The organism is Pseudonocardia nigra (assembly GCF_019396355.1).
In the GTDB taxonomy this organism is placed as follows: Bacteria; Actinomycetota; Actinomycetes; order Mycobacteriales; family Pseudonocardiaceae; genus Pseudonocardia; species Pseudonocardia nigra.
Genome location: NZ_JAHKRK010000034.1, coordinates 1 through 49,107 on the forward strand (window position 1 = coordinate 1; position 49,107 = coordinate 49,107).

Genomic DNA, 49,107 nt, shown 5'->3' on the forward strand with positions numbered 1-49,107 from the left:
GCGCCCGCCGTGATGAGCTCCGCGGCCCGGCGCAGGTGCCCGGCCGCCTCCTCGGCGAGCGGCCGGGTCGCCGGGTCGTCGCGCAACAGGGTGAACAGCGGCGGTTCGTGCACGAGCAGGCCGCCGGTCAGCTCGGGGTGCGCGGCGCCGAGCAGCATCGTGGTGCTCGACCCGTAGGAGTGCCCGACCACGAGCGGCGCCTCCAGGTCCATGGCACGCAGCAGCCCGGCGAGGTCCTCGACGTCCTCGGAGATGCGGCCCTGCCCCGGCGGGCAGGTGCTGCCGCCGTGGCCGCGCCGGTCGTAGGTGACCACTGTGTGCTCGGCGGTCAGCCGGGGCACGACCCGCTCCCATGCGCCGTGGTCGTCGAGCGAGCCGTGCACGAACACGACCGGCGGGCCGGACCCGGCCACCTGCACGCCGAGCTCGACGCCGTTCACCGCGATCCGGCGGTCGGAGATCTCCTGAATCCCGGTCATGCGGCCTCCCCTGTGGACGTGGACGTCCCGCCAGTCTCGACCGGCGCCGCACCGGCGCACCATGGCGATTCTGCACAGATGTGATCACCCGGCCGGGACACAGCGCCCAGGAATGTGTCGAACAGGTCAACCCACAGCGGACATCGTGCACAAACACGGAAACATTCCTGGTGCATGATCCCTCTGGATCGGACGGTTCCCGGGGTGCGAATCTGACGTGCACTTCGGCGCCGCGGGAGAACTGCGCACATCCGCCGCACACCGCCGAGCCCGCTCCTCATGTCGTCCACCGACCCGCCGGAGGTGCACGTATGGCTCCCAGCGCTGCCCACGGAATCTACCTCGCCGGAATCGTCCTGCTCATCGTGCTCGTCGTGCTCAGGAAGAACGTCGTCGCGCCCGCGATCGGGCTCACGTTCCTCACCGCGACCGCGCTCACCGGGAGCGTCACCACCGGCGTCAGCGCGGTCTTCAGGGCCGCGATCGCGTCCACGAGCGAGCTGCTGACGATCTTCCTGATCATCGCGGTCATGACGTCGCTCATCCAGGCGCTGCGCGCGACCGGGGCGGACGAGCCCATGGTGCGCCCGTTCCAGCGGCTGATGTGGAACGCCCCGGTCGCCTACGTCGTGCTGGCGGCGATCACGTTCGTGCTCTCGCTGGTGTTCTGGCCGACTCCGGTGCCCCCCCTGCTCGCCGCGATCCTCATCCCGGCCGCCCTGCGGGTCGGGCTCTCCCCGATGGGGGCCGCGATCGCCATCGCGATCGCCGGGCAGGGCATGGCGCTGTCGTCGGACTACATCCTCGGGGTGGCGCCGGAGCTGTCCGCCCAGGGTGCCGGGGTGCCCGCGAGCGCGATCGCCGACCGTGCGCTCGTGATTTCCCTGATCACCGGCGTGTTCGCGCTCGCGGTCGCCTACGTCATGACGGTACGCCGCACCCTCACCACGACCGGGCAGGCGCAGGCCCCGATGCTCTCGGCGGTCGGCGGCACCACCGGCACCACGCCGCCCGCTCCGGCCACCGGCAGCGCGGGGACGTCCGGATTCGACCAGGAGATCGACCTCGACGACGGCCACCGCGTGGAGATCACCGAGCGGCGGCGCCGGGCGCTCGCGCTGGCCGTGCCGATCTGCTTCGGGGCGCTCCTGGTGTTCATCCTGCTCGACCGGTTCACCTCGCTCGTTCCGGCGCTGGACGACGGCGCGGGCGCACCGCTGGTCGGCGGCACCGCCGCGCTGCTGCTCATCGCCGTCACGGCCGTGTCCACCGGGCGCGGCTGGTTCGAACGGTCCGCAGAGCACTTCGTGCACGGCGTCGCGTTCGCCTTCCGGATCATGGGCATGGTCATCCCGGTCGCGGGCTTCGTCTACGTCGGGCTCGGCGACTTCTCCGGGCGGATCCTCGGCCTGCCGGAGGACGCCGCGGCGCCCAGCCTGCTGCTCGACGCCGTGGCGATCGTGCAGGGCTACATCCCGGACAACCCGTTCGTCGCGCTGCTCACGCTGCTGGTCGTCGGCATGGTGCTCGGCCTGGACGGCAACGGCTGGCCGGGGCTGCCCTTCACCGGCACGCTCGCCGCCGCGATCGGCGGCGAGACCGGCGTCGACCCGGCCACGCTGGCCGCGGTCGCCCAGAACGGCTCCACATGGGTGGGCGGGGGGACGCTAGTGATCTGGTCCACGCTGATCGCGGTCGCCGGGATCACCGGCGTCCCGGTGATCGATCTGGCGCGCCGGCTCTTCCTCCCCGTCGTCGGCGGCCTACTGGTCGCCACCTGCGCGGCGGGGCTGATCTGGTAGGCCCACCCGGTCTCAGAGCACGCCCGGCATCCGCCGCTTCACCCACGGGCTGATCAGCGCGATCAGCCCGCCGAGCACGATCGCGGCGCCGCCCACCGTGCTGAAGTAGGCGACCTCGTTCTCCGGGGTGTAGTACCCGGCCAGCACACCCGCCAGCGACGAGCCCGCCGCGACCGACAGGAAGAACAGCGCCACCATCTGGGTGCGGAAGGCGGCCGGGGCGAGCTTCGTCGACAGCGACAGCCCGATCGGGGAGAGCAGCAGCTCGGCGATGGTGAAGAACAGCAGGATCACCACGAGGCCCAGCGGGCTCGTCGCGCCCGTGGTGCCCGCCATCGTCAGGAAGATCAGGAACGCGACGCCCATGCCCACCACGCCGAGCGCGAACTTGATCGGGGTGGACGGTTGGCGCGGGCCGAGCTTCGTCCACAGCGCGGCGAAGACCGGGGCGAGCAGGATGATGAAGATCGGGTTGATCGAGGTGACCCAGGCCGGCGGCATCGTGAAATCGAAGAACGTGCGGTCGATCCGCGACTCGGCGTAGATCGCCACCACGGTGAACTGCTGCTGGAACAGCGACCAGAACGCGAAGCTCGCGATGAACATCGGGATGAACGCGACCACGCGGCTGCGCTCCGCCGCGGTGATCTTGCGGCTGCCCAGGATCAGCGCGAAGTAGCCGACCGCGGCCACGACGATCGCCGCGGTGACGACGGCGGCGAGCGTGCCGAGCGTGACGAGGCCGGTCAGCACCGCGACGACGATCAGCACGACCAGGGCTGCGGCGCCGACGAGCACCTTCGGCACCTCGCGACCGGCAAGCGGGTTGGGCACCTCGCCACCGCTCGCCGCGAGGTTGCGGCGGCCCATGCTGTACTGCACCAGCCCGATGGCCATGCCGATCGCGGCGAGCCCGAACCCGACGTGAAAGCCGTACCAGCTGCGGGCGAGCCCGGTGAGCAGCGGGCCGACGAGCGCGCCGATGTTGATGCCCATGTAGAAGATCGAGAAACCGGCGTCGCGGCGGTCGTCGCCCTCCGGGTAGAGGGCCCCGACGAGCGAGGTGGCGTTGGCCTTGAGGCCGCCGCTGCCCAGCCCGACGAGGCACAGGCCCACGGCCACGCCGAGCAACCCGGGCAGCAGCGCCAGGCTGATGTGCCCGAGCATGATCAGCACGGCGCTCCGGAACAGGGTGCGCTCCGAGCCGAGCAGCCGGTCGGCGATCCACGCCCCGAGCACCGTCGAGAGGTACACCAGCCCGCCGTAGGCGCCGATGATGCTGGTCGCGGTCGCCTCCGGAAGGAGGTGCCCGTTCGGTCACCCGGCGGAAACCCGGGATCGCTCAGGCGAAGGCGGGCGGGACGACGACGAAGGCGCGGATGCGCGCCGCGACCGCCGCCGGATGGGTCAACGGCACCATGTGCGCGCCGGCGGGCAGGGTCTCGGCTCGCGCGTGCGGCGCCACCGCGGCGAGGGCCGACAGCCAGTCCGACGGGGCGATCCGGTCGTGCCTGCCGCGCAGCAGGAGCACCGGGCAGGCGACGGCAGCGAGCGCCTGGTCGATCCGGTGCCGGCGCGCGTCGTCCATGGCGCGGGCGATGGTCGCGAACCCGGTGTGGTGGTAGTCACGGACGAGCTGGGGCACCTGCCACGGCCGCTCCCACACCGCGGTGCGCAGCCAGCGGCCCGTGAGCCCCGCCCAGCCTCCTGCGCGGGGGTCGGTGGTCGGCCCGACGAGCACGAGCGCGGCCACGCGCTGCGGCGCCTGCGCCGCGGCCTGCGCGACGAGCTGGCAGCTGGCGGAGTGGCCGAACAGCACCGCCCGGTCGAGCCCGAGCCGGGTCAGCCGGGCGAGCAGCAGGTCGGCGAGGTCGCCCACGGCGAGCGGGGTGGCGCACCCGGCGGGCTGCCCGAAGCCGGGCAGCTCGACGACAGCCGTGCCCAGCGTGGGGAGCCGGTCCAGGGTGTACCGCGGCGCGGCGCGGGACAGCCCGAGCCCGGGCACGGCGACGACCGGGAGCGGCGCGGGCGGCGGGTTCATGCGAGGAGGCGCCGCCGCGCGGCGGCGTCGCGCGCGACCCGGGCCGGGTCGTCGGCCGGGACGAACTCCAGCAGCATGTCGGTGGGCACACCGCGGGTCGTGAGCTCGGCGACGACCCGCGTCCACAGCTCCTGGCGCGCGGTGAGCGGGTGCCGCTCCGCCCGGGGCCACCAGCTGAACGCGTGGACCGCGACGACGTGCGGGGCGACCCGGCGCAGACCCTCGACCGCCTCGTCGTCGGGCATCCCCTGCGGCGGCTGCCAGTACGTGCCCACGGCGGGGTGGTCCACCTCCTCCAGCAGGCGCAGCGTGGAGGCGACGGTGTCGGTCAGGGTGCCGCCGTGGAACTCGAACCCCACGGTCAGCCCGGCGTCCGCGGCCCGCGCGGCGAGCGCCCGCGCACCACGGACGACCATGTGCCGCTCCTGCGCGCTCGCCGCGGCCGACCCGCGCTCCCCCGCCCACACCCGGATGCGCGGAGCGCCGAGCGCGACGGCCGCGGTGACGACGCCGGCGTGCCGCTCCTCGTCGCCGCACAGCCGCAGGTACGAGCCGTAGGAGGCCACCGCGAGCCCGGCCTTCGCAGTGCACCGGACCGCCGTGGCGACCGCGACCGCGTCGTCCGGCGGGGCGTGCACATCGGCGCCCCACTCGATCGCCTCCAGCCCCGTCCGCGCCGCGACCGCGACGACCTGCTCGACGGGCAGCGCCCGGAGGGTGACCGAGCACAGCCCGGGGCGCAGCAGTGGCACGCGGTCTCCTCGCTCACGGGTCCGGTCGACGGCAATCCTGCACGCCACCGCCGACCGAACCACCCCCGACGTGAGCAGGGCGACTCGCCCGCGGATTCCGGGCGACTCGCCCGCGGATTCCGGGCGACTCGCCCGCGGATTCCGGGCGACTCGCGCAGTCAGCCCTCCGTCGGCGGCACGACCTCGCCGTCGACGGTGAACCCGGTGCCCTGGCCGTCCTGGAACACGTCCGGGCCGACCGGGGCGCTGTTGCGGCGGATCTCGGTGCGCGGCACGGTCATCGTGCCGGGCGCGGAGTTCCACAGCCCGCCGCCCTCGGCCGCGGCCGTGTTGCGGGTGACGGTGCCGCGGTCGATGGTCACCGTGCCGGCCCCGGTGAGGTGCAGGCCGCCGCCGTTGCCCGGGTTCGCACCGGTGGTGTTGCGCGTCAGGACCGTGCGGTCGAGCGTCGTGGTGCCCACGTTGGCCTCGATGCCGCCGCCCGCGCGGGAGGCGCTGTTGTGCTCGATCACCGAGCGCTCGACGACGAGCGTGCCGGCGTCGTTGAGGATGCCGCCGCCGGAGCCGGAGGTGCCGTCGGCGGAGTTGCCGCGGATCTCGGACCGGTCGACGACGAGCTCGCCGCCGATCGTGAAGAGGCCGCCGCCGCCGTTGGTGGCCTCGGGCCCGCTCGCGGTGTTGTCGCTGATCACGCTGCGCGACACGTGCATCGTCGAGCCGGTGTCGTTCCAGAGCCCGCCGCCCTCCGCGGCCGCGGTGTTGCCGGTGACCGTGCTGCGATCGACGGTGACCGTGCCGGACGCGGTGATGTGCAGCCCGCCGCCGTTGCCCGGGCCCGGACCCGTCGAGTTCTTCGACAACGTGGAGCGCGAGATCGTCGTGGTCGAGTCCGCGCTCGCCTCGATCCCCCCGCCCGCGCGGACCGCCGTGTTGCAGGTGATGGTGCTGTCGTGCACCTCGAGCTCACCGGCGTTGCGCACACCGCCGCCGGAGGCCGGGAGCCCGGTGCCCTCGGCGGCGCCCCCGGTGATCGTCACCTCGTCCAGCCGCAGGTGGGCGCCCGCGGCGACGTCGAGCACGCGGTCGATACCGCGGGCGTCGACCGTGGCGTCGTCGCCGTGGATCGCGATCCGCGTGGTCACGTCGAGGTCGCCGGTCGCGGAGGCGTCCTCGTCGCGCCCGTCGATCGTGAGCTCGTACGTGCCGCGGTCGAGCCGGATCTCCCCGCCGCCGGCAGCGTTCGCCTCCTGCACCGCGGCGCGCAGCGAGCAGTCCCCGTGCGCGTCGGCGCACTCCCCGTCGCCGGGGTGGGCGTCCGCCCTGTCCGCATGGGTGTCGACCCGCAAGATCGAGCCCTTGCCGGGCGAATCATCGGCCCACGCCGACGTCGTGCTCAGCACGCTGCAGGTCAGGGCTGCGACAGCCACTCCGGCCATTGATCGTTTCCGCACGTCCACTCCCTCGTCCGAGGACACCGTCGGCGGTGGATACGGGCGGGACCGCCCCGGCGTTCACCCGATCGTGAGATCCTCGCCGGATCCGGATGAACGGGACGCAGCCCTGGTGCGTACTACGTTCGATGGAAACGGCGGCGGCGGACAGCGGTGAGGAGATCGGTCTGCGTGACGAGCGGTCCCTGCGTGCGGCCCACCGGGCGTACGCCGGTGAGCTGTTCCGCTTCGCGCTGCGCAGGCTGGGCGACCACGGCGCCGCCGAGGACGTCGTCCAGGAGGTGTTCGTGCGGGCCTGGCGCGCCGCCGACACCTTCGACGCCCGGCGCACGTCACTGCGCGGCTGGCTGTTCGCCATCGCGCGCAACCTCGTGGTCGACCACGCCCGACACCGCGCCGTTCGCCCGGCCACGCCGGTGGCCGATCCCGACCTCGTCGCGCTGGCCGGTGGGGACGGCGGGTTCGCCGAGGCCACGATGACGGCCTGGACGCTCGAGGAGGCGCTGCGGCGGCTCAGCCCCGAGCACCGCGTGGTGCTGGTCGAGACCTACCTGCGCGGCAGGCCGTACGCGGAGGTCGCCGCCGAGCTCGGGATCCCGGTCGGAACCGTGCGCAGCCGCGTGTTCTACGGGCTGAAGGCGCTGCGCGTGGCGCTCGACGAGATGGGAGTGCAGCTGTGACGGTCGAGTCGCACCGGGTGCTGCGGGAGCAGCTCGGTGCCTACGCGCTGGGCCAGCTGTCCGGGCAGCGGTGGCGGGCGATGCACGAGCACCTGCCGGTCTGCGCGACATGCCGGGCCGAGCTGGAGGAGATCGCGCCGGTCGCCGGGCTGCTGGGCGCCTCGCGGCACCGGCTGCGCCTCGACGAGCTCGACGACGACACGGGTGCCACGGAACCACCGCCGCTGCCCCCCGAGCTGCTGGCCGAGGTGCGGGCGGCGCACGAGCCAGCAGGCAGCGGAGGCGTGTTGCGCCGCTGGTGGCCCGCGATCGCGGCCGCTGCCGTGGTCGTCGCGGCCGTGGCCGGCTACACGGCGGGCACCACGGGCCGTGGCCCGACGGTCCCGCTCGAGCCGGTGGCCGTCCGGGCGCTGAACCCGGCGGTGGACGCGGAGGCGGCCCTCGTCCCGCACACCTGGGGCGTCGAGGTGAAGCTCACCGCCACCGGGTTCACCCGCGGCGCCACCTACGCGGTGACCGTCACCGACGACGCAGGCCGCACGGTCAGCGCGGGCCAGTTCATCGGCACCGGGGAGGACGAGATGCGCTGCAACCTCAACTCCTCGGTCCTGCGCGCCGACGCCGCGAGCGTCCAGGTGATCGGCCCGGACGGGCAGGTCGTCCTCGACGCCACGGTCTGAGCGCTGTTCCGGGGGGCGAGTCAGGCCCCGCGGAGCAGGTCCTCGAACGACGGCGCGGCGGCGAACGGGTCGGCGGGCCGCGCCGCCGCGCGGGCGGCCACGAGGTCGGCGAGCTCCCCGGCCGCACGGTCGATGCGGTCGGCGAGGCTCGGGCCGCTGTGGTCCCCACCGGCCCGGCACGAACAGAGTGCCTGTAAGTCCTCGGGCGCCGCGAACACCGCCGTCGGCACGGACACGGCCCGCAGGTGGGTCAGCAGCGGCCGGACCGCGTGCTCGAGCGCCAGCGAGTGCCGGGCCGTGCCGCCGGTGGCGCCGAGCAGCGTCGGCCTGCCCGTCAGCACGTCGGGCTCCAGCACGTCGAACAGCATCTTGAACAGCCCGTTGTAGGAGGCGGAGAAGGTCGGCGTGACCGCGATCAGGCCGTCCGCGGCGGCGACGGTGTCGAGCGCGGCGCGCAGCCCGGGCGCCGGGAAGCCGGTCAGCACCGCGTCGACCAGCTCCCGGCCGTGGTCACGCAGCTCGACGACGTCGACCTGCGGGTCGACCCGCGCTCCCGCAGTGCCCCGGCGGTCGCTGCCGCGAGGCGGTCGGCCAGCAGCCGCGTGGACGAGGGCACGGACACCCCCGCGCTCACGACGGCGAGCGTGCGGGTCGTCATGCGCCCACCTCCGCGGTGTTCCGCTGCGCGAGCAGGCTCGCGTGCGTCGGGGCGTCCGGGACGTGCGCCGGCTTGAGCGCGGCGAACTCCGTGCGCAACACCGGCACCACCTCCTCGCCCAGCAGGTCCAGCTGCTCCAGCACCGTCTTCAGTGGCAGGCCCGCGTGGTCGGTGAGGAACAGCTGCCGCTGGTAGTCGCCGACGTACTCGCGGAATCCCAGGGTGCGGTCGATGACCTCCTGCGGGCTGCCGACGGTCAGCGGCGTCTCGCGGCTGAAGTCCTCCAGCGACGGCCCGTGGCCGTAGACCGGCGCGTTGTCGAAGTAGGGCCGGAACTCCCGGACGGCGTCCTGGCTGTTCCTGCGCATGAACACCTGCCCGCCCAGACCGACGATCGCCCGGTCGGCCGGCCCGTGCCCGTGGTGCTCGAACCGGCGGCGGTAGAACTCCACCATCCGGCGGGTGTGCTCGCTGGGCCAGAAGATGTGGTTGTGGAAGAAGCCGTCGCCGTAGTAGGCGGCCTGCTCGGCGATCTCCGGGCTGCGGATCGAGCCGTGCCATACGAACGGCGGCACCCCGTCGAGCGGGCGCGGGGTCGAGGTGAAGCTCTGCAGCGGGGTACGGAACCGGCCTTCCCAGTCCACGACGTCCTCGTGCCACAGCCGCCGCAGCAGCGCGTAGTTCTCGACGGCGAGCGGGATGCCGTCGCGGATGTCCTGGCCGAACCAGGGGTAGACCGGCCCGGTGTTGCCGCGGCCGAGCATGAGGTCCACGCGGCCGTCGGCGAGGTGCTGCAGCATCGCGTAGTCCTCGGCGATCTTCACCGGGTCGTTGGTGGTGATCAGCGTGGTCGCCGTGGACAGCTGCAGCCGCTGCGTGCGCGCGGCGATGTAGCCGAGCATCGTGGTCGGCGAGGACGGCACGAACGGCGGGTTGTGGTGCTCCCCGGTGGCGAACACGTCCAGGCCCACCTCCTCGGCCTTGAGCGCGATCGTCACCATCGCCTTGATCCGTTCCGCCTCGGTCGGGGCGCGACCCGTGGTGGGGTCGGGGGTGACGTCCCCGACCGAGAAGATTCCGAACTGCATCGCGGCCTCCCGATTGCTTGACCTCGCAACTAACTACCCGCTCAACACGAGGCCCCACCCGGTTATGCCCGCAGGCGACCGTCCATGCGCCTCGTGTCCGCCGCTGCCCCCCGTCGACGGGGGGCATGAGCCGAGACGGGGCGCACGGGGCGACCGGCCGCTGCCCGGATCACGGAATGGGCACCGCCGCCCGCAGCGCCTCGTCGGTGCGCGCGATCTCCCGGCCGTCCACGAGCACGGTCGGCGTCGCGGTGATCCCGGCCCGGGAGGCCTCGTCGGTCTCGTGCGCGGTCCACGCCGCGTAGCGCTCCTCCGCCACGCAGGTGCCGAAGTCCGGCCCGGCGCCCGCCTGCTCGCCGAGGGCGACGAGCCGCTCGTCGGGCAACCCCGCCGTGTTCTCCGGCGGCTGGTGGGCGAACAGCAGCGCCTGGAACCGCGGATAGACGCCCGCCTCGGCCGCACATCCCGCCGCCGCCGACGACCGGCTCGCGTACCGGGTGGAGGAGAAGCGGTCGAGGTAGGCGACCGGGTGGTAGACCACCCGCGCCGCGCCCGCCGCCACCAGCTCGTCCAGCGTCGCACCCGACTGCGCCTCGTAGGCGCGGCAGGCCGGGCACTGGAAGTCGAGGTAGACGTCGACGGTCACGGGGGCGTCCGGCGAGCCCACGGCGACGCCCGTGGCCGTCGCCCCCGCCGGGACGACGAGCGCGTCCGCCTGCTGCGCCCGGTACACGCCCACCCCGACGGCACCGGCGAACAGCACGAGCGTCACCACCGCCGCCACCGCCCAGCCCGACGGGCCGCGGCGCCGTCCCACCGCAGCGGGGCGCCGTCGGTGCGCCGTCCGGTTCGCCGCCATCACGAGTCCTGCCGATCGTTGCTCACACGGCAGTGGTCGGCGGCCGCGGCGTCCCGGTTCCCGCGATCACGCGGCTCGGTGGCGCGCCGAGGGGGCGAGGCCGTCGTCGCGGGGGGCGGGCGGGATCGCCGGCGACGACTCCGCCGCCGGCCGATGCCCGTCGGGGCGCTGCGCGCGCGGGGTGCCGTCGCCGCCGGGCGTCACCCGCCGCAGCGCGACCACGAGGACCAGCCCGGCGACGACCAGCCCGTGCGTCAGCAGACGGCCCGGCTCCACCCGGCCGACCAGCAGGTCGACGCCGCTGAGCAGGGTGAGCGCAGCGACGAACGCGCCGAGCATCGACACGAGCGCGGAGCCCCGCGACCGGCTGGACGCGACCCACAGGAACGCGACCGCGATGGCGAGGTTCCAGGCCGCGCTCTCGTGGGAGAAGTGCGCGGTGCTCGCCCCCGCCAGCCCGCCGCCGTGGTGCGCCGCCCCGGCCGCCGCCACCACCCCGCTCACCGCGAGCCCGAGCTGCCCCACGCCCACGGCCGCCAGCGCCGCGCGCAGCAGGCCCGGGGCGCGCCGGGGGGCGGGAGCGGCGGCGACCACGGCGGCGACCAGGTCGGGACCGTCCTCGGCGGGCCGGGTGCGGGTGAGCCGCGTGACCCGGGCGGCCCGCTCGGCGAACTCCCGGCAGGCGGGGCACGCGTCGAGGTGCGCGTCGACCGCGGCGGCCTCCCCGGGCAGCTCCTCGCCGTCCAGCCGCGCCGAGATCGCCTCCCGGCAGTCCGCACACGTCATCTCGGGGCCCGTCACACCGGGAATGGTCGTCCGACCGCGCCCGCCGGTTCCCGGCGCCCCCCGCTACTGTGCGCGCATGGCCGATCGCTGCGACGACGCCGAGCTCACCGCGCTGGCGTTCGCCGCGGGTCGCGGGGACCGGGCCGCGCTCGCCCGGTTCGTCCGGGCCACCCAGCGCGACGTGCAGCGGTTCGTCGCGCACCTGACGAGCCCGCGCGAGGCCGACGACCTCGCGCAGGAGACCTACCTGCGGGCGCTGGGTGCGCTGCCGCGGTTCGCCGGCCGGGCGACGGCGCGGACGTGGCTGCTGTCGATCGCGCGGCGGGTGGCCGCCGACCACGTGCGCACCGCCGTGCGCAGGCCGCGGACCAACCCGGTGGACGACTGGGACGCCGTCGGCCCCGCCCGCTCGGCCGTCGACGAGGGCGTGCTGCTGCGCAGGCTCGTCGACGAGCTGGACCCGGACCGGCGCGAGGCCTTCGTCCTCACCCAGCTGCTCGACCTGAGCTACACCGAGGCCGCGCAGGTGTGCGACTGCCCGGTCGGCACCATCCGCTCCCGCGTGGCGCGGGCGCGGGAGGACCTGGTGGCGGCCATGGACGGCGACGGCCGGCGGGAGCGCCGCGCCGGCGGGCTGTAGAGCGGCTCAGCGGGCGAGCCGGGTGTCGAGGGCGAGCGGCCCGCGCGGCCACCGGACCAGGGCCAGCGCGACGAGCAGCAGCGCGCCGTCGCGGGCGAGCTCCCACCCGTAGGCCGGGTCCTCCCCCGCCGCGAGCTCGCCGCCGGAGCCGAAGCAGCCGCAGTCGATGCGCAGCCCGCGCGCCCACGCCGAGGCGATCCCCACGACGAAGGCGGCCATCAGCAGCGCCGACAGGACCGCGCCTACCCGCACGCCCAGGCCCACCACGAGCAGCACCCCGAGCGCGATCTCGACCATCGGCAGGGCCGCGCCCACCACCTGCACGGCAGGTTCGGGCAACAGCCGGTAGGCGCGCACCGCGCGGACCGACGCGTCGAGGTCGCCCACCTTCGCCGCCCCCGCGACGATCCAGACCCCGCCGAGCACGAGGCGGGCGAGCGTGGTGAGCCAGGGCAGCAGTGCCCGCGCGGGGGCGGGCCGGGTGGTGGTCGTGGTCATCACCGCAGTGGTCGTCGGCGGCGCCGCCGTGGTTCCCGGCGGCGATCAGGTGATCACCGCGACGGCGCCGACCAGCACCGGCACGCTGACGAGCGTCGTCGCGAGCGCCGCGTCCCGGCCCAGGGCGACGCCGGCGTCGAACCGGACCGCGTAGGTGAACACGTTCTGCGCCGTGGGCAGCGCCGCGCAGATGACGACCGCGAGCAGCTCCGGCCCCTGCAGGCCCAGCAGCAGGCCCAGCCCCAGCGCGAGGGCGGGCTGCACGAGGTTCTTGAGGATCAGCACGGCGACGAGCTGCGGCCCGGTGCCCGCCGTCCCCGGCCGGGCCGCCCCGCGCAGCGAGATCCCGAACGCGAGCAGCATCCCGGGCACGGCGAGGTCGGCGATGAGCTCGATCGGCGCCAGCACCGGCCGGGGCGGGACGGCGCCGGTGACGGAGACGGAGAGGCCGATCGTGGTGGCGATCGCGATCGGGTTGCGCAGGGGCGCCGTGACGGTGGCGAGCAGCGCGGGCCGCTCCCCGCCCGGCCGGGCCGTCGCGAGGTCGAACGCCGTCGCGAACACCGGGGTGAGCACCGCCATCTGGAACAGCAGCACCGGGGCGACCTCGGTGGCGTCGCCCAGCGCGTAGGTGACGATCGGCAGGCCGAGGTTGCCGGCGTTGACGTAGCCGCTCGCCATCGCCCCGACCGTCGTCTCCCCTGCCGGGCGCCGCAACAGCAGCCCCACCGGGACGTAGAGCAGGCAGGCGAGCGAGCTGGTCACGCCCGTGACCACGAGGCTCTCGGAGAACACCGCGCCGACGTCGGCGCGGGTGAGCGTGACGAACAGCAGCGCGGGCGTGGCCACGTAGAACGCGGCCCGCGACAGCACCTGCGTGGCGCTGGGACCGAGCACGCCCGCCCGCCCGACCAGGTACCCCACGGCGATGACGGCGCCGACGACGACGAACCCGTCGAGCACTCCGTTCACGCTGCGGTCACGTCACGTCACAGTAGAGCTGTGAGCCCGGTCAACCCGCGGCGGAGGTAGCGTCGGTGGGCGTGGACGCGCCGACGGCAGACTTCGCTGCGCCGAGCTCGCAGGAGCTCGCGGCTGCGGCGCTCGACGACGTCCCGGTCCTGACCGAGCGGCTGCTCGCCGCGATCTTCACCGACAACCCGGAGTGGACCGACTACGCACCGGTCCCGCGCGCCGACCTGCGCGAGGCGTGCGGGCGCTACCTGTCGCGGGTGCTGGAGGTGCTCGGCGGCCAGGTCCCGGGTCCGGACGGCGACGACGTCGCCGCGGAGATCGGCAGGCACCGGGCCGAGCAGGGCGTGCCGCTCGAGGTGATGCTGCGGACGTTCCGGCTCGGCGGGCGGATCGTCTGGGAGGCGCTGGTCGAACGGGCGAGCGCGCGCGGGGTCGGGCCGGACGCCGTCATCGAGGCCGCCACCGCGATGTGGACGGTGGTCGACGGGCTGTCCTCGACCCTGTCCACGTCCTACCGCAGCACCGAGCTGGAGCAGCTGCGCCGCGACGACCAGCGCCGGCACGCGCTCGTCGAGGATCTGCTGGGCGGGCGGGCCCAGGACGACGCGTTCCGCAGGCGGGCCGCCGAGCAGCTCGACCTCCCCCTCGCGGGCAGCTACCTGGTGGTCGTGGCGGCCCACGGCGCCGACGGCCGGGCCGCGCTGCGCGGGCCGCAGACGGCGTTGGGCGCCGGCGGCATCCGGTCGGTCTGGCAGGCCCGGGCCGACACGCTCGTCGGCGTGATCGCGCTCGAGCAGCGGGCGCCCGCAACCGTGCTCGAGCGGCTCCGTCCGCTCACCCGCGGCCGGGCCGGGGCGTCCCCCGCGGTCGCCGGGCTCGCGCAGGTGGGGCTCGCCCACCAGCTCGCCCTCACCGCCTTGGGCACCGTGCCCGACACCGCCGTCGAGCTGGTGTCGCTGCCCGACCGGCTGCCCGAGGCGCTGCTCGTGGCCTCGCCCGAGCTGCGGCGCCGGCTCGTGCAGGACACGCTGGGCCCGGTGCTCGCGCGGCCGCCGAAGGAGCGCGACATGCTGCTGGCGACGCTGACAGCCTGGCTGGCCGCCGAGTGCTCGGCGGGCGACGCCGCCCACCGGCTGTACTGCCACCGCAACACCGTGCTCAACCGGCTGCAGCGCATCTCGGCGCTCGTGGGTCGGCCGTTGACGGGGCGGCGCGCCTACGTCGAGCTCTCGCTCGCGCTCTCCGCGCTCGACCCCCCGGAGCCGGTCACGCCCTGACACCAGGATTGGGCAATCTGCCCAGTTCCGCGGTGCCGGATCTGGGCACCGGCGCATGGTGATGGGCGCGCCCGCTCACGACACTGCGGGATGTGACGACCCAGACCGCGCCGCCGCAGGCTGCGACCCCCCGCGCCAGGACCCGCCGCGCCAGGACGTCGCAGACGCGGGACCGCCTCGCCCGCGAGGACCCGGGGACGCTGCGCGACTGGTTCCGCCGGATGACGCTGGTCCGGCGGTTCGAGGAACGCGCCGCCCAGGGCTACACGCAGGCGAAGATCGGCGGCTACTGCCACCTCAACCTGGGCGAGGAGGCCACGGTCGTCGGCCTGCTGGCCGGCATGCGCCCCACCGACTACCTGTTCACGAACTACCGCGAGCACGGGTACGCGATCGCCAAGGGCATCGACCCGAGCCGGGTGATGGCCGAGCTGTACGGCCGCACCACCGGCACGTCCAAGGGGTGGGGCGGGTCGATGCACCTGTTCGACGCCGAGGCCCGGCTGCTCGGCGGGTACGGGATCGTCGGCGGCCAGGTCCCGCTCGCGACCGGCGCGGCCCTGGCCGTCGACTACCGCGACGGCGACGACGTCGTGGTGTGCCAGATGGGTGACGGCACCACCAACATCGGCGCGTTCCACGAGTCGCTGAACATCGCCGCGCTGTGGAACCTGCCGATCGTGTTCGTGGTGGTGAACAACTTCCTCGGCATGGGCACCACGGTGGAGCGCTCGTCGGCGGAGCCGGAGCTGTACAAGCGCGCCGCCGCCTACCGGATGCACGGCGAGCGCGTGGACGGCACCGACGTGGTCGCGGTGCACGAGGCCGCGCACCGGCTCGTCGAGCGCGCCCGCGAGAAGGGCGGGCCGGCGCTGCTGGAGGCCGTGAGCAGCCGCCTCAAGGGGCACTCGCTGGTGGACCCGGCGCGCTACCGCAGTGCCGACGACACCGCCGCGGCCCGGGAGAACGACCCGATCGCCCGGTTCCGCGCCGACCTGATCGCCGCGGGCGTGCTGGACGAGGACGGCGCGGCCGAGCTCGAGGCCGCCGCCCAGGCCGACGCGGACGCCGCCGTCGCCTTCGCCGACGCGAGCCCGCACCCGGACGTCGCCACGCTGTTCGACCACACCTACGCCACCCCGGTGTCCGGCGAGGGCCGCAGGCTGCCCGCCGACCCGGTCTTCTGAGAGAAGAACCGTGTCTGTCCTCACCTACCGCGAGGCCCTGCGCACCACCCTGCGCGACGAGATGCTGAAGAACGACGACGTCTTCCTGATCGGGGAGGAGATCGGCGTCTTCGAGGGCTCCTACAAGATCACCGCGGGCCTGCTGGCCGAGTTCGGCGAGAAGCGGGTGCGCGACACCCCGATCGCCGAGGAGGGGTTCGTCGGGGCCGCGATCGGCGCCGCCATGCTGGGGCTGCGCCCGGTCGTCGAGCTCATGACGATCAACTTCTCGTTGATCGCGCTCGACCAGATCGTCAACCACGCCGCGAAGATCTACGGGATGTTCGGCGGGCAGACCAGCGTGCCGATGGTCATCCGGACCCCCGGCGGCGGGGGCCAGCAGCTGGGCGCCACGCACTCGCAGAACATCGAGCTGTACTACGCGTTCGTCCCGGGCCTGAAGGTCGTGGCGCCGAGCACCCCCGCCGACGCACGGGCGCTGCTGCTCGCCGCGATCCGCGACGACGACCCGGTGCTGTTCCTGGAGAACCTCGCGCTCTACAACACCCGCGGCGAGGTGCCCGACGACCTCGAGCCCGCCGAGATCGGCAAGGCCGCGGTGACCCGGGAGGGCGGCGACATCACGATCGTCGGCTACTCCCGGATGGCCGCGGTGGCCAGGGAGGTGGCCGAGCGGCTGCACGCCGAGTCCGGGATCTCCGCGGAGGTGATCGACCTGCGCAGCCTCCGGCCGCTGGACCGCGACACGATCGTCGCGTCGGTGCGCAAGACCGGGTGCGCCGTGGTGGCCGAGGACGACTGGCTCACCTACGGGATCGGCGCCGAGATCGCCGCGACCATCTCCGACGGCGCCTTCGACCACCTCGACGCCCCGGTGCGCCGCGTGGCCGCCGCTGAAGTGCCGCTCCCCTACGCCAAGCCGCTGGAGCAGGCCGCGCTGCCGTCGGCCGAGTCGCTGGTGACCGCGGTGCACGAGACCCTCGCCGCCGTCGGCCGCCGCCGCTGACCAGCCCTCCCATCGATCGAGGACGATCCATGCCCGACATCACCATGCCCCGCCTGTCCGACACCATGGCGGACGGCGTGATCACCACCTGGCGCAAGCAGCAGGGCGACCCGGTCCGCAGCGGCGACGTGCTCGCCGAGATCGAGACCGACAAGGCGATCATGGAGCTGGAGGCCTACGACGACGGCGTGCTCGAGCGCGTGCTCGTCGCCGAGGGCGAGCGGGTGCCGATCGGCACGCCGATCGCGGTGGTCGGGGATGGCAGCGGCAGCGCGTTCGAGCCGGCGCCGCAGGCCGCGCAGCCGGAGCCCGCTCCCCCGGCGCCCGCCGCCGAGCCCACGCCCGCGCCCACCCCGGCGCCCGCCGCGCCCGCTCCAGCGCCTTCGCGCCGGCCGCCGGCGTCCCCGCTGGCCCGCAAGATCGCCAAGGAGCTGGGCGTGGACCTGGCGGGCGTGAGCGGCACCGGGCCGAACGGGCGGATCATCCGCGCCGACATCGAGGCCGCCGCGGCGGCTCCGGCGCCCGAGCCCGCCACCCCGGCTCCCGCCCCGGCCCCGGTCGTCGCGGCCGACGCCGAGGAGGTGCCGCTCACCACCCTGCAGCGCGTGGCGGCGAAGCGGCTCACCGAGAGCAAGCAGCAGGCGCCGCACTTCTACCTGACCGCGGCCGCCGACGTCACCGAGCTGGTCGCCTTCCGCGCCGGCCTCAACGAGACCCTGCAGGCCGCCGGCGGGCCGAAGGTCAGCCTGAACGACCTCGTGGTCAAGGCCGTGGCCGCGGTACTGCGCGCGCACCCGGCCGTGAACGTGTCGTTCGGCGGGGACCTGCTCCTGCGCCACCGCGGCATCCACCTCGGGGTGGCCGTCGCCGTCCCGGGCGGGTTGCTGGTCCCGGTCATCCGCGACGCCGACCGCAAGAGCGTCTCCGAGATCGCCGCGGAGGGCCGCGACAAGGCGGTGCGGGGCCGCGACGGCACGCTGCGGGCCGACGAGATGTCCGGCGGCACGTTCACGATCTCCAACCTCGGAATGTTCGGCGTGGAGCAGTTCGCCGCCGTGATCAACCCGCCGGAGGCCGCGATCCTCGCGGTCGGCGCCGCCACCGAGGAGGTCCGCGTGGTGGACGGGGAGTTCGCCGCGCGCCGCATCCTGCGCGTGACGCTGTCGGCCGACCACCGCGCGATCGACGGCGCGACGGGCGCCGCGTTCCTCCGCGACCTCACCGCGCTGCTGGAGCAGCCGCTGCGGATCCTCGCCTAGGCGGCCAGGGCCACCGGACCCAGGTCGAACAGCCGGTTCTCCAGGCACCGGCGCAGGTAGGGCACACCCTCGGTGTGGCCCGAGCCGTGCGCGGAGCCGAGCATCGCGGCCGCCAGCGAGTGGTGGGTCGTCTTCCACCGCTGGTGGGCGGCCTCCAACTGCTCGACGGCGCGGGTGAGCTCGGCGGCCGCGGGTCCGCGCGCGCCCAGGTCCTGCCAGGCGCGCGAGAAGTTGTCCAGGCCCGGCGCCTCGGCCCGCACCGCCGGCACGTTGTCGAACGCCTCGGAGACCAACCGCTGCGCGGTCGGCGTCCCGCACGCCAGCTCGAAGCGCTTGTACGCCTCGGACTGGATCGCGCTCGCCCCCTCGGTGTACTGCCGGAACGCGTGGAACGCGGCCGGGCGCATCGTCGCGACCAGCCGGAACAGCATCGCGGCCCGGTCGAACACGTCGACCGCCCGCCGCACCCGCGCCGTCGCGGCCGCGAGGTCGCCCAGGCGCAGCGCCCGCGTCGCCGCCCGCATCTCGTCGGTCAGCGTCGTGAAGACCATCTCGTGGGCCTGCAGCGCACGGATGAAGAAGTACTCGTCGTGCTCGAGCGACACCGGCAGCGCCGTCAGCCCGAACCATCCGCCCGGCAGCCGGTCGACGTCGAGCGCCGGGTCGGTCGCCGCGACGAAGCGCGTGGCGTGCCGGATCCGGATGTCGCGCGTGCGGGCGTCGAGCCCGGTCGCGCGGCGCTCGTGCCGCACGACGTCGGCCATGAGCAGCGCGGCCATCCGCTCGGGGTCGACGCCGAGATCGGCCCGGACCAGCTCGACGAGCGGGAGCGCGAGGTAGGTCTGGTTGCGGAAGCGGTCACGGCGTCGGGCGAGCACGGCGTCGAGGAACGCGTCGAGGAAACCGTCGCGGCCGCGGTGCCGACGGTGGAGCGTGTCGAGAGCGGCCAGCACACCGTCGGCGAGGTGGTGTCGCCCCGTCCGGCGCACCTCGCCGGTGACGAGCCGGGCCAGCCGGAGTGCCGCGATCTCGTCGAGGAACCGGACGGTGGTGATGGTGCTCATGGGGGCTCCCGGGCATCGGGGGAGTGCCTTGCGGACGACAGCAAGGCTCCGGCGCCCCCGGTTCCGGGACGATGGGGTGGACACGTGTCCCGGCGGGGCGATCCCCCGGGTCGAGGTGGTGCCTTCCCCCCGCGGCGACCGCGCAGCTGATGCGCGGTCGCCGCGCTCCGCGGTTACCCGGATCTAGCCGAGGGTGATCCGATCGGTGGCGGGCGGGGCCGTCGGCCGGTTCGCCGTCAGGTAGGCCGTGAAGGCGTCCAGGTCCGGGCCGCCGACGACCTCGTTCGTCCCCTGGGTCAGCACCGAGAACCCGTCACCGCCGTCGGCGAGGAAGCTGTTCACCGTGATCCGGTAGGTGGCGGCCGGGTCCACCGGCGCGCCGCCGATCGTGATCGCGTCCACCTTGGTGCCCGTGCACGGGTCCGCCGCCGTGCCGGGCGCGCCCGCCTGGTTCACGGTGTAGCGCACCGACGCCGACGGCTGCAGGATCCGCTCGGTCACGAACTGCTGCTCGAGCAGGCAGTCCAGCTGGGCGCCGGTGAGGTCCAGCGTCGTGAGGTAGTTGTTGAACGGCTGCACGGTGAACGCCTCCTCGTACGTCACCGGCCCGGCGTCCAGGTCGGCGCGCACGCCGCCGGGGTTCATGAACGCGGCGACGGCGCCCTGCTCGTCGTCGGTGGCGGCGAGCTGCGCGTCGGCGATGAGGTTGCCCAGCGCGGACTCCCCCGACGGCGCCGCCTCGCGGGTGATCGCCGCGGTCGTCTCACCGACCTCCTCGGACGCGATCGGCCCGAGCAGCGTGCGGTAGCGGCCGATCAGCTCGGTCTGGTCGGCGTCGGCGGGCACGTCGCGGCCGACGATGACGTTGGCCGCCTTCGCGGTGATCACGTCGCCGGTCGCGCGGTCGATCTGCAGGTCGATGTCGGTGACCAGGCGCCCGAACGAGCTCGCGCTGGTGACGATCTTGTCGTCGATGACGCAGTTGTAGGCCTGGTGGGTGTGCCCGCTCACGACCACGTCGATGGCGTCGGAGAAGCCGGTGGCGATGTCGACGACCGGACCGGTGAGGCCCGTGCAGTCGTTGATCCCGCCGCCGCCCGCCTGGGTGCCGCCCTCGTGCAGGAGCACGACGATCGCCTCGACGCCCTGTTCCTGCAGCTCGGCCGCGTACCGGTTGCCCGTCTCGACCTCGTCGCGGAACTCCAGCCCCGCGATGCCGGACTGCGTGACGATGTCCGGGGTGCCCTCCAGCGTCATGCCGATGAACCCGATCCGCATGCCCTGCACCTTCTCGATGGCGTACGGGGGCAGCAGCGGCTCCCCGGTCTCGGTGACGAAGGCGTTCGCCGACAGGTACTGGAACCCCGCACCCTCGTACGGCCGGGCCGGGTCGGCGCAGCCGTCCTCGGGGTGGCAGCCGCCGTTCTGGATGCGCAGCAACTCGTCCGAGCCCTCGTCGAACTCGTGGTTGCCGACGCTCGCGAGGTCCAGCCCGGCCAGCCCGAGCGCCTCGATCGTGGGCTCGTCGTGGAACGCCGCCGACAGCAGCGGGGACGCCCCGATCAGGTCGCCGGCCGCCACGGTGATCGTGTTGGGCTTCTGCACCTCGTCGGCCAGCATCGCGAGCTGGGTGGCGAGGAACTCGACCCCGCCCGCCGGCACGTCCTCGATCTCCCCGCTCGACCCGGACGGCGGCTCGAGGTTGCCGTGGAAGTCGTTCAGCGCGAGCAGCTGCACGTCCACCAGCGGCGGTGCCTCGCCCGCGGCCGGGACCGCGCCCGCCACCGCGCCGGCACCGGCGAGGACGAACCCGGCGGCCACCGTGGCCACCCGGCGGGACAGTGCCGCCCGGGTCTGGGACGAACGGGGCATGCGAGATCCTTCCGCCGGCGGCCGACCTTCCACGATCGGGTGAACCATACGGATCTGCGCCCGCGGACGCGATCCCCGCGGCCGATCACGGGCCGATGGCGGCCGGCAGCGGCCGCACCTCGACCGTTCGCCCGTGATCGCGGGGACGACGCGGCGGGTGCCGGCGGGCGTGAGCGTCGCGAGAGCGCAGTTCTCGTCGTGCGGACCGCGCGGAGCGACCACTCGCGACGATCACCGCGGCAAGATCGCCGCGAAAGAGCGCTCACCGTCGACTGCACCGCGACAGTGCGCAACTCACGGCGATCACCCGCCCCCACCAGGCCGGCGAGCCGACCGGCCGGCGTGATCACCGCGAGAGTGCGGTTGTCGTCGTCCGGACCGCACTCGGCCACCAGTCGTGGCGATCACCCCCGCAAGATCGTCGCGAGAGCGCAGTTCTCGTCGTGGGGACCGCGCGGAGCGACCACTCGCGACGATCACCCTTGCAAGATCGCCGCGAGAGTGCGGTTGTCGTCGTCCGGACCGCACTCGGCCACCACTCGCGACGATCAGTCCCGGCGTGATCACCGCGAGAGTGCGGTTGTCGTCGTCCGGACCGCACTCGGCCACCACTCGCGACGATCAGTCCCGGCGTGATCACCGCGAGAGTGCGGTTGTCGTCGTCCGGACCGCACTCGGCCACCATTCGGGACGATCATGCCCGTCCGGGCGCCGGACTCACCTCCCGCAGCACCACCGCGAACGCGGTCGGGGCCGCCGTCAGCACGTACTGCGGCAGCACCCCCGGCCCGCATGACGCCGTGCCGATCCCGTGCTGCGCCACGTCGAGGTGCACGTACAGGCAGCCCTCGTCGCGCAGCTCGGAGGTGTGGCGGGCGGCGTCGAGCTGCTCGGTGCTCCACCGGCGCACCGTCAGGTCGACGGTCGGCGCGCCCTCGATGCGCAGTCCCGCGCCGTCCGCGCCGGTGAGGGTGGCCCAGCGGACGGCGGCGCGGCAGCCGTTCTCCTGCGGGAACACGTAGGGGGTCTGGAGCGCGTCGACGTTCGCGGCGAACCGGCCGAGCCAAGTGCCGTAGCCGGTGTCGGCGTAGGCCTCCCCCGGGCCGCGGCCGAACCACTCCACGCGGTCGAGCCCGCGGGGCAGCCGCATCCGCAGCCCCAGGCGCGGCAGCGGGCAGGGCAGCTCGCCCTCGGGCTCGACCGACACGTCCAGCCGCACTCCGTCGGCCACACCGGTCCAGCGGTAGGTCACGGCGAACCCGAGGTCGGTCGCGGCCGGCGCCACCCGTTCCCGCACCGTCAGCGCGTCGTCCGACGCGTCCACCGCGACGAGCCGGTGCCGGAGCCGGTCGAACCCGAGCGCCCGCCACGTCGGCACCAAGTCGCGCGAGCCCGTCCCGGCGTCGTTGTCGGTGGGCGCGCGCCAGAGGTCCAGGCGCGGCGGGGCGAGCACATCCACGGCGCCGAGGCGCAGCAGCCGGCCGCCGGCGACGTCGAACGTGCCGGCGCCGACGGCGAGATCCGGGCCGGTCCGGAGGAGCGCGACGCCGGTGGGTGCGGGCGGCGCTGCCGGCGGCGCGTCCAGCGGCACCTGACCGCGGGACAGCACGTGCCCGGCGGGCGCCCACGGCTCGTCGTGGGCAAGCTCCGCGGTGACCGTCACCCAGCGCTCACCCGGCCCGGCCGCCCCGGTCGCCTCCGCCGGGAGCGGCACGACCGCGGACTCCCCCGGCCCCAGCTCCGGGACCGCCAGCTCGCCGTCCGCGGCTGCGTCGCCGCCGGCCTCCAGGGTCCAGCGGAACCGGATGCCGGCGAGACGGCGCACGTCGAACCGGTTCGCGACCCGTACACCGCCGTCCGCGGCCGTGATCCGCACCTGCGCGATCACCGCGGCGTAGTCGCGCAGCCCCGGCGACGGGGTGCGGTCGGGGAACAGCAGCCCGTCGGCCACGAAGTTGCCGTCGTGCAGGGGCTCGCCGAAGTCGCCGCCGTAGGCGAACCGCTCCCGGCCGGTCACCGGGTCGCGCTGCCGCAGGCCGTGGTCGATCCACTCCCACACGAACCCGCCCGTGCACCGCGGCGAGGACTCGAACAGCTCCTGGTACTCGGCCAGCCCGCCCGGCCCGTTGCCCATCGCGTGCGCGTACTCGCACTGCACGAACGGCATCGCGCGCCGCCGCTCGTCCAGCGCCGCGTCCGTCAGCGGGTCCTCGGTGCTGGTCGCGATCGCGGCGACCTCGGCGTGCGAGGCGTACATCCGGCTGTAGACGTCGACGTCCGGGCTGGTCCAGTCGTGCTCGTAGTGGATCGGGCGCGAGGCGTCCCGCTCGCGCACCCACGCCGCCATCGCCGCGAGGTTCTTCCCGGTGCCGCTCTCGTTGCCCAGCGACCACAGGACAACGCTCGGGTGGTTCTTGTCGCGCTCGACCGTGCGCCGCATCCGGTCGACCATCGCCTCGGCCCAGCGCGGGTCGTCCGACGGGTTGTTCCGCCAGTCGACGACGACGAACCCGTGCGTCTCCAGGTCGCACTCGTCGACCACCCACAGCCCGTACTCGTCGCACAGATCGAGGAACGCCGGGTGCGGCGGGTAGTGGCTGGTGCGAACGGCGTTGATGTTGTGCCGCTTCATCAGCAGCACGTCGGCGAGCATCTCCTCGCGTGTGACGGCGCGGCCGCGGTCGGGCGAGAACTCGTGCCGGTTGACCCCGCGCAGTTTCAGCGGCCTGCCGTTGACGGTGAAGACGCCGTCGACGATCGCGACCGTCCGGAAGCCGATGCGCAGCCGCACGCGCTCGGCGTCGGCGACGACCTCGGCGTCGTAGAGCCGCGGCACCTCGGCCGACCACGGCTCGACCTCCGGCACGCCGACCTCCGTGCCGGTCGGGGCGTCGATCCCCAGCTCCGGCACGAGCACCCGGGCGGGCACCGGCGTGTCCACCCGCAGTGTCCCCGCGCCGTCGGCGAAGCCCGCGCGCACGAACACGTCGTCGATCCCCCCGGCGGGCCGCGCGAGCAGCCGCACCTCCCGGAAGATCCCCGACAGCCACCACATGTCCTGGTCCTCGAGGTAGCTGCCCGACGACCACTGGTGCACCCGCACGGCGACGACGTTCTCCCCGTCGCGCAGCAGGTCGGTGACGTCGAACTCGACCGGCAGCCGGCTGCCCACCGAGGTGCCGGCCTCGCCGCCGTTGACCCACAGCCGGAACGCCGAGTCGACGCCCTCGAACCGCAGCACGGCCCGCGTTCCGCGGAACGCCCGAGCATCCCGGAACACAGCGGGCAGCCGGAACGTCCGCCGGTAGTCCCCGGTCGGGTTCTCGTCCGGGACGAACGGCGGGTCGACCGGGAACGGGTATCGCACGTTCGTGTACGCCGGGGCGCCGTACCCGTGCAGCTGCCAGTGCCCCGGCACCGGGATCGCGTCCCACCGCGAGTCGTCGAGGTCGGGAGCGGCGAAGTCCTCCGGCAGGTCGGCCCGCTCCGCGTACCGGAACCGCCAGACGCCGGAGAGGTCCAGCTCCGGGGCGTCGGAGTGCAGCCGGGCACGCGCGGGGCGGACGCCGCGCACCGGGAAGTACTCCTCGAACCAGCTCACAGCGCGGTGCTCCTCATTCGGGGACGGGGCCGTGGTCGACCGTAGGAGAAACGATCAGCCGCGCGCCAGCACCGCCGCGGGCACGCTCGGTGCCGCCGGCAGCAGACAGACCAGGAGCGCCTGGTAGGCGTGGTAGACGTCGGGCTTCCCGGCCCAGACGGTGGCCGCCGGGCGGTTGTGCGGGTCGAGCTCGTGGTGCCACCCACCCGCGGCCCGGTCGACGAGGTGGCGCCGCGCGTAGTCCCACCACCGGTCGCGCAGCGACGCCGTCCACGGGTCGCCGGTCACGTGTGTCACCGTCGCGGACGCGGCGAGCGCCTCGCACACCACCCAGTGCATCCGGGTGCGCACCACGGGCCGGCCGTCGAAGTCGACCGTGTAGACGAACCCCTCGGCGCCGTCGGCGGTCCAGCCCTCGGCGACGGCGGTGTCGTGCAGACCCCGGGCGTCGGCGAGCAGCCAATCCGGTGGCGCGTCGGACGTCTCGGCGCACGCCAGGTGCAGGTGTAGCAGCAGCCGCGACCACTCCAGCCAGTGCCCCACCGTCGCCCCGAACGGGCGGAACGGGTCGTCGGGCCGGTCGCGGTTGTAGTCCGGCAGCACCTGCCACGCGGCGTCGTAGTGCTCGGGCATCCGCCACCCGAACGCGCGGGCGTGGCCGTGCACGAGCTTCTCGGCGATCCCGAGCGCGCGCTCCACGTACCGCCGGTCGCCGGTCGCGGTGGCGGCGGTGAGGTAGGCCTCGACGAGGTGCATGTTCGCATTCGCGCCCCGGTAGGGCTCGCAGCGCGTGAAGCCCCGGTCCCACACGTCGACGGCGAGGCCGTCCTCGGGCACCCAGAAGTGCCGGTCGACCACCTCCAGTGCCTGGGTCAGCAGCTCCGCGGCGCCCGGCCGCCCGGCCACAGTGGCCGCCGCGGCGGCGAGCACGACGAACGCGTGGTCGTAGGCCCGCTTCTCGTCGACCTGCGCGCCGCGCGGGTCGACCGGGTGCCAGCCCCCGTACTCGGCGTCGGGCAGCGGCCCGGAGAGCGCCGCGAGGCCATGGTCGACGAGGTCGGCGGCGCCGTCCCGGCCCTGCAGCGCCGCGAGGGCGAACACGTAGGTCATGCGCGCGGTGATGAACGTCTCGACCGGCCGGTCGACGACCCGGCCCTCGTCGTCCAGCCAGCCGAAGCCGCCCGTCGCCAGTCGGGACCGCGCCGCGAACTCCAGCAGCCGCTCCGCCTCCTCGGCCCACCCCGCCGGGTCGGGGGCCGGGGTGGCCGGGGCACCGGTGTCGCCTGTGTCGTGGGGAAGCACGGTGAGCAGCCTTCAACCGCCGCCGGACCCCGCCGGGCCGAGGCCGCGGTGGTCACCCGGCCGGTGCGGGCTCGGACCACGTCCTCGAGCGGGGACGCGGCGCCGGCGGCGAACGCGGCGGCGAACGCCTCCTCCCCCAGGGCCGCCCGCGCCGCGGTCGCGATCCGGTCGACGTCGCCGCGTTCGGCGGCCGGCAGCGGGGCGCCGACCGCCTCCCTGGCGGCGCTCGCCGCGCCGAGCAGCCGGGCGGCCCGCTCGTGCTCGCCCGCCATTGCGGCGGCGCCCGCCAGGCCCTCGGCCGCGAGGGCGATCGCGCGGGGCTCGCCGACCGCACGGGCTGCGGCCACGCCCTCCCGGTGCAGCGCGTCGGCGCAGGCGGCGTCGCCGCGCAGCTCGGCGATGAAGCCGAGCTCGGCGAGCAGGAGCGTGATGCCGTAGTACGGCACGCCGTAGTCCGCCTGCAGCCTGCGGTTCCACGCGAGCGCCGCGCCGAGGTGCGCCTCGGCCGCGTCGAGATCCCCCTGTCTGCGTGCCCCGAGCCCGAGGCCGACCTGGGCGTACTCCGCGGCGAACGCGTCGCCCTGGTCGGCGGCGAGCCGGCGCGCCCGCTCGTGCAGCTCCTCGGTGGCGGCGAAGTCCCCGGACAGAAGTGCGAGCCGCCCGAGGCCGGAGAGTCGGTAGGACACGTCGGTCCACAACTGCAGGTCCTCGGCGATCCGCAGGTCCTCCCGGTGCAGCCGGGCCGCGGTGGCGTGGTCGCCGGTGACCTCGGCGTGGTAGGCGAGCACGTCGTCGGCCAGCAGCCGGCCCCAACGGTCGCCCAGCGCCACGAACCGGCGCAGGCTCTCGACCGCGGCGCGCTCGGCCGCGGCGAGCTCACCCCGGAACATCGCGACCTTGGCCCGAGTGCTCAGCGCCGCGGCGATCCCCCAGCCGTCGTCGAGCCGGCGGAACGTCGCCAGCGCGGACGCACTCAGCGCGTCGCCCGCGGGGGCGTCCCCGAAGTGCAGGTGCGCGTGCGCGAGGAACCACTCCGCCCGGGCGCGCTGCCCGGGCTCGTCGACGTCGTCGTAGGCGGCCTGCGCGGCCCGGCTGCGGGCCAGCAGATCCGTGCCGTCCCCCACGAGCATCGCGAACCCCGCCCGCCAGGCCGTGGCCCGCGCGATGGCCCGCACGTCACCATCGAGCGTCAGGGCCGCGTCCAGCGCCCGGTGCGCCTCCCGGTGCCGCCCGCGCAGGTACCAGTACCAGGACAGGGCCGTGACCAGCCGCAGCGCGAGATCACCGGCCCCGCGGGCGACCGCGCCGTCGAGGGCCGCGCGCAGGTTGCCGCTCTCCGCGTCGAGGTGCTCCAGCCGGCGGCGCTGGTCGGGGCCGTACAGGTGCGGCGCGGCCCGCTCGGCGAGCCCGGTGTGGTGTTCCTGGTGGCGCACCTGCACGCGCTCGAGCTCGCCGGCGGCGGACAGCTGCTCCCGCCCGTAGGCCGCGACCGACTCGAGCAGGCGGTACCGCGGGCCGTCGACGCCGTCGGTCACGACCACGAGCGACCGGTCGACCAGCCGGGCCAGCAGGTCCACGACGTCCCCCGCGGCGACGTCGTCGCCGGCGCACACCGCCTCGGCGGACCCGGGCGTGCACCCGCCGGCGAACACGGCCATCCGGCGCAGCACGGCGCGCTCGGGCCCGGGCAGCAGCTCCCAGCTCCAGTCGATCACCGCGCGCAGCGTGCGCTGCCGCTCCGGCGCGTCCCGCCGCGGTGAGCAGGCGGAACCGGTCGTCGAGCCGCCGGGCCACGCCGTGCACGCCGAGCCCGCGGACGCGAGCGGCGGCCAGCTCCAGCGCCAGCGGCAGCCCGTCGAGCCGGGCGCAGATCGCGGCGACCGCGGCGGCGTTGGCGGCGTCGAGGGCGAACCCCGGCGCGGCGGCCGCAGCGCGGTCGGTGAACATCCGGACGGCGCCCGACGCGGCCACGGCGGCGATGTCCTCGGGATCGGCGGGCAGGTCCAGCGGCGGAACCTCGTGGAGCACCTCCCCGGCCACGGCGAGCGGCTCCCGGCTCGTCGCGAGCACCCGCAGCCCGGGCGCGGCCGGCAGGAGCAGCGCCACGAGCTCGGCGGCCTGCGCGACGACGTGCTCGCAGTTGTCGAGCACGAGCAGCAGCCGCCGGGAACGCAGGGCGTCGCACAGCTGGTGGGTGAGGTCGGCGGGCCGGACACCGACGCGCCCGCCGGTCTCCTCGCGGACCCCCAGCACCGTCGCCACCAGCTCGGCCACCCCGACCGGCGACGGTTCGGCGGCCCTGCCCGCCCGGATCCCCGTGAGATCGACGAACCACGCGCCGTCGGCGAGCACGTCCGTCTCCTGCGCCGAGACCTGGACGGCGACCTCCAAGGCGAGCCGCGTCTTGCCGACCCCGCCCGGCCCGGTGAGCGTCACCAGCCGGCCCGCCGCGAGCCGCTCGCGCACCACCGCGACGGCCGCGGCCCGGCCGACCAGCGCCGCCACCGGCGCCGGGAGGTTGCTGCGGGGGCGAGCCGCGGACGTCGCCGGGGCGGGGACGGCCGTCAGCGCGGGGTCGTACCCGAGGATCGCCGCGTGGAGCGCCACCAGCTCCGGCCCGGGGTCCAGGCCCAGGTCGTCGACCAGGCGGGTGCGGAACGCGGTGAAGCCGTCCAGGGCCTCGCTCTGCCGGCCTGTCCGGTATAGGGCGAGCATGTGGGCGGCGCGCAGCCGTTCCCGCAGCGGGTGCTGCGCGACCAGGTCGCCGAGCTCGTCGGCCAGGAGCGCGTGCTCGCCGAGGGTGAGGCGGGCCTCGGCGAGGTCCTCGACGACGGTGAGCCGCTGCTCGTCCAGCCGGGCGATCGCAGCGCGGGCGAACGACCGCGTCTGGAACCACGGCTTCGCCTATGGGCGCAGCGCGCCGCGGCTGGCCGGGAAGCGGATGCGCTGGCTCGGGCTCACCGGCTACGGCCGCGAGCACTTCGCCGCCGGCGGCTGGGACGCGCTGCTCGACCGGCAGCTGCGGGTGGGGATCTCCCGGTTCTGCGGGATCGACGACGCGCGCGTGCGCCTGGTGCACGGGACCGTCCCGGCGGGCGACGACTCCGGCCACGTGCGCGGCGTCCTCGCCGCCGCCGACGCGGCCCTGGACGACCTCCTGGGCGATCACGCCGCCGAGCCGGTGCCCGTAGGCTGACCCCGTGATCCGTCGCGCCGCCGTGCCCGTAGTGACCGCCCTGACCGCTCTCGCCCTGCTCACCGGCTGCGGTGGCCAGGGCGGCTCCCAGACCGAGTGCGGGATCGACGGCTGCACGATCACGTTCCCCCGCAGCGGCGAGGCCGCCGTCTCCGTGCTCGGTGTCGAGGCCAGGGTCGTCGGGGTGCAGGACGGGATCGCGCAGCTCGAGGTCGCCGGGCAGCAGATCAGCGTGCCCGTGGGCGGCGAGACGCAGGTGGAGGGCTTCACCGTGGGCGTCGAGTCGGTCACTGACACCGAGGTCGTGGTGCACGTCCGCGCCTGACCCGCGGCCGCGCGTCCGAGCGAACGGCACTTCCGTCCCATAGGTTTGGACGAGAGTGCCGTTCGTTCGACCTGCTGAGGAGGCCTCGTGCGCCTGGTGACGCGACCCCGGTTCCGGCCCGTCGGGGCACTGCTCGCCGTCGCGCTCCTGGCGGCCGCGGGGTGTTCGGCGGGGTCGACGACGGCCCCGCCGGCGGGCGGCGGCGGGGAGGCCGCGATGACGATCGGCCTGACCGCGGAGCCCGCCAACCTGGACTTCACCCGCACCGACGGCGCCGCCATCCCCGAGGCGTTGCTGGTCAACGTCTACGAGGGGCTGGTGGAGCTGGACCAGGAGACCGGCGAGATCGAGCCCCTGCTCGCCGAGTCCTGGACCGCGAGCGAGGACGGGCGCACCTACGACTTCACCCTCCGCGAGGGCGTGACGTTCGCCAATGGCGAGCCGTTCACGGCCGACGACGTGAAGTTCAGCATCGAGCGCGTGCAGTCCGACGCCTGGACGATCTCGCTCGCCGAGGGGATGGACGTCGTCGAGTCCGTGGAGGTCGTCTCCCCCACGCAGGCGCGCGTCGTGCTGTCGGAGCCGAGCAACAGCTGGCTGTTCCGGATGACCACCCGCATCGGCGCGATGTTCGACCCGTCCGGGGTCGCGGACCTCGCCAACACCCCCGTCGGAACCGGCCCCTACGAGGTCACCGAGTTCCGCCGCGGCGACGCGCTCGTGCTGTCGGCGCGTGAGGGCTACTGGGACGAACCGCCGGCGATCGGCCAGGTGACGCTGCAGTACTTCGACGACGCGACCGCCGCGCTCAACGCCCTCGCCACCGGCGGCATCGACATGATCGGCACGGTGCAGGCCCCGGAGTCGCTGGGCCGGTTCGAGGGCGACGACCGTTTCCAGATCATCGAGGGCACCACCAACGGCGAGGTCACCCTCGCCATGAACAACGCGACCGGGCCGACGAGCGACGTGCGGGTGCGCCGGGCCATCGCCATGGCCATCGACCACGAGGCGGTGCTGAACACCGCGTGGGCGGGGCGCGGCACGCTGATCGACACAATGGTGCCCCCGACCGACCCGTGGTACCAGGAGCTGCCCGACGTCACCCCGTACGACCCGGAGGCCGCGCGCGCCCTGCTCGCCGAGGCCGGCCAGGAGAACCTGACGCTGCGGTTCCGCATCGCCAACCTCCCCTACGCCGTCGCGTCGGCGCAGGTCGTGCAGTCCCAGCTCGCCGAGGTCGGGATCGACGCGCAGATCGAGCCGATGGAGTTCCCCGCCCGGTGGCTGGAGGAGGTCTTCACGAACGCCGACTACGACCTGTCGATCGTCGCCCACGTCGAGCCGCGGGACATCCGGACGTTCGGCAACCCCGAGTACTACTGGCGCTACGACAACCCGCAGGTGCAGCAGCTGCTCGCGGCGTCGGAGACCGGCACGGAGGACGAGCAGGTGGCGGCGCTGCAGCAGGTGGGGCGGATCATCGCCGAGGACGCCGCGGCCGACTGGCTGTTCCTGCTGCCGAACCTCATCGTGGCCGAGGCCGACGTCGACGGGCTGCCGGAGAACCGCATCGGGGAGGCGTTCGACCTCACGGCCCTGTCGCGCTCGTAGGGCGGCCTCATGATCCTGCAGCTGGTCCGGCGGACGGCGGTGTTCGTCGTCAGCCTCGTCGTCGCCTCCGTCGTGGTGTTCGCGTTCATGACGGTGCTGCCCGGCGACCCGGCCCGGGTCGCCCTCGGGCTGAACGCGACGGAGGAGGCCGTGGCGGCCACGCGCGCCGAATTCGGCACCGACCGGCCGCTGGTGGTGCAGTACCTCGAATGGGCGGGCGGGCTGCCCACCGGGGACTTCGGCCGCTCCTACGTCACCGAGGCCGACATCGGCCCGCAGGTGGTGGACCGGCTGCTCGTCACCGCGTGGCTGGTGCTGTCGGGCATGGCGGTCGCCATCGCGGTGGCCGTGCCGCTCGGGATCGCCGCCGCGGTGCGCCACCGCCACCCCAGCGGCACGGTGATCTCGGGGATCAGCCAGGTCGGGGTGGCGGTGCCGAGCTTCCTCGCCGGGATCCTGCTCGTCACGGTGTTCGCGGTGCAGCTGGGCTGGCTGCCGTCGGGCGGGTGGACGCCGCCGGCCCGGGACCCCGCCGCGTTCCTGAGCCAGCTGGTGCTCCCGGCGCTGTCGCTCGGGCTCGTGCAGGGCGCGGTCCTCACCCGCTACGTGCGTTCGGCGGTGCTGGACGTGCTGCGCGAGGACTACCTGCGCACCGCGCGCGCCAAGGGCCTGCGCCCCACCCGGGCGCTGCTGCGCCACGGCCTGCGCAACGCCGCCATCCCCGTGGTGACCGTGCTGGGCCTGCAGTTGGCCACGCTGCTGGTCGGGGCGGTGGTGATCGAGCGGGTGTTCGTGATCCCGGGGCTGGGCAGCCTGCTGCTCGACGGGGTCGCCAACCGCGACCTGCTGCTCGTGCAGGGGGTGGTGATGGTGCTCGTCGTCGCGGTACTGGTGGTCAACTTCCTGGTCGACGTCGCCTACACGGTGCTGGACCCGAGGCTGCGGAGGGCGACATGAGCGAGCTTGCGAGCGAACCATCGGCGCAGACCGCCGTCGACGCGGCACCGCCGCGCACCCGGCGCCGCCGGGCGGGAGCGGGGCTCGGCGTCGGCGCCGCGCTCGTCGGGCTCGTGGTCGCCGCCGCGCTGCTGTCGTTCGTCTGGACGCCGTATGACCCGGTGCAGGTCGACCCCACCACCCGCATCGCCCCGCCCAGCGCCGAGCACTGGCTGGGTACCGACCGGTTCGGCCGCGACGTCGTGAGCCAGCTGCTGGTCGGCGCCCGGACCACGCTGTTCGTCGGCGTGGTGGCCGTGGGGGTGGCCGCGGTGCTCGGCACCCCGCTCGGCGTCCTCGCCGGCATGGCGCCGCGCGGCGTCGGGGAGTTCCTGATGCGGGTGAACGACCTGCTGCTCGCGTTCCCGGCGCTGCTGCTCGCGATCATGTTCGGGGCGGTCTTCGGGCCGAGCACGCTCACCGCGATGATCGCCATCGGCATCGCGACGATCCCGTCGTTCGCCCGGCTCGCGCGCAGCGGCACCCTCCAGGTCCTGAGCACGGAGTACGTCCTCGCGGCGCGCGCGGCGGGCCGGCCCCGGCGCGCCATCGCCGTCCGGCACGTGCTGCCCAACATCGCCGGGCTGCTGCTCGTGCAGGCGTCGGTGTCGTTCGCCATCGCGGTGCTCGCCGAGGCGGCGCTGTCGTTCCTCGGCTTCGGCACCCGCCCGCCGACGCCATCGTGGGGGCGGATGCTGCAGGAGTCCCAGCAGCTGCTCTACTCGACGCCGGAGCTGGCGCTGTGGCCCGGGTTGGCGATCGCGCTGGCCGTGCTCGGGTTCAACCTGCTCGGCGACGGGCTGCGCGACCGGTTCGACCCGCGGCTGGAGGACAGCCGGTGATGATGAAGGCCCTCGACACCCGCGCCGCGGACGGCGCCACTCCCCCGGCCGCCACCGACGAGGTGCTGCGGGTGGAAGGCCTCGGCGTCGGGACCCGCGATCTGCGCCTGGTGTCGGACGTGTCGTTCACCCTGTCCGCGGGCGAGCGGGTGGGGCTCATCGGCGAGTCCGGGTCGGGCAAGTCGCTCACGGCGCTCGCCCTGCTCGGGCTGCTGCCCGAGGGCGTGCACGCCACGGGCGCCGTCCGGCTGGCCGGCGTCGGCCACGACCTCGTCGGGGCGTCGGAGCGGGAGATGTCGGCCGTGCGGGGCGCGGCGATGACGATGGTCTTCCAGGAGCCGATGACCGCGCTCAACCCGGTGATGCGGGTCGGCGACCAGGTCGCCGAGGTGATACTGCTGCACGGCAGGCGCCCGGACCGGCGCGCGGCGCGGGCCGCCGCGGTCGAGCTGCTCGACCGGGTGCACCTGCCCGATCCCGCCCGGGCCGCCCACGCCTACCCGCACCAGCTCTCCGGCGGGCAGCGGCAGCGCGTGATGATCGCGATGGCGCTGGCCAACGGCCCGTCGGTGCTGCTCGCCGACGAGCCCACCACCGCGCTCGACGTCACCGTGCAGGCGCAGGTCCTCGAGCTGATACTCGCCGGGGTCGCCGAGCGCGGCTCGGCGCTGCTGTTCATCACCCACGACCTCGCGGTGGTCGCCACCGTGTGCGAGCGCGTCATGGTGATGTACGGCGGGCGGGTGGTGGAGGCGGGCCCGGTGCAGGAGGTCTTCACCCGGCCCCGGCACCCCTACACGCGCGGGCTGCTCGACGCCTCGGACCTCACCGACCTCACCGACGGCGGCCGGCTGCGGACCATCGCCGGCACGGTCCCGCCCGCGGGCCGGTTCCCCGACGGCTGCGTCTTCCGCGCCCGGTGCCCGAACGCCTCCCCGACGTGCACGCGGATGCCGGGGTGGAGCGCGCGGCCGGACGGCGGCGGGTACGCGTGCTGGCACCCGGTGGCGGACGATGACTGAGCCGCTGACCGAGCCGCTGATCCGGGTGCGCGACCTGGACCGCTCCTACCGGCGGCAGCGCACCTCGCTGCTGCGCCCGCCGCCGCGGGTGCACGCCGTGCGCGGCGTGTCGGTCGACATCGCGGCCGGGCAGCGGTTCGGGCTGGTCGGGGAGTCGGGATCGGGCAAGTCCACGCTGGTCCGGCTGCTGGCCGGGCTCGACACGTCGACGTCCGGATCCATCACCTTCGACGGCCGGGAGATCGCCGGGCGGCCCGAACGGAAGCTCGGGTTCCTGCGCGAGCAGGTGCAGGTGGTGTTCCAGGACCCGATGGGCTCGCTCGACCCACGGATGCGGGTGCGCGACATCATCGCCGAACCGCTCGCGGGCCGGGCGGGCGTCGACGTGCCCGGCCGCGTGCGGGAGCTGCTCGACGCCGTCGGGCTCCCCACCGACGCGGGTGACCGCTACCCCCACCAGTTCTCCGGCGGCCAGCGCCAGCGCATCTCCATCGCCAGGGCGCTCTCGCCCCGCCCGTCGGTCCTCGTCGCCGACGAGCCGGTGAGCGCGCTGGACGTCTCGGTGCGCGCCCAGGTCCTCAACCTGCTCGCCGACCTGGTCGAGGAGTACGGGCTGACGCTCGTGTTCGTCTCCCACGACCTCACCGTGGTGCGCCACGTCTGCGACACGATCGCCGTGATGCACCGGGGCGAAGTCGTGGAGCTCGGCCCGGCCGAACGGGTGGCCGACGCCCCCGAGCACCCCTACACCCGGCGGCTCGTCGCCGCGGTCCCCACGATCCGCGGCGCGCTCGCGGGCGTGCGGGCCGCCGACCTGGCCCGCGGCGCAGGCACCGACCCCGAGGAGGCCCCGTGAGATCGACCAGCAGCGCCCGGCCGCGGACGTTCCCCGTCGACGACACCGGCGTCGTCGAGCTCACCCGCGCGCTGGTGCGGCTGCGCACCGTGCACGAGCTGCAGCACGGCGGAACGGAGGCGGCGGCCGCCGCGCTGGTGGCCGAGACGATGCGCGGGTTCGGCTGGGAGCCGGAGATCACCGAGGTGGCGCCGGGGCGCCCGAACGTCGTCGCGGTCGTCGAGGGTGGCGGCGGCCCGGGCCCCACGCTCGCCTTCGAGGGGCACACCGACGTCGTCACCGAGGGCGACCCCGACCGCTGGACCGTCGACCCGTACGGGGCCGAGGTCCGCGACGGCCGCCTCTACGGCCGCGGCGCCGCGGACATGAAGTCCGGGGTCGCGGCGATGCTGCACGCCACGCGGGCGCTGCAGCTCGCCGGGCCGTTCCCGGGCCGGGTCGCGGTGTGCGCGCTCGTCGACGAGGAGGGGATGATGCTCGGCGCGAAGCACTTCGCCGCCACCCCCCTCGCGGCCACGATCGACGGCGCGATCGTCTGCGAGCCGGAGGAGGGCGAGATCTGCACCTCCGCCAAGGGCGCGATCCGGATCCGGGTGGACCTCCACGGCGCGATGGCGCACGGCGCGATGCCCCAGCACGGCCGCAACCCGGTGGCCCCGCTCGGGCGGCTGCTCGTCGCGCTCGCCGACCTGCAGGCGCGGCTGCAGGCCGAGCACCCCGCCCACGAGCACCTCGGGGCCGTCTACCTCACCCCGACCGTGGTGGAGGCGGGCTCGGTCGACCAGATCAACGTGATCCCGGGACGCGCCACGGTGTGCGTCGACGTCCGCACGATCCCGGGGATCGACCACGCCGCGCTCGTCGCCACGGTCGGCGGCCTCGCCGCCGAGGCGGGCACACCGGACGGCGTCACCGCGGCGGTCACCGTCGTCGACGACCGGCCGTGCGTGGAGATCGCCGCCGAGGACCCGCTGGTCGTCGCGCTGGCAGCGGCACACGAGGCCGTGCTCGGGGAACCGGCCCGCTACGGCGGCGTCCCCGGCGCCACCGACGGCACCATCCTCACCCGCGACGCCGCGATCCCCACCGTCGTCTACGGGCCGGGCGGCAAGTGGATCGCCCACCAGGTCGACGAGTTCGTGGAGGTCGAGGACATCGTGGCCTGCACCCACGTCTACGCGGAGGCGGCACACCGCTTCCTGACCCGATGACCGCCGTGGACCCGATCACGCTGCCCTTCCCCGCCGGCCTGCCCGTCGGCAGCGACTGGCGACCCACCGCGGCCACCGCCGACGTCCGCTTCCCCTATGACGGCTCGGTGGTCGCCCCGGCGCCGGTCGGCTCCGTCGCCGACGCCGAGGCGGCGCTGGAGGCCGCCCTCGCCGTCCGGGCCACCGTGGCGGCGCTGCCCTCGCACACCCGCCGCGACGTGCTGCTGCGCGCCCGGGACGCGCTCGCCGCCCGCCGGGAGGACCTCGAGCGGCTGCTCGTACTGGAGACCGGAAAGCCGCTGGTGGACTGCCGGGTCGAGGTGGACCGCTCGCTGGTGACGCTCCAGGCGTCGGCGGAGGAGGTGGCCCGGCTGCACGGCGAGACCGTGCCGCTGGACCTGCTGCCCTCGGGCGACGGCCTCGTCGGGTTCTGGACGCGCCGGCCGATCGGCGTGGTCGTCGGGATCACCGGCTTCAACTACCCGCTGCTGCTGGCGGCCCACAAGGTCGGGCCGTCGGTCGCGGCCGGCTGCCCGGTGGTGGTGAAGCCGGCGCCGCCGACCCCGCTCGCGACGCTGTGGCTGGTGCACGCGCTGCGGGAGGCCGCCGCGGCGTGCGGAGCACCGGCCGCGATGGTGCAGCTCGTCACCGGCGACGCCGCCGTGGGGTCCGCGCTGGTCACCGACCCGCGCATCGGCGCGGTGTCCTTCACCGGCTCGGCCGCCACCGGGCACGCGATCGCCCGCGCCGCCGCACCCCGCAAGGTGCTGCTGGAGTTGGGGTCCAACGCCGCGCTGTGCGTGGCCGCCGACGCCGACCTGGACGCCGCCGCGGCCGCGATCCTGCGCGGCGGCTTCTACGCCTCGGGCCAGGCGTGCATCTCGGTGCAGCGGGTGCTGGTGGAGGACGCCGTCGCGGACGCGCTGCTCGACCGGCTCGCGGCCGGGCTGACCGACGTCCGCGTGGGCGACCCGCGGGAGGAGTGGACGCGGGTGTCGGCGCTGATCGACGGCGGCGCGCAGGCCCGGGTGACCGCGTGGGTCGACGAGGCGGTGGCCGCGGGTGCCCGCCGGATCGGGACGGAACTGCCGACCGTGCTCGTCGACGTCCCCGACGGCGTGCCCGCCTGGGACGAGGAGATCTTCGGGCCGGTGGTGTGCGTGCGCCGGGTGCCCGACCTCGAGGCCGCCTTCGACGCCGTCAACGCCTCGCGCTACGGCCTGCACGCGAGCGTCTTCACCCGCTCGCTCGCCACCGCGTTCCGGGCGGTCGACCGGCTGGAGGTCGGCGCCGTCGTCGTCAACGAGGTGCCTGGCTTCCGCTCGGACACGATGCCCTACGGCGGGGTGAAGGACTCCGGCGCCGGGCGGGAGGGCCCGCGGTTCGCCGTCGAGGAGCTGACCGTGACGCGGATGGCCGTGATCCGCCCGGCGTGAAGGGGACCGACGTGGACTACCAGCAGCTGTTCCGCCTCGACGGCAGGCGGGCCGTCGTCGTGGGCGCCGGCAGCGGCATCGGCCGCGAGGCGGCCCGGGCGCTCGCCGCGCACGGTGCCACCGCGGTCTGCGCCGACCGCGACTCCGGCACCGCCGCGGCCACCGCGTACGCGATCGGCGGGAGCGCGTCGTCCTACGGGCTCGACGTGCTCGACCGCGACGCCGTGCGCCGGGCGCCCGCCGAGCTGGGGGACGTGGACGTGCTCGTCTTCACCGCCGCCACCAACGTGCGCAAGCGGCTGCTCGACTACGCCGACGCCGAGTTCGACCGCGTCGTCGACCTCAACCTGCGCGCCTCCTTCGACCTGGTCCGCGCGTTCGGCGCCCCGATGGCGCAGCGGGGCAGCGGCTCGATCATCGGGTTCTCCTCGATCCGCGCGTTCACCGTCGAGCCCGGCCAGGGCGTCTACGCCGCCACGAAGGGCGCGCTCGTGCAGCTGCTGCGCACCGCCGCGGCGGAGCTCGGCCCCCGCGGGGTCCGCGTCAACGCGGTCGCCCCGGGCGTGGTCGAGACGCCGCTGACCGCGCAGATCCGGGCCGACGCCGACTGGTACGCCGCCTACGCCGCCAAGAGCGCGCTCGGGCGCTGGGCGCGGCCCGAGGAGCTGGCCGGAGCCGTCGTCTACCTCGCCTCCGACGCCGCCAGCTTCGTGACGGGCAGCGTGCTCACCGTGGACGGCGGCTGGACCGCGGTCGACGGGCGCTACGAGCCGCCCGGCACCTGACCCGGCCCGCCGCCCTTGCCGAGCCGGGCGGCCCGGCGCTCGAGGTAGCGCCGCTCCGGGACGCTGTGGGTGCGGCGGGCGGCCTCCCGGTACGCGGCGCGGGCCGCGTCGTCCTCGCCCGCCCGCTCCAGCAGGTGCGCGCGCACGGCGGGGAGCCGGTGGTGGCCGCTGATCCGGTCGTCGGCGTCGAGCGGGGCCAGCAGGTCCAGTCCGGCCCGCGGGCCGCGCAGCATCCCGAGTGCCACGGCGTGGTTGAGGGTGACGATCGGGTCCGGCGCCACCCGGCCGAGCAGCTCGTAGAGGGCCACGATCTGGCGCCAGTCGGTGTCCTCGGCGCTCGCCGCCTCCGCGTGGACCGCGGCGATGGCGGCCTGCAGCCGGTAGGGCCCCGGCACCCCGGCCGACAGCGCGTCCTCGACCAGCGCGAGGCCCTCCCGCACCGCGGCGGCGTCCCAGCGGCTGCGGTCCTGCTCGGCCAGGGGCACCAGGTCGCCGTCCGGGCCGACGCGCGCCGGGCGACGGGCGTCGGTGAGGAGCATGAGCGCGAGCAGGCCGGTGACCTCGCCGTCTGCGGGCAGCAGCGCGCGCAGCATCCGGGTGAGCCGGATGGCCTCGCCGGTCAGCTCGGCGCGCGCGAGGTCGCGCCCGGACGAGGCCGTGTAGCCCTCGTTGAAGATCAGGTAGAGGACGTGGAGCACCACCGCGAGGCGTTCGTCGCGCTCGGCGTCCGGCGGCAGCGCGAACGCTGCGCCGCTGGTCCTGATCGTCTTCTTGGCCCGGCTGATGCGCTGGGCCATCGTCGGCTCGGGCACGAGGAACGCCGCGGCGATCTCCGCCGTGGTGAGCCCGCCGACCGCGCGCAGCGTCAGCGCGAGCTGCGACGGCGCCGACAGCGCGGGATGGCAGCACAGGAACAGCAGCAGGAGGGTGTCGTCCCCGTCGGGGGCGGCGTCGTCGGCGGCGGGCGCCTCGTCGGGCGGCGCGAGCGCGGCGATCTGCTCCTCCCGGCGGCGGCTCGCGTGCTCGCTGCGCACGGCGTCGATCAGCCGCCGCGAGGCGACGGTGACGAGCCAGCCGTGCGGGTTCTGCGGCACCCCGCCGGTCGGCCACTGCGTCGCCGCCGCCAGCAGCGCCTCCTGCACCGCGTCCTCGGCGGCGTCGAACTGCCGGTAGCGGCGGACGACCGCGCCGAGGACCTGCGGCGCGAGGGTGCGCAGCAGGTCCTCGAGGCGAGGACTCGTCACATCTCCGTCCCGGCCGGGTCGAGGATCGGCCGCACCTCCATCGCGCCACCGGCCTTCGCGTTCGGCCAGCGGGCGGCGATCTCCGTGGCGCGCTCGATCGACTCGCACTCCACGATCAGGTAACCGCCGAAGTACTCCTTGGCCTCGGCGAGCGGGCCGTCGGTCACCACCGGGACGCCGTCGCGGGCCCGGATGCTCCGTGTCTGCGCCGGGTCGGCGAGCGCCTCGGTGCTCACCAGCTCGCCCGACTCGGTCAGCTCCGCGAGCAGGGCGTCCATCTCCGCCATCAGCGGCGCGCCCGCGTCGCTGAAGAAGAACTCGCGGCTGTCCGGGTTGTCGAAGATCATCAGCATGTACTTCATCGCATCCCCCTCGGATCAGTGGAAGAACTCGGACAGGACCGGGGCCAGCTGCTCGGGGTCGACCTCGTGGGTCTGGCCGGGCAGGGTGCGCCGCTGCGCGCCCGGAAGGACGGCGGCCAGCGCGTCGGCACCGGTGTGGAAGTGCTCGGGGCTGGCACCGCCGGTCACGACCAGGGCGGGCACCTCGACCCCGGTCCACCGCCGCAGCGGCTCGGCGCTCCCGGCCATGTGCTCGGCCACGAACGCGGCGTCGTAGGCCAGCGTGGGGGCCACCTTCTCGAACACCGGCCAGATCGGAGCCTGGCGCATGCCGGCCACCATCTCGGCGGGCAGGCCGACGGCCCGGGTGAGGAAGTACTCCACCGCCTCACCGTGGCGGCCGCCCGCCGCGAGCGCGGTCAGGTGCTCCCGGTAGTCGGCGGGCACCGGCGGGCGGCTCGCGTCCACGATGAACGGCGGCTCGTACAGGGCGAGCTTCCGGATCGGCAGGCCCGCTCGGGCGGCGTCGAGGGCGAGCGCCCCGCCGGAGGACATCGCGAACACGCGCGCGCTCCCACCGGCCGCCTCGATCACCGCGGCGAGGTCCTCGACCTCACGCTCCGGTGCGTACGGCGCGGTGTCGCCGCTGTCGCCACGGCCGCGCCGGTCGTAGTGGTGGACGGTGAACCGCTCCCCGAGCAGAGCGGCGAGCCGGGCCGTCGGCTCGTCGATCGCGCGGTGTTGGAACGCCCCGCCGACCAGCACGACGGCAGGCCCCTCCCCCACCCGGTCGACGGCGATGGGGGTGCCGTCGGGCGATGTCACGATGTGCATGTCGCGATCCTCTCCTGCGCGTCCGAGCGCCCGGCCGGGCCCCCGTTCGTGCAGCGGTCGGAGTCGCGGAGCCGGTCTCGACATCGGGCGCCGGAGATTTTCGCGTGGCGACCCCGACCTGCGAGACTCGTCGGGTGGCGGTCACCGACGAGGCGATCCTCAAGATCAAGGCAATGATCCGGTCCGGCGAGCTCAAACCGGGCGACCGGCTGCCGCCGGAGAAGGAGCTGAGCGAGTCGCTCGGCCTGTCGCGCAGCTCGCTGCGCGAGGCGGTGAAGGCGCTCGAGGTCATCCGGGTGCTCGACGTGCGGCGCGGCGACGGCACCTACGTCACCAGCCTGAACCCCGGCCTCCTGCTCGACGCGATGTCGTTCGTCCTCGAGATCCACCAGGACGCCTCGGTGCTGGAGCTGTTCGAGGTGCGGCGCATGCTCGAACCGGCCGCCGCGGCACTGGCGGCCCAGCGCATCACCGCGGCGGACGTCGAGCACCTGCGGGGCCTGCTCGCGGAGGTGCACGGCACCACGTCGGTGGACGACCTCGTGGCCCACGACATGGTGTTCCACCGCTACATCACCCAGCTGTCCGGCAACGCCTACCTCACCCAGCTGCTCGACACCCTGTCCAGCAGCACGCTGCGGGCGCGGGTCTGGCGCGGGCTCAGCGAGGAGGGCACGGTCGAGCGCACCCTGACCGAGCACCACCTCATCGTCGACGCGCTGGAGATGGGCGACGCCGAGCTCACGAGCGCCCAGGCGACGGTGCACATCAGCGGCGTGGTGGCCTGGCTCCGAAAGGCCCTGGGCTGAACGACACGAACGGCACTTTCGCCCGATGGGTTCGGACGAAAGTGCCGTTCGCGTGCTGAGGCGGTTCTACTTGTACAGCACGTTCTGGATCTCCGGGCTGTCGATGTTCGACTGGTCGTACCAGTAGAACCCGGTGTCGATCACCGGCGGCAGCTGCTCGCCGTTGATCGCCTTGACCGCGGCGTCGACGAGCTGCTCGCCCATCCCGATCGGGTTCTGCGTGATCGCGCCGAGCATCGTGCCGTCGCGGATGGCGTCGATCTGGGCCTGGCCGGAGTCGAAGCCGACCACGGTGATGCCGGTGGCCCCGCTCTCCTGGACACCGCGGACCACGCCGATGGCCGAGCCCTCGTTCGACCCGTAGATCCCCGCGACGTCCGGGTTGGCCGTGATGATCGCCTTGGTGATGTTGGCCGACTCGAGCTGGTCGCCGCCGCCGTACTGCGGCGGGAGCAGCTCGATGCCGGGGGCGTTGGCCTCCATCCACTCGACGAACCCGTCGCGGCGGTCGATCCCCGAGCGGCTGGTCTGGTCGTGCACGACCATCGCGACCTTGCCGGTGCCGCCCAGCGCCTCGGCCATGTGCTTGGCCGCCTCGGCGGCAGCGGCCTTGTTGTCGGTGGCCGCCGTGGTGACCGGGATGTCGCTCTCGACGCCGGAGTCGAACGCGATGACCGGGATGTCCTGGGTCTGCGCCTGCTGCAGCAGCGGCGCGGCGGCCCGGGAGTCCAGTGCCGCGAAGCCGATCGCGTCGGGCTGGCGGCTCAGCGCGTTGGTCAGCATCGTCACCTGGGCCTCGATGTCGGCCTCGGTGGCCGGGCCCTCGAAGCTGATCTCGACGCCGTGCCGCTGGGCCGCCTGCTCGGCGCCCTGCTTGACGGCCTGCCAGAACTGGTGCTGGAAGCCCTTGGACACGATGGCGATGTACGGCTGCTCGCCGCCGCCACCACCGCCCTCGGCTTGCGAGCCGCACGCGCTGACCGCGAGTGCCAGCGCCGCGGCCGCGACGGCCGCTCCGATCTTTCGGATGCGCATGTGGACCGAACTCCCTTGATCGAGCCGTTGGGTGATGGGCCTCAGGCCCGCCTCCGCGCCATGTCCGCGTAGACGGCGAGGAGGATGACGATGCCGAGGATGACGTTCTGCCATTCCTGCGGGATGGACATGATCTGGAGCCCGTTGTTGAGCACCGAGATGATCAGAGCGCCGATCACGGTGCCGACGATGGAGCCCTTGCCCCCGGACAGCGACGTGCCGCCGATGACGACCGCCGCGATCGCCTGCAGCTCGTAGCCCATGCCGGTGGCGGGCTGGGCGGAGCCCAGCCGCGCGGAGATCAGCACGCCGGCCAGGCCGGTGAACAGGCCGGCGAGCGTGTAGATGAGGATCTTCCAGCGGCGCACGTCGATGCCCGACAGCGCCGTGGCCTCCTCGTTGCTCCCGATCGAGTACGTGTAGCGGCCGAGCACGGTCTTGTTGAGCAGCACGTACGCCAGCACCGCGGCCACGGCCAGGATGAGCACCGCGTTCGGGAAGTCGGTGCCGGGGACGATGCTGCCGATGGACAGCTCGATGTAGCCCGGCGAGTCGGTGAAGTAGATCGGCGTGCTGCCCGAGATCACCAGCGCGAGGCCCTGCGCGACGAGCATCATCGCCAGCGTCGCGATGAACGGTGGCAACCCGAGCACGGACACGTTGAACCCGTTGACGAACCCGATCAGGCCGCCGAACAGGATCGCGCCCAGCACCCCGAGCGGCAGGGGGACGCCCAGGTTCACGATCAGGACGCCGGAGATCACCGCGGCCAGCGCCATCCCCGTGCCCAGCGACAGGTCGATGCCGCCGGTGATGATCACGAACGTGGTGCCCAGCGCCAGCGCGCCGATCACCACCGTGGAGAACAGGATGTTCGTGACGTTGCCGTAGTTGAGGAAGTTCGGGCTGACGATCGAGAAGAACGCGAAGATGGCGATCAGGCTCGCGAACGCCAGGAACTGCTGGATCCGGTCGCGCACCGTCCGGCGCACCCCCGCGGGGGCGGCGTTCTCCTTCTCCGTGCTGACGGTTGGCGTGCTCATCTCGCTCCTGCCTTCGACATCGAAGGATCTTCGTCGGGACGGAGGGTGGCGTAGTGCATCACGCTCTCCTGGGTGGCCTCGCCCGCCTCGAGCCGCCCGGTGACCCGGCCCTCGCTCATGACGACGACGCGGTGGGACATGCGCAGCACCTCCGGCAGCTCCGAGGAGATCATGATGATCGACTTTCCGGCACTCGCCAGCTCGTTGAGCAACCGGTAGATCTCCTCCTTGGCGCCCACGTCGATGCCGCGCGTCGGCTCGTCGAAGATCAGGACGTCGCAGTCCTTCACGAGCCACTTCGCGATGACGACCTTCTGCTGGTTGCCGCCGGAAAGGTTCTTCACGGTCTGGTCGATCGACGGCGTCTTGATCCGCAGGTCCGCCACCAACTCGGTCGACCGCTTGCGCATCGCGCCCGACCGCACGAACCCGAACGACGAGAACAGCTCCCGTACCGAGCTGAGCCCGATGTTCGCGCTGACGTCCTGCTCGAGCAGCAGCCCGAGGTGCTTGCGGTCCTCGGACAGGTAGCCGATCCGGAACTTCGCGGCGTCGGCCGGGTTCGCGATGCGCACCGGCTCGCCGCGCAGCGTGACCTCGCCGGACTCCACCGGGTCGGCGCCGACGAGCGCGCGGGCGACCTCGGTGCGCCCGGCGCCCATCAGCCCGGCGAACCCGAGGATCTCGCCCTCGCGCAGGTCGAACGACACGTCCCGCAGCAGCGCCTTGGTCGTCAGGCCGCGCACCGAGAGCACCACGGGCCGGTCGGCGCGCACGCCCTCCGGCCGGGCGTCGGTGGTGATCTCGCGCCCGACCATCCGCGCGATGACCTCCGGCATCGTCGTGCTCGCGGTGTCGAGCGTGTCCACGTAGTGGCCGTCGCGGATCACCGTGATGCGGTCGGAGATCGCCTTGAGCTCGTCCATCCGGTGCGAGATGTAAATCACCCCGGTGCCGGGACCGCGGAACCGGCGGATGAGGTCGTGCAGCACCTGCACCTCGGCGTCGTTGAGCGCCGCGGTCGGCTCGTCCATGATCAGTACCTTGGCGTCGTACGACAGCGCCTTGGCGATCTCCACCATCTGCTGCTTCGCGACGGTGAGGGTGCCGACGAGCTGGGTGGGCCGCAGCGGCAGCTGCAGCCGGTCGATGAGCTCCTGCGCCCGGGTGTTGAGCGCCCGCTCCCCCAGGAAGAACCCGCCGCGGCGCGGCTCGCGGCCGATGTAGATGTTCTGCGCGACCGTGAGGTCGGGCATCAGGTTGAACTCCTGGTGGATGATGCTGATGCCCTGCTCCAGGGCGTCGCGCGGCCCCGCCACCCGCAGCGGCCGCCCCTCCAGGAAGAACTCCCCCGCGTCCGGGGTGTAGATGCCGGACAGCAGCTTCATCAGCGTCGACTTGCCCGCGCCGTTCTCCCCGACGAGCGCGAGCACCTCGCCGTGGCGCAGGTTCAGGTGCATGTCCTCCAGCGCCTTGACGCCCGGGAAGCTCTTGGCCACCCCGCGCACGTCGAGCAGCAGTTCCTGCGCACCGCTCATGTGGTCACCACCCCCTTGCGCAGCAGCACGTTGCCGTAGACGCGCGTCTCCCCCGTGCGCACGATCAGGAACGCCGATGCGGCCACCTCGTAGAAGGCGTGCCGGTCGAGGAACCGGATGTCGGACGTGCCGGCGGCCGCCGCGAGCGCGTCCTGCACCGGCAGCCGCTCCCCGTCCGGGGTCGCCATGAGGTCGAGCGCGGGCGCGTCGTCCAGCGGCACCACGGTGCGGATCGCCGCGAGCAGGTCCGGCGTCGTCACCCCGGGGAACGTGAGCGAACGCGGGGCCAGCCGCTCGGCCGGGAAGTGCGCGTCGGCGAGCACGACGGCATCGGAGTGCCCCATGGCGTCGAGGTGGGCCAGCAGCGGCCCGGTCAGCAGCGGGTGGATCCCGGTCAGCACGTGCCCTCCCCCAGGCGGTAGGTCCGGACCGCCGTGCCGGCGAGGATCTTCTCCTGCTCGGCCGGCGTCAACTCACCGATGAGCCCCGCCAGCACCTCCCAGGTGCCGGCGTAACCGGCGGTGAGCAGCGTCATCGGCCAGTCGCTGCCCCAGATCAGCCGGTCCGGCCCGAACAGCTCCAGTGCGGCGTCCCATGCCGGGCGCAGGACCTCGGCCGTGAACGGGATGCCGGGCACCTGCAGCCCGGACACCTTCGCCACGGTGTTCGGCCGGGCCGCGACGTCGGCGAGGACCCTGCGCCACTCCCCGAAATCGGGCCGCCCGTGCGGCGGCTTGCCGAGGTGGTCGACGACGACGGTCAGCTCCGGGAGCGCCCCCGCGAGCTCGGCGGTGGCGGCGAGGTGCCGAGGCCAGGCGTCGGGCACGTCGAACGGGACGCCGCGCGCGGCGAGCAGGCCCAGCGATGCCCGGACGGCCGGCAGGGCGAGGAAGTCGTCGCGGGGATCGTCGTGCACCAGGTGCCGCACGCCGCAGAACGCGGGGTGGGCCTGCCAGCGGTCGAGCTGCGCCTCGGCGACACCCGGGTCGTCGAGCCGCACCCAGCCGACGACGCCGGCGAACCGGTCGCACCGCTTCGCCACCTCGAGCAGGAACTCGGTGTCGGTCTCGGAGTCCTCGGCCTGCACGAGCACGGCCCGGTCGATGCCGCAGGCGTCCATCTCGGCCACGGCCCGCCCCGGGAGCACGCTCGTGTGCAGCGGCCCGTGCGCCGGCGTGATCCAGGCGTAGTCGCTGCGGTCGAGATCCCACAGGTGCAGGTGAGCATCGATCCTGATCACTGGATCAGCCCTTCCGCGGCGAGGTGCTCCCACAGCGCGGCCGGGATCGGGACGCCGGCGCGCCGCACGTTCTCCCGCACGTGGCCGGGCTCGGTCGCCCCGAGTGCCACCGCGCGGACGACCTCGTGGCGTAGCGGGAACTGCAACGCCGCGACGGGCAGCTCCACGCCGTGCTCGGCGCAGATTGCGGCGAGCCTGCGGGCCCTGGCGAGCATCTCGGCGGGGACGGCGCCGTACTCGTAGCGGGCGTCCTCGCGTGGCTGCGCGGACGACAGCAGCCCGGAGTTGTACGCGCCGGCGACCACCACCCCGATACCGCACCGGCGGCACTCCGGCAGCAGCTCGGCCGCCGCGGGCTGTTCGAGCAGCGTGTAGCGGCCCGCGACCATGAGCAGGTCGAGCCCGCCGGTCCGCACGCCGGCCAGGAGCGCGTCGGTCGACTTCGAGCCGATGCCCACGGCGTCGACCAGGCCCGCCTCGCGCAGGCCGACGAGCCCCGGGACCGCGGCGGCGATCGAGGCGTCCGGGTCGGCGTACTCGTCGGGGTCGTGCAGCAGCAGCACGTCGACGCGGTCGAGCCCGAGCCGCTCGAGCGACTCCTCGAGGCTGCGGCGCACGCCGTCGGGCGAGGGGTCCCAGACCCGCGCCGTGTCCGCCGGGACGGCGAAGCCGCCTTCCTCGTCGAGCCGGTCCGCCGTCTCCGGGCTGGGCCGCAGCAGCCGCCCGGCCTTCGTCGAGACGACGAACTCTGCCCGCGGCTTCCCGGCGAGGAACGCCCCGAGCCGCCGTTCCGCGAGTCCGAGCCCGTAGTGCGGTGCGGTGTCGAAGTACCGGATGCCGCAGTCCCACGCCGTCTGCAGGATCGCGTGCGCGTCCTCGTCGGTCATGGCCTGGAACAGGTTGCCCAGGTTCGCCCCGCCGAAGCCAAGCGGGCCGAGCCGGAGCGCGTCAGCCATCGGGGTTCATGCAGTGGTCGGCGACGGAGGCGGCGTGCATCTCGGTGCCCGCACCGGGCGCCGTGGGCGGGTGGTAGCGGCCGTCCCGGACCGCCACCGGCGTGACGAAGTGCTCGTGCAGGTGGTCGACGAACTCGATCACCCGCCCCTCGTGGGTGCCGGTCACGGCGACGAAGTCGAACATCGACAGGTGCTGCACGGCCTCGCAGAGTCCCACCCCGCCGGCGTGCGGGCACACCGGCACGCCGAACTTCGCGGCGAGCAGCAGGATCGCGATGTTCTCGTTCACCCCGGCGACCCGGGTGGCGTCGAGCTGCAGCACCTGCAGCGCCTCCGCCTGGAGGAACTGCTTGAACATCACCCGGTTCGCCATGTGCTCGCCGGTGGCGACCGGGATCGGGGCGATGCCGCGGGCGATCGCGGCGTGCGCGAGCACGTCGTCCGGGCTCGTCGGCTCCTCGACCCACGCGATGTCGAAGCTCGACAGCTCCTTGATCCAGGCGATCGCGTCGGCCACGTCCCAGCGCTGGTTGGCGTCGACGGCGATCCGCACGTCGGGGCCCACCGCCTGCCGGGCGATCCCCAGCCGCCGCACGTCGTCGTGCAGGTCGGCGCCGACCTTGAGCTTGATCTGGGTGAAGCCCTCCTCCACCGCCTCGCGGCACAGCCGGGCGAGCTTCTCGTCGTCGTAGCCGAGCCAGCCGGGAGTGGTGGTGTAGGCCGGGTAGCCCTCGCGCAGCAGCTGCTCCTCGCGCTGCGCGCGGCCCGTCTCGGCAGCGCGCAGGATCGCCACCGCCTCGTCGCGGGTCAGGGCGTCGGTGAGGTAGCGGAAGTCGACGAGGTCGACCAGCTCCTCCGGGGTCATCCGGGCGAGCAGCTGCCACAGCGGCAGCCCCGCCCGCTTGGCCTTGAGGTCCCACAGGGCGTTGGCGACCGCGCCGATCGCCATGTGCATGACGCCCTTCTCCGGGCCCAGCCAGCGCAGCTGCGAGTCGTGCACCAGCCCGCGCCACGTCCCGCCCATGTCGGCGAGCAGCTCGTCGGCGTCCCGGCCGACGAGGTGGTGGGCCAGCGCCCGGATCGCCGCGACCTGCACGTCGTTGCCGCGCCCGATCGTGAAGACGAAGGCGTGGCCGACGAGGTCGTCGCCCGCATCGGTGCGGACCCGGACGTACGCCGCGGAGTAGTCGGGGTCGGGGTTCATGGCGTCCGACCCGTCGAGCGACAGTGACGTCGGGAACCGCACGTCGGCGGTCTCGAGAGCGGTGATGCGTGCCACGCGGCAGTCCCTTCTGCGGAAACGCGACCACGTTAGAGATCGGATGTCTTGGGCGTCAATAACGAATCGGCACCAGTTCTGCGCCACTTTCCGACCCGCACGTCGGATGTCTCACCGAGCACCAGGGGCAGCGCTTCCACCGGGTCGAGCCGCGACCCGGACTTCGACGGCAGCATCCAAGCGTCTCACCGGATCCACTGGCCTCGTGGACGGCTGCGTCCACCACCACAGGCAAAAACACCACCGGCTGGCAGGTAGCCGCCCACGACGACGGGCGGATCGAGTGGATCGCGCCCACCGGGCACAGCTACTTCAGCGAACCGCACGACTACCGGCCCGACCCGCCACCGCCAGGCCCGGGGAGAGGCGCCCTCGCGAGACCCGGCCCGAAGCCGAGCCCGCCACCGGCACGCGCGGTCGTCTAGGTGGCTGGTGTCTTTCGCGTGGCGGTCGCCCTGCTGGGCGGCGCGCCGCGGGAGGATCTCGGGGTGACGTTGGGGCGCGCTGATCGTCAGGTCGATCTGTTCGACGACGCGGCCGGGTTCTGC

43 protein-coding genes and 3 pseudogenes are annotated in these 49,107 nt (G+C 74.3%); 19 read left to right on the forward strand and 27 right to left on the reverse strand.

The features are described 5' to 3' along the window. Positions 1 to 479, reverse strand: a 479-nt coding sequence (locus tag KME75_RS11490) for an alpha/beta fold hydrolase (protein ID WP_219414591.1), incomplete at its 3' end; no start/stop codon positions are given. A 311-nt stretch (positions 480 to 790) separates the two neighbouring features. Between KME75_RS11490 and KME75_RS11495 the strand changes: the two genes are divergently transcribed. Further along, the gene (locus KME75_RS11495; protein WP_219414592.1) at positions 791 to 2,281 is read left to right on the forward strand and encodes a hypothetical protein; all 1,491 of its coding nucleotides are present in this window, start codon (positions 791 to 793) and stop codon (positions 2,279 to 2,281) included. 12 nt (positions 2,282 to 2,293) lie between these two features. Here KME75_RS11495 and KME75_RS11500 read toward each other — a convergent pair. The 4 genes and pseudogenes from KME75_RS11500 to KME75_RS11515 all read right to left on the reverse strand — a co-directional run. Next, positions 2,294 to 3,583, reverse strand: a pseudogene (locus tag KME75_RS11500) (peptide MFS transporter); the annotation flags it as partial. Between the two features lie 40 nt (positions 3,584 to 3,623). Further along, on the reverse strand, positions 3,624 to 4,322 hold the full coding sequence (locus KME75_RS11505; protein WP_219414593.1) for an alpha/beta fold hydrolase: 699 nt from the start codon (positions 4,320 to 4,322) through the stop codon (positions 3,624 to 3,626). Beyond that, complete coding sequence (locus tag KME75_RS11510; protein WP_308282706.1) at positions 4,319 to 5,074, reverse strand: sugar phosphate isomerase/epimerase family protein; 756 nt, start codon at positions 5,072 to 5,074, stop codon at positions 4,319 to 4,321. Before KME75_RS11510 ends, KME75_RS11505 begins: the two co-directional genes overlap by 4 nt. A 158-nt stretch (positions 5,075 to 5,232) precedes the next feature. Then, on the reverse strand, positions 5,233 to 6,501 hold the full coding sequence (locus tag KME75_RS11515) for a right-handed parallel beta-helix repeat-containing protein (protein WP_219414594.1): 1,269 nt from the start codon (positions 6,499 to 6,501) through the stop codon (positions 5,233 to 5,235). 152 nt (positions 6,502 to 6,653) lie between these two features. Here KME75_RS11515 and KME75_RS11520 point away from each other — a divergent pair, with 152 nt between their 5' ends. Beyond that, on the forward strand, positions 6,654 to 7,205 hold the full coding sequence (locus tag KME75_RS11520; protein ID WP_219414595.1) for a sigma-70 family RNA polymerase sigma factor: 552 nt from the start codon (positions 6,654 to 6,656) through the stop codon (positions 7,203 to 7,205). Beyond that, a complete protein-coding gene (locus KME75_RS11525) occupies positions 7,202 to 7,885 on the forward strand; it encodes an anti-sigma factor (protein WP_308282707.1) in 684 nt (227 codons plus the stop codon). The genes KME75_RS11520 and KME75_RS11525 overlap by 4 nt, the downstream gene beginning before the upstream one ends. Before the next feature lie 20 nt (positions 7,886 to 7,905). On the opposite strand, the pseudogene KME75_RS11530 reads toward KME75_RS11525, so the two are convergent. The 4 genes and pseudogenes from KME75_RS11530 to KME75_RS11545 form a co-directional block, all read right to left on the reverse strand. After that, positions 7,906 to 8,543: pseudogene (locus tag KME75_RS11530) on the reverse strand (CE1759 family FMN reductase). Continuing rightward, positions 8,540 to 9,631, reverse strand: a complete 1,092-nt coding sequence (locus KME75_RS11535; RefSeq protein WP_219414596.1) for an LLM class flavin-dependent oxidoreductase — start codon at positions 9,629 to 9,631, stop codon at positions 8,540 to 8,542. The pseudogene KME75_RS11530 and the gene KME75_RS11535 overlap by 4 nt, the downstream one beginning before the upstream one ends. A gap of 169 nt (positions 9,632 to 9,800) precedes the next feature. Beyond that, entirely contained in the window at positions 9,801 to 10,490 is a 690-nt protein-coding gene (locus KME75_RS11540) for a DsbA family protein (protein WP_219414597.1), read from the reverse strand. Positions 10,491 to 10,556: 66 nt separating this feature from the next. Then, positions 10,557 to 11,291: a zf-HC2 domain-containing protein gene (locus KME75_RS11545; protein WP_219414598.1), complete on the reverse strand. Its 735-nt coding sequence runs from the start codon at positions 11,289 to 11,291 to the stop codon at positions 10,557 to 10,559. Between the two features lie 61 nt (positions 11,292 to 11,352). On the opposite strand from KME75_RS11545, the gene KME75_RS11550 reads away from it, so the two are divergent. Beyond that, entirely contained in the window at positions 11,353 to 11,916 is a 564-nt protein-coding gene (locus KME75_RS11550) for a sigma-70 family RNA polymerase sigma factor (protein WP_219414599.1), read from the forward strand. 6 nt (positions 11,917 to 11,922) lie between these two features. Here the strand turns inward: KME75_RS11550 and KME75_RS11555 are convergent, their stop codons facing one another. Next, positions 11,923 to 12,414: a MauE/DoxX family redox-associated membrane protein gene (locus KME75_RS11555; protein ID WP_219414600.1), complete on the reverse strand. Its 492-nt coding sequence runs from the start codon at positions 12,412 to 12,414 to the stop codon at positions 11,923 to 11,925. Between the two features lie 45 nt (positions 12,415 to 12,459). Beyond that, positions 12,460 to 13,386 (reverse strand): AEC family transporter, encoded by a 927-nt coding sequence (locus KME75_RS11560; RefSeq protein WP_219414601.1) that lies wholly within the window; start codon positions 13,384 to 13,386, stop codon positions 12,460 to 12,462. Positions 13,387 to 13,457: 71 nt separating this feature from the next. Between KME75_RS11560 and KME75_RS11565 the strand changes: the two genes are divergently transcribed. The 4 genes from KME75_RS11565 to KME75_RS11580 all read left to right on the forward strand — a co-directional run bounded on the left by KME75_RS11565 (position 13,458) and on the right by KME75_RS11580 (position 18,118). Continuing rightward, positions 13,458 to 14,666: a PucR family transcriptional regulator gene (locus KME75_RS11565; protein WP_219414602.1), complete on the forward strand. Its 1,209-nt coding sequence runs from the start codon at positions 13,458 to 13,460 to the stop codon at positions 14,664 to 14,666. A gap of 92 nt (positions 14,667 to 14,758) precedes the next feature. After that, positions 14,759 to 15,853: a pyruvate dehydrogenase (acetyl-transferring) E1 component subunit alpha gene (gene pdhA, locus KME75_RS11570; protein WP_308282710.1), complete on the forward strand. Its 1,095-nt coding sequence runs from the start codon at positions 14,759 to 14,761 to the stop codon at positions 15,851 to 15,853. Positions 15,854 to 15,863: 10 nt separating this feature from the next. Next, positions 15,864 to 16,859: an alpha-ketoacid dehydrogenase subunit beta gene (locus KME75_RS11575; RefSeq protein ID WP_219414603.1), complete on the forward strand. Its 996-nt coding sequence runs from the start codon at positions 15,864 to 15,866 to the stop codon at positions 16,857 to 16,859. 29 nt (positions 16,860 to 16,888) lie between these two features. After that, a complete protein-coding gene (locus tag KME75_RS11580; RefSeq protein WP_219414604.1) occupies positions 16,889 to 18,118 on the forward strand; it encodes a dihydrolipoamide acetyltransferase family protein in 1,230 nt (409 codons plus the stop codon). On the opposite strand, the gene KME75_RS11585 is transcribed toward KME75_RS11580, so the two are convergent. The 6 genes and pseudogenes from KME75_RS11585 to KME75_RS46700 form a co-directional block, all read right to left on the reverse strand. Beyond that, on the reverse strand, positions 18,115 to 19,182 hold the full coding sequence (locus tag KME75_RS11585; protein ID WP_219414605.1) for a tryptophan 2,3-dioxygenase family protein: 1,068 nt from the start codon (positions 19,180 to 19,182) through the stop codon (positions 18,115 to 18,117). The two genes, KME75_RS11580 and KME75_RS11585, sit on opposite strands and share 4 nt — an antisense overlap. 183 nt (positions 19,183 to 19,365) lie before the next feature. Next, positions 19,366 to 21,054, reverse strand: a complete 1,689-nt coding sequence (locus KME75_RS11590) for a bifunctional metallophosphatase/5'-nucleotidase (RefSeq protein WP_219414606.1) — start codon at positions 21,052 to 21,054, stop codon at positions 19,366 to 19,368. 694 nt (positions 21,055 to 21,748) lie between these two features. Beyond that, positions 21,749 to 24,655, reverse strand: a complete 2,907-nt coding sequence (locus KME75_RS11595; protein ID WP_219414607.1) for a glycoside hydrolase family 2 TIM barrel-domain containing protein — start codon at positions 24,653 to 24,655, stop codon at positions 21,749 to 21,751. 54 nt (positions 24,656 to 24,709) lie between these two features. Next, entirely contained in the window at positions 24,710 to 25,873 is a 1,164-nt protein-coding gene (locus tag KME75_RS11600; RefSeq protein ID WP_246631920.1) for an AGE family epimerase/isomerase, read from the reverse strand. Next, positions 25,762 to 27,672 (reverse strand): ATP-binding protein, encoded by a 1,911-nt coding sequence (locus tag KME75_RS43035; protein WP_246631911.1) that lies wholly within the window; start codon positions 27,670 to 27,672, stop codon positions 25,762 to 25,764. Before KME75_RS43035 ends, KME75_RS11600 begins: the two co-directional genes overlap by 112 nt. A 445-nt stretch (positions 27,673 to 28,117) precedes the next feature. Beyond that, positions 28,118 to 28,819 (reverse strand): annotated as a pseudogene (locus tag KME75_RS46700) (AfsR/SARP family transcriptional regulator); the annotation flags it as partial. Between KME75_RS46700 and KME75_RS11610 the strand changes: the two are divergent. From KME75_RS11610 to KME75_RS11655, 10 genes are all read left to right on the forward strand, one after another. Next, positions 28,791 to 29,153 (forward strand): NAD(P)H-dependent oxidoreductase, encoded by a 363-nt coding sequence (locus KME75_RS11610; protein ID WP_219414609.1) that lies wholly within the window; start codon positions 28,791 to 28,793, stop codon positions 29,151 to 29,153. The pseudogene KME75_RS46700 and the gene KME75_RS11610 sit on opposite strands and share 29 nt — an antisense overlap. Positions 29,154 to 29,157: 4 nt before the next feature. Continuing rightward, positions 29,158 to 29,478, forward strand: coding sequence for a hypothetical protein (locus KME75_RS11615; RefSeq protein WP_219414610.1), 321 nt, complete (start codon positions 29,158 to 29,160; stop codon positions 29,476 to 29,478). 96 nt (positions 29,479 to 29,574) lie between these two features. Beyond that, positions 29,575 to 31,092, forward strand: a complete 1,518-nt coding sequence (locus KME75_RS11620; RefSeq protein ID WP_372452586.1) for an ABC transporter substrate-binding protein — start codon at positions 29,575 to 29,577, stop codon at positions 31,090 to 31,092. A 9-nt stretch (positions 31,093 to 31,101) separates the two neighbouring features. Next, positions 31,102 to 32,049, forward strand: a complete 948-nt coding sequence (locus tag KME75_RS11625) for an ABC transporter permease (protein ID WP_219414611.1) — start codon at positions 31,102 to 31,104, stop codon at positions 32,047 to 32,049. After that, the gene (locus KME75_RS11630) at positions 32,046 to 32,930 is read left to right on the forward strand and encodes an ABC transporter permease (protein WP_219414612.1); all 885 of its coding nucleotides are present in this window, start codon (positions 32,046 to 32,048) and stop codon (positions 32,928 to 32,930) included. Before KME75_RS11625 ends, KME75_RS11630 begins: the two co-directional genes overlap by 4 nt. Before the next feature lie 2 nt (positions 32,931 to 32,932). Then, positions 32,933 to 33,952 carry an ABC transporter ATP-binding protein gene (locus tag KME75_RS11635; RefSeq protein WP_219414633.1) on the forward strand — a complete coding sequence of 340 codons (1,020 nt, stop codon included), beginning with the start codon at positions 32,933 to 32,935 and terminating at the stop codon, positions 33,950 to 33,952. Then, positions 33,945 to 34,808, forward strand: a complete 864-nt coding sequence (locus KME75_RS11640) for an ATP-binding cassette domain-containing protein (RefSeq protein WP_219414613.1) — start codon at positions 33,945 to 33,947, stop codon at positions 34,806 to 34,808. The genes KME75_RS11635 and KME75_RS11640 overlap by 8 nt, the downstream gene beginning before the upstream one ends. Further along, positions 34,805 to 36,019, forward strand: coding sequence for a M20 family metallopeptidase (locus tag KME75_RS11645; RefSeq protein WP_219414614.1), 1,215 nt, complete (start codon positions 34,805 to 34,807; stop codon positions 36,017 to 36,019). The genes KME75_RS11640 and KME75_RS11645 overlap by 4 nt, the downstream gene beginning before the upstream one ends. Further along, entirely contained in the window at positions 36,016 to 37,455 is a 1,440-nt protein-coding gene (locus tag KME75_RS11650; RefSeq protein WP_219414615.1) for an aldehyde dehydrogenase family protein, read from the forward strand. Before KME75_RS11645 ends, KME75_RS11650 begins: the two co-directional genes overlap by 4 nt. A gap of 11 nt (positions 37,456 to 37,466) precedes the next feature. Next, on the forward strand, positions 37,467 to 38,240 hold the full coding sequence (locus tag KME75_RS11655; RefSeq protein WP_219414634.1) for an SDR family NAD(P)-dependent oxidoreductase: 774 nt from the start codon (positions 37,467 to 37,469) through the stop codon (positions 38,238 to 38,240). Here KME75_RS11655 and KME75_RS11660 read toward each other — a convergent pair. The 3 genes from KME75_RS11660 to KME75_RS11670 are packed head-to-tail and all read right to left on the reverse strand — an operon-like array spanning position 38,219 to position 40,659. Next, the gene (locus KME75_RS11660) at positions 38,219 to 39,484 is read right to left on the reverse strand and encodes an RNA polymerase sigma factor (protein WP_219414616.1); all 1,266 of its coding nucleotides are present in this window, start codon (positions 39,482 to 39,484) and stop codon (positions 38,219 to 38,221) included. The genes KME75_RS11655 and KME75_RS11660 overlap by 22 nt on opposite strands. Next, on the reverse strand, positions 39,481 to 39,846 hold the full coding sequence (locus tag KME75_RS11665) for a YciI family protein (protein ID WP_219414617.1): 366 nt from the start codon (positions 39,844 to 39,846) through the stop codon (positions 39,481 to 39,483). The genes KME75_RS11660 and KME75_RS11665 overlap by 4 nt, the downstream gene beginning before the upstream one ends. A gap of 15 nt (positions 39,847 to 39,861) precedes the next feature. Then, positions 39,862 to 40,659, reverse strand: coding sequence for an alpha/beta fold hydrolase (locus KME75_RS11670; protein WP_219414618.1), 798 nt, complete (start codon positions 40,657 to 40,659; stop codon positions 39,862 to 39,864). A 134-nt stretch (positions 40,660 to 40,793) separates the two neighbouring features. On the opposite strand from KME75_RS11670, the gene KME75_RS11675 reads away from it, so the two are divergent. Continuing rightward, positions 40,794 to 41,468 (forward strand): FadR/GntR family transcriptional regulator, encoded by a 675-nt coding sequence (locus tag KME75_RS11675; RefSeq protein ID WP_219414619.1) that lies wholly within the window; start codon positions 40,794 to 40,796, stop codon positions 41,466 to 41,468. A 66-nt stretch (positions 41,469 to 41,534) separates the two neighbouring features. Here the strand turns inward: KME75_RS11675 and KME75_RS11680 are convergent, their stop codons facing one another. From KME75_RS11680 to KME75_RS11710, 7 genes are read right to left on the reverse strand one after another with little or no spacing between them, the layout of a single operon-like run. Further along, complete coding sequence (locus tag KME75_RS11680; RefSeq protein WP_219414620.1) at positions 41,535 to 42,503, reverse strand: ABC transporter substrate-binding protein; 969 nt, start codon at positions 42,501 to 42,503, stop codon at positions 41,535 to 41,537. A 41-nt stretch (positions 42,504 to 42,544) separates the two neighbouring features. Next, positions 42,545 to 43,546, reverse strand: a complete 1,002-nt coding sequence (locus KME75_RS11685; RefSeq protein WP_219414621.1) for an ABC transporter permease — start codon at positions 43,544 to 43,546, stop codon at positions 42,545 to 42,547. Further along, positions 43,543 to 45,084, reverse strand: a complete 1,542-nt coding sequence (locus tag KME75_RS11690; protein ID WP_219414622.1) for a sugar ABC transporter ATP-binding protein — start codon at positions 45,082 to 45,084, stop codon at positions 43,543 to 43,545. The genes KME75_RS11685 and KME75_RS11690 overlap by 4 nt, the downstream gene beginning before the upstream one ends. Continuing rightward, the gene (locus tag KME75_RS11695; protein ID WP_219414623.1) at positions 45,081 to 45,485 is read right to left on the reverse strand and encodes an RbsD/FucU family protein; all 405 of its coding nucleotides are present in this window, start codon (positions 45,483 to 45,485) and stop codon (positions 45,081 to 45,083) included. The genes KME75_RS11690 and KME75_RS11695 overlap by 4 nt, the downstream gene beginning before the upstream one ends. Beyond that, positions 45,479 to 46,324: an amidohydrolase family protein gene (locus tag KME75_RS11700; protein WP_219414624.1), complete on the reverse strand. Its 846-nt coding sequence runs from the start codon at positions 46,322 to 46,324 to the stop codon at positions 45,479 to 45,481. Before KME75_RS11700 ends, KME75_RS11695 begins: the two co-directional genes overlap by 7 nt. Further along, a complete protein-coding gene (locus tag KME75_RS11705; RefSeq protein ID WP_219414625.1) occupies positions 46,321 to 47,280 on the reverse strand; it encodes an aldo/keto reductase in 960 nt (319 codons plus the stop codon). The genes KME75_RS11700 and KME75_RS11705 overlap by 4 nt, the downstream gene beginning before the upstream one ends. Then, positions 47,273 to 48,559 carry an L-fuconate dehydratase gene (locus tag KME75_RS11710; RefSeq protein WP_219414626.1) on the reverse strand — a complete coding sequence of 429 codons (1,287 nt, stop codon included), beginning with the start codon at positions 48,557 to 48,559 and terminating at the stop codon, positions 47,273 to 47,275. The genes KME75_RS11705 and KME75_RS11710 overlap by 8 nt, the downstream gene beginning before the upstream one ends. Positions 48,560 to 49,107 lie beyond the last annotated feature (548 nt).

What these genes read in the sequence shown, in the direction of transcription:
- KME75_RS11495 (WP_219414592.1), top strand. Translation starts at nt 791, where the DNA reads ATGGCTCCCAGCGCTGCCCACGGAATCTACCTCGCCGGAATCGTCCTG.
- KME75_RS11505 (WP_219414593.1), bottom strand. Translation starts at nt 4,322, where the DNA reads ATGAACCCGCCGCCCGCGCCGCTCCCGGTCGTCGCCGTGCCCGGGCTC.
- KME75_RS11520 (WP_219414595.1), top strand. Translation starts at nt 6,654, where the DNA reads ATGGAAACGGCGGCGGCGGACAGCGGTGAGGAGATCGGTCTGCGTGAC.
- KME75_RS11535 (WP_219414596.1), bottom strand. Translation starts at nt 9,631, where the DNA reads ATGCAGTTCGGAATCTTCTCGGTCGGGGACGTCACCCCCGACCCCACC.
- KME75_RS11540 (WP_219414597.1), bottom strand. Translation starts at nt 10,490, where the DNA reads ATGGCGGCGAACCGGACGGCGCACCGACGGCGCCCCGCTGCGGTGGGA.
- KME75_RS11550 (WP_219414599.1), top strand. Translation starts at nt 11,353, where the DNA reads ATGGCCGATCGCTGCGACGACGCCGAGCTCACCGCGCTGGCGTTCGCC.
- KME75_RS11555 (WP_219414600.1), bottom strand. Translation starts at nt 12,414, where the DNA reads ATGACCACGACCACCACCCGGCCCGCCCCCGCGCGGGCACTGCTGCCC.
- KME75_RS11580 (WP_219414604.1), top strand. Translation starts at nt 16,889, where the DNA reads ATGCCCGACATCACCATGCCCCGCCTGTCCGACACCATGGCGGACGGC.
- KME75_RS11585 (WP_219414605.1), bottom strand. Translation starts at nt 19,182, where the DNA reads ATGAGCACCATCACCACCGTCCGGTTCCTCGACGAGATCGCGGCACTC.
- KME75_RS11590 (WP_219414606.1), bottom strand. Translation starts at nt 21,054, where the DNA reads ATGCCCCGTTCGTCCCAGACCCGGGCGGCACTGTCCCGCCGGGTGGCC.
- KME75_RS11625 (WP_219414611.1), top strand. Translation starts at nt 31,102, where the DNA reads ATGATCCTGCAGCTGGTCCGGCGGACGGCGGTGTTCGTCGTCAGCCTC.
- KME75_RS11630 (WP_219414612.1), top strand. Translation starts at nt 32,046, where the DNA reads ATGAGCGAGCTTGCGAGCGAACCATCGGCGCAGACCGCCGTCGACGCG.
- KME75_RS11635 (WP_219414633.1), top strand. Translation starts at nt 32,933, where the DNA reads ATGAAGGCCCTCGACACCCGCGCCGCGGACGGCGCCACTCCCCCGGCC.
- KME75_RS11640 (WP_219414613.1), top strand. Translation starts at nt 33,945, where the DNA reads ATGACTGAGCCGCTGACCGAGCCGCTGATCCGGGTGCGCGACCTGGAC.
- KME75_RS11650 (WP_219414615.1), top strand. Translation starts at nt 36,016, where the DNA reads ATGACCGCCGTGGACCCGATCACGCTGCCCTTCCCCGCCGGCCTGCCC.
- KME75_RS11665 (WP_219414617.1), bottom strand. Translation starts at nt 39,846, where the DNA reads ATGAAGTACATGCTGATGATCTTCGACAACCCGGACAGCCGCGAGTTC.
- KME75_RS11670 (WP_219414618.1), bottom strand. Translation starts at nt 40,659, where the DNA reads ATGCACATCGTGACATCGCCCGACGGCACCCCCATCGCCGTCGACCGG.
- KME75_RS11680 (WP_219414620.1), bottom strand. Translation starts at nt 42,503, where the DNA reads ATGCGCATCCGAAAGATCGGAGCGGCCGTCGCGGCCGCGGCGCTGGCA.
- KME75_RS11685 (WP_219414621.1), bottom strand. Translation starts at nt 43,546, where the DNA reads ATGAGCACGCCAACCGTCAGCACGGAGAAGGAGAACGCCGCCCCCGCG.
- KME75_RS11690 (WP_219414622.1), bottom strand. Translation starts at nt 45,084, where the DNA reads ATGAGCGGTGCGCAGGAACTGCTGCTCGACGTGCGCGGGGTGGCCAAG.
- KME75_RS11705 (WP_219414625.1), bottom strand. Translation starts at nt 47,280, where the DNA reads ATGGCTGACGCGCTCCGGCTCGGCCCGCTTGGCTTCGGCGGGGCGAAC.